The sequence below is a fragment of the Mediterranea sp. ET5 genome (assembly GCF_023337025.1).
Classification (GTDB): Bacteria; Bacteroidota; Bacteroidia; order Bacteroidales; family Bacteroidaceae; genus Phocaeicola_A.
Genome location: NZ_JAMBLN010000026.1, coordinates 1 through 41,754 on the forward strand (window position 1 = coordinate 1; position 41,754 = coordinate 41,754).

At 50.7% G+C, this 41,754-nt stretch carries 31 protein-coding genes and 1 CRISPR repeat array; of the genes, 19 read left to right on the forward strand and 12 right to left on the reverse strand.

Annotation, left to right across the window (positions count from 1 at the left end; genetic code table 11):
* The first annotated feature begins 191 nt into the window (after nt 1-191).
* The 5 genes from M3087_RS12980 (at nt 192) to der (ending at nt 4,496) form a co-directional block, all read left to right on the forward strand.
* The gene (locus tag M3087_RS12980) at nt 192-767 is read left to right on the forward strand and encodes a YceD family protein (protein WP_022383340.1); all 576 of its coding nucleotides are present in this window, start codon (nt 192-194) and stop codon (nt 765-767) included.
* Between the two features lie 14 nt (nt 768-781).
* Nucleotides 782-967 carry a 50S ribosomal protein L32 gene (rpmF, locus tag M3087_RS12985; protein ID WP_022383339.1) on the forward strand — a complete coding sequence of 62 codons (186 nt, stop codon included), beginning with the start codon at nt 782-784 and terminating at the stop codon, nt 965-967.
* 75 nt (nt 968-1,042) lie between these two features.
* Nucleotides 1,043-2,050 carry a beta-ketoacyl-ACP synthase III gene (locus tag M3087_RS12990; RefSeq protein WP_106625638.1) on the forward strand — a complete coding sequence of 336 codons (1,008 nt, stop codon included), beginning with the start codon at nt 1,043-1,045 and terminating at the stop codon, nt 2,048-2,050.
* Between the two features lie 201 nt (nt 2,051-2,251).
* Nucleotides 2,252-3,133 (forward strand): GTPase Era, encoded by an 882-nt coding sequence (gene era / locus M3087_RS12995; protein WP_022383337.1) that lies wholly within the window; start codon nt 2,252-2,254, stop codon nt 3,131-3,133.
* A 49-nt stretch (nt 3,134-3,182) separates the two neighbouring features.
* The gene (gene der / locus M3087_RS13000) at nt 3,183-4,496 is read left to right on the forward strand and encodes a ribosome biogenesis GTPase Der (RefSeq protein ID WP_022383336.1); all 1,314 of its coding nucleotides are present in this window, start codon (nt 3,183-3,185) and stop codon (nt 4,494-4,496) included.
* Between the two features lie 212 nt (nt 4,497-4,708).
* Here the strand turns inward: der and M3087_RS13005 are convergent, their stop codons facing one another.
* The 11 genes from M3087_RS13005 to lptB all read right to left on the reverse strand — a co-directional run bounded on the left by M3087_RS13005 (nt 4,709) and on the right by lptB (nt 21,727).
* On the reverse strand, nt 4,709-4,909 hold the full coding sequence (locus tag M3087_RS13005) for a hypothetical protein (RefSeq protein WP_249096394.1): 201 nt from the start codon (nt 4,907-4,909) through the stop codon (nt 4,709-4,711).
* 17 nt (nt 4,910-4,926) lie between these two features.
* A CRISPR array of direct repeats spans nt 4,927-6,343; the repeat unit is 36 nt; unit sequence GTTGTTCCTTATCAATATTCTACATCAAACCGCAAC.
* Between the two features lie 90 nt (nt 6,344-6,433).
* Nucleotides 6,434-6,772 (reverse strand): CRISPR-associated endonuclease Cas2, encoded by a 339-nt coding sequence (gene cas2 / locus M3087_RS13010; RefSeq protein ID WP_106625636.1) that lies wholly within the window; start codon nt 6,770-6,772, stop codon nt 6,434-6,436.
* Nucleotides 6,769-7,656, reverse strand: coding sequence for a type II CRISPR-associated endonuclease Cas1 (gene cas1, locus M3087_RS13015; RefSeq protein WP_106625635.1), 888 nt, complete (start codon nt 7,654-7,656; stop codon nt 6,769-6,771). Before cas1 ends, cas2 begins: the two co-directional genes overlap by 4 nt.
* A 65-nt stretch (nt 7,657-7,721) precedes the next feature.
* On the reverse strand, nt 7,722-11,402 hold the full coding sequence (gene cas9, locus M3087_RS13020) for a type II CRISPR RNA-guided endonuclease Cas9 (RefSeq protein ID WP_354003339.1): 3,681 nt from the start codon (nt 11,400-11,402) through the stop codon (nt 7,722-7,724).
* A gap of 297 nt (nt 11,403-11,699) precedes the next feature.
* Complete coding sequence (guaB, locus tag M3087_RS13025) at nt 11,700-13,175, reverse strand: IMP dehydrogenase (RefSeq protein ID WP_106625633.1); 1,476 nt, start codon at nt 13,173-13,175, stop codon at nt 11,700-11,702.
* 203 nt (nt 13,176-13,378) lie between these two features.
* A complete protein-coding gene (gene recQ, locus M3087_RS13030; protein ID WP_022385249.1) occupies nt 13,379-15,559 on the reverse strand; it encodes a DNA helicase RecQ in 2,181 nt (726 codons plus the stop codon).
* 142 nt (nt 15,560-15,701) lie between these two features.
* Complete coding sequence (gene clpX / locus M3087_RS13035; RefSeq protein WP_106625632.1) at nt 15,702-16,946, reverse strand: ATP-dependent Clp protease ATP-binding subunit ClpX; 1,245 nt, start codon at nt 16,944-16,946, stop codon at nt 15,702-15,704.
* Between the two features lie 43 nt (nt 16,947-16,989).
* Nucleotides 16,990-17,655: an ATP-dependent Clp endopeptidase proteolytic subunit ClpP gene (gene clpP / locus M3087_RS13040; protein ID WP_106625631.1), complete on the reverse strand. Its 666-nt coding sequence runs from the start codon at nt 17,653-17,655 to the stop codon at nt 16,990-16,992.
* A gap of 177 nt (nt 17,656-17,832) precedes the next feature.
* A complete protein-coding gene (gene tig, locus M3087_RS13045; protein ID WP_249096398.1) occupies nt 17,833-19,188 on the reverse strand; it encodes a trigger factor in 1,356 nt (451 codons plus the stop codon).
* Nucleotides 19,189-19,507: 319 nt separating this feature from the next.
* Entirely contained in the window at nt 19,508-19,786 is a 279-nt protein-coding gene (locus tag M3087_RS13050; protein ID WP_106625629.1) for an RNA recognition motif domain-containing protein, read from the reverse strand.
* Nucleotides 19,787-20,923: 1,137 nt separating this feature from the next.
* Nucleotides 20,924-21,727 carry an LPS export ABC transporter ATP-binding protein gene (gene lptB / locus M3087_RS13055; protein ID WP_022385243.1) on the reverse strand — a complete coding sequence of 268 codons (804 nt, stop codon included), beginning with the start codon at nt 21,725-21,727 and terminating at the stop codon, nt 20,924-20,926.
* A 119-nt stretch (nt 21,728-21,846) separates the two neighbouring features.
* On the opposite strand from lptB, the gene M3087_RS13060 reads away from it, so the two are divergent.
* Nucleotides 21,847-22,590 carry an MlaE family ABC transporter permease gene (locus tag M3087_RS13060; RefSeq protein ID WP_022385242.1) on the forward strand — a complete coding sequence of 248 codons (744 nt, stop codon included), beginning with the start codon at nt 21,847-21,849 and terminating at the stop codon, nt 22,588-22,590.
* Nucleotides 22,587-23,357 carry an ABC transporter ATP-binding protein gene (locus M3087_RS13065; protein WP_022385241.1) on the forward strand — a complete coding sequence of 257 codons (771 nt, stop codon included), beginning with the start codon at nt 22,587-22,589 and terminating at the stop codon, nt 23,355-23,357. The genes M3087_RS13060 and M3087_RS13065 overlap by 4 nt, the downstream gene beginning before the upstream one ends.
* Before the next feature lie 105 nt (nt 23,358-23,462).
* Here M3087_RS13065 and M3087_RS13070 read toward each other — a convergent pair whose 3' ends face one another.
* Nucleotides 23,463-24,128 (reverse strand): TetR/AcrR family transcriptional regulator, encoded by a 666-nt coding sequence (locus M3087_RS13070; protein ID WP_022385240.1) that lies wholly within the window; start codon nt 24,126-24,128, stop codon nt 23,463-23,465.
* A 296-nt stretch (nt 24,129-24,424) separates the two neighbouring features.
* On the opposite strand from M3087_RS13070, the gene M3087_RS13075 reads away from it, so the two are divergent.
* From M3087_RS13075 to M3087_RS13130, 12 genes are all read left to right on the forward strand, one after another.
* Entirely contained in the window at nt 24,425-24,991 is a 567-nt protein-coding gene (locus M3087_RS13075; protein WP_249096401.1) for a TlpA family protein disulfide reductase, read from the forward strand.
* A 752-nt stretch (nt 24,992-25,743) separates the two neighbouring features.
* Nucleotides 25,744-26,322, forward strand: coding sequence for a DUF3575 domain-containing protein (locus tag M3087_RS13080; protein WP_249096402.1), 579 nt, complete (start codon nt 25,744-25,746; stop codon nt 26,320-26,322).
* A gap of 18 nt (nt 26,323-26,340) precedes the next feature.
* On the forward strand, nt 26,341-27,795 hold the full coding sequence (locus tag M3087_RS13085) for a DUF3868 domain-containing protein (RefSeq protein WP_249096403.1): 1,455 nt from the start codon (nt 26,341-26,343) through the stop codon (nt 27,793-27,795).
* A 76-nt stretch (nt 27,796-27,871) separates the two neighbouring features.
* Nucleotides 27,872-29,071: a hypothetical protein gene (locus M3087_RS13090; RefSeq protein WP_249096404.1), complete on the forward strand. Its 1,200-nt coding sequence runs from the start codon at nt 27,872-27,874 to the stop codon at nt 29,069-29,071.
* 119 nt (nt 29,072-29,190) lie between these two features.
* The gene (locus M3087_RS13095) at nt 29,191-30,123 is read left to right on the forward strand and encodes a FimB/Mfa2 family fimbrial subunit (protein ID WP_249096405.1); all 933 of its coding nucleotides are present in this window, start codon (nt 29,191-29,193) and stop codon (nt 30,121-30,123) included.
* A 28-nt stretch (nt 30,124-30,151) separates the two neighbouring features.
* Nucleotides 30,152-31,576, forward strand: a complete 1,425-nt coding sequence (locus M3087_RS13100) for a hypothetical protein (RefSeq protein ID WP_249096406.1) — start codon at nt 30,152-30,154, stop codon at nt 31,574-31,576.
* Nucleotides 31,577-31,588: 12 nt separating this feature from the next.
* Nucleotides 31,589-33,676, forward strand: coding sequence for a hypothetical protein (locus M3087_RS13105; RefSeq protein WP_249096407.1), 2,088 nt, complete (start codon nt 31,589-31,591; stop codon nt 33,674-33,676).
* A gap of 27 nt (nt 33,677-33,703) precedes the next feature.
* Nucleotides 33,704-35,704, forward strand: a complete 2,001-nt coding sequence (locus M3087_RS13110) for a hypothetical protein (RefSeq protein WP_249096408.1) — start codon at nt 33,704-33,706, stop codon at nt 35,702-35,704.
* Between the two features lie 565 nt (nt 35,705-36,269).
* Nucleotides 36,270-37,067 carry a DUF6261 family protein gene (locus M3087_RS13115; protein WP_249096410.1) on the forward strand — a complete coding sequence of 266 codons (798 nt, stop codon included), beginning with the start codon at nt 36,270-36,272 and terminating at the stop codon, nt 37,065-37,067.
* A 223-nt stretch (nt 37,068-37,290) separates the two neighbouring features.
* The gene (locus tag M3087_RS13120; RefSeq protein WP_022384737.1) at nt 37,291-39,594 is read left to right on the forward strand and encodes an NADP-dependent malic enzyme; all 2,304 of its coding nucleotides are present in this window, start codon (nt 37,291-37,293) and stop codon (nt 39,592-39,594) included.
* 77 nt (nt 39,595-39,671) lie between these two features.
* Nucleotides 39,672-39,854 (forward strand): hypothetical protein, encoded by a 183-nt coding sequence (locus M3087_RS13125; protein WP_249096411.1) that lies wholly within the window; start codon nt 39,672-39,674, stop codon nt 39,852-39,854.
* 214 nt (nt 39,855-40,068) lie between these two features.
* Nucleotides 40,069-41,403 carry an NADP-specific glutamate dehydrogenase gene (locus M3087_RS13130; RefSeq protein WP_022384739.1) on the forward strand — a complete coding sequence of 445 codons (1,335 nt, stop codon included), beginning with the start codon at nt 40,069-40,071 and terminating at the stop codon, nt 41,401-41,403.
* Nucleotides 41,404-41,754: the final 351 nt, after the last annotated feature.

Here is a 41,754-nt window from a genome sequence, read left to right on the forward strand (position 1 = left end):
AGTATATGCCGGGGATTGGGTTGAGGTCTTGCCGCGTCCGGAATAGCGCTTCCAATAACCCTTTCCAATGGGGCATTACTTGAAAATATAAGCTAAAAACTAAAGATTTATCAGGCTTTAGTAGCAATCTAAGTAGATTTATTTGTATCTTTGTCGCCCGAATATAATATTGTTCTGGTTTAGCAATAACTATGGGAAAGTTTGATGCATACAAGATTGACCTGAAGGGAATGAAGGAAAACACATATTCATGTGAGTTTGTGTTGGACAATCATTTCTTTGAAAGTATTGATGGACCGGAAGTCCAAAAGGGAAAAGTCAACGTCCAGTTGCGCATAAGGAAAACCGGTGGAATTTATGATCTTTCCTTTCAGACCGATGGGGTTGTACAGGTAACCTGTGACCGCTGTTTGGACGATATGGATCAACCGGTCTCTTCATCTGATGTAGTCAAGGTAAAACTGGGAAGCGATTATTCGGAAGATGGTGATATCGTAATTATACCGGAAGATGAAGGGATCATCAATGTGGCATGGTTCATGTATGAATTCATAGCTTTGAGCATTCCGATGAAGCATGTGCATGCGCCGGGGAAATGCAACAAGGCCATGATGGGCAAGCTTAACAAGTATTTGCGTACCTCTGCTGATGAAGAAGATGGCTGGAATGAATCCGAGGCCGAAGTCCCCGAAGACGATGCTTCTGAAGCTCCGCAAGATATTGATCCGCGATGGAATGAATTGAAGAAAATAATAGATAATAATTAAAAGTATTAGAAACAATGGCACATCCTAAGAGAAGACAATCAAAAACTAGAACTGCTAAGAGAAGAACTCACGACAAAGCAGTAGCTCCTACGCTGGCTATTTGCCCGAACTGCGGAGCATGGCACGTTTACCACACTGTATGTGGCGCTTGCGGCTACTACAGAGGTAAGTTGGCAATCGTGAAAGAAACCGCTATCTAACGAGGCGGTATAAAATATAGCCAGAGAGTGCTGCTCTCCGGCTACTTTTATTTTATAACGAGAATTTTTAGTTACATGGAAAAAATAAATGCTGTAATTACAGGAGTCGGCGGTTATGTTCCCGAATATGTGCTGACGAACGATGAGTTGTCGCGCATGGTCGAGACCAATGACGAATGGATTATGACCCGCATCGGTGTGAAGGAAAGACGTATCCTCAGCGAAGAAGGCTTGGGTACTTCTTACTTGTGTCGTAAGGCTGCCAAACAGTTGATGAAACGTACTGGAGCCAATCCCGATGACATTGATGCAGTGATTGTCTGCACGACTACCCCTGATTATCATTTTCCGTCGACTGCTTCAATCCTGTGCGACAAGCTCGGTTTGAAGAACGCTTTTGCATTTGACCTCTCAGCTGCATGCTGCGGGTTCCTTTACGGACTTGAGGTTGCAGCCGGTCTGATAGCTACAGGCCGCCACAAGAAAATCATTCTGGTGGGTGGCGATAAGATGTCGTCAATGGTGAACTATTCCGATCGCGCCACTTGCCCCATCTTCGGTGACGGAGCAGCGGCTGTCATGATGGAAGCCACGACTGAAGACCTCGGTGTGAAAGATGTCATTCTGCGTACTGATGGCAAGGGCTTGCCTTTCCTTCACATGAAGGCTGGAGGTTCCGTATGTCCTCCGTCTTATTTTACGGTAAGCAACAAGATGCACTATCTTTATCAGGAAGGACGTACGGTGTTCAAATATGCCGTTTCGAACATGTCGAATATTACGGCTGAGATTGCCGAGCGTAACGGCCTTGACAAGGATAGCATCAACTGGATTATCCCCCATCAGGCAAATTTGCGTATTATTGACGCAGTAGCAAGCCGTCTGGAGGTCCCCATGGAGAAAGTGATGGTGAATATCCAACGCTATGGCAATACCAGCGGCGGTACACTCCCCCTTTGTCTGTGGGATTATGAGAACCAGTTGCGTAAGGGCGATAACCTGATATTCACAGCCTTCGGAGCCGGATTTACCTACGGAGCTGTTTATATGAAATGGGGTTACGACGGTAACGTGAAGAAGTAACTACGTTTTTCTACTGACAAAGAGCTGTTTCAAAAGGACGCAATATCGAAGGCACGGATTTCACGGATACACACAGCGGGAAGTTTGTTTCGACGACCGGTGAGATCCTTGAGGTCCGTGCTTTTTTGCATGATGACATATCCATCCTTTCCTGAAACAGCTTCTTTTGTCCTATAATGAACGAAACCAACTGAAGACTTTATGCACAAAGCAGGATTTGTAAACATCGTGGGAAACCCCAATGTGGGGAAATCCACCCTGATGAACCTTCTGGTCGGCGAACGTATATCCATCGCCACTTTTAAGGCACAGACGACCCGGCATCGCATCATGGGTATTATCAATACGGATGAGATGCAGATTGTTTTCTCTGACACTCCGGGAGTGCTTAAGCCAAACTATAAGTTGCAGGAGTCCATGCTCAACTTCTCCGAGTCGGCACTGAAAGATGCCGATGTGTTGCTTTATGTAACTGATGTTGTGGAGAAGCCTGATAAGAATCTCGACTTCATCCAGAAGGTGCAGGCGATGGATGTTCCTGTTTTGCTGCTGATCAACAAGATTGACTTGAGCAACCAGGATGCTCTGACAAATCTTGTCGAAGAGTGGCATGGTTTGCTTCCCAAAGCGGAGATTATCCCTATATCCGCTACCGCCCGTTTTAATATTGATGCGGTGATGAAGCGTATCAAGGAGCTGCTTCCCGATTCTCCTCCCTATTTTGACAAAGACCAATGGACCGATCGTCCGGCACGCTTTTTTGTGACTGAAATCATCCGTGAGAAGATTCTCCTGTATTATGACAAGGAGATTCCGTATGCTGTAGAAGTGGCTGTGGAGCAGTTTAAGGAAGATGAGAAGTCTATTCACATCAATGTGGTCATCTATGTGGAACGGGAGTCGCAGAAGGGCATCATCATTGGAAAACAAGGACGGGCTTTGAAGAAGGTAGCCACAGAAGCACGCAAGTCACTGGAGAAATTCTTCGGCAAAAGTATCTATCTGGAGACCTTTGTCAAGGTGGATAAGGACTGGCGCAGCTCAGATAAGGAGTTGAAAAACTTCGGTTACAATCTGGATTGAATAACAACCTGACAGACTGTGAAGTCGTCATAGTAAAGAGAAATTATTTATGGGAAACTTAGTAGCGATTGTCGGACGTCCCAATGTGGGAAAGTCGACACTGTTCAATCGCCTCACCCGTACACGGCAGGCGATTGTGAACGATGAAGCCGGAACGACCCGCGACCGCCAATATGGAAAAAGCGAATGGAACGGACAGGAATTCTCCGTGGTGGATACCGGGGGATGGGTGGTCAATTCCGACGACATCTTTGAAGAGGAAATACGCAAGCAGGTAATCATAGCCATCGACGAGGCGGACGTGGTGCTGTTTCTGGTCGATGTGGTCAATGGAGTGACTGACCTCGACATGGAGGTTGCCTCTATTCTGCGGCGTTCCAAGCTGCCCGTGATCGTGGTGGCCAATAAGACCGACAACAATGATTTGCAATATAGTGCAGCTGAGTTTTACAAGCTCGGACTGGGTGATCCTCATTGTATCTCTGCTCTTAGCGGAAGTGGTACGGGCGATTTGCTGGATTTGGTAATCAGTAAGTTCAAGAAAGACTCCGGTGAGCTGCTGGATGACGAAATCCCCCGTTTTGCGGTAGTGGGACGTCCCAATGCCGGAAAATCGTCCATTATCAATTCCTTCATTGGAGAAGAACGCAACATCGTGACCGAGATTGCCGGAACAACCCGTGACTCCATCTATACCCGCTATGAGAAGTTCGGTTTCGACTTCTATCTGGTTGATACTGCCGGAATCCGTCGGAAGAACAAGGTGGTGGAAGATTTGGAATACTATTCGGTGATGCGTTCCATCCGTGCCATAGAGAATTCCGATGTGTGTATCCTCATGTTGGATGCTACACGCGGTGTCGAAGGACAAGATCTGAACATATTCTCCCTCATTCAGCGTAACCAGAAAGGGTTGGTTGTGGTGGTCAATAAGTGGGATTTGGTGGAAAACAAGAGCGATAAGGTGATGAAGACGTTTGAGAACGCCATTCGCAGCCGTTTGGCTCCATTTACCGACTTTCCCATTATTTTCGCGTCGGCTCTCACCAAACAGCGTATCTATAAGGTCCTGGAGGCTGCCGAGCAGGTTTATAAGAACCGTACGACACGCATCTCTACGGCTCGCCTGAATGAGGAAATGCTGCCTCTTATCGAGGCCTATCCGCCCCCTTCCATCAAAGGCAAGTATATTAAGATCAAGTATTGTACGCAGCTGCCCAACACCAAGGTACCTTCCTTTGTGTTTTTTGCAAACCTGCCGCAATATGTGAAGGAGCCTTACCGCCGTTTCTTGGAAAACAAGATGCGGGAACGCTGGTCGTTGAGCGGTACTCCCATCAATATCTTCATACGTCAGAAGTAAGCTGGTGAACATTTCCCCTTTCGGACTGTTCCTGGATAAGATAAATCCCGTTATGGCTTTTGTGGTTGTAGCGGGATTTTTTATATCCGACCGTCTTCCTCTCCACTTTGGGGCGTAGTGGAAGGAGGAGATGTAGGCAGTATCTGTCTGGTCAGTTTGTCCGGCATGTGCTTTTGTAGCGATTCATTAGTATTTTTCATATTCAAATTTTGTTATCTCTTTGCCTGTAAGAATGATTTCGCACACAGTTTTGTAGATTGAGGTATACTAACTTCTTTTCTACCTTTATGCTTGAGATAAGCCTTAGTGACTTCATCTTCATAAATGAGACGTACTGCAGCTTCTTCAAAATCGTCTAAAATATAGACTGATTTGCCAGCCAATAACATCTTTTGTAGATACTTTAGGTTCATATTGGTATGTAAAGCTAGTTGTTCCTTATCAATATTCTACATCAAACCGCAACAGGGCTCCAGCCACGGGCGAAAGTCCCAATGTTGTTCCTTATCAATATTCTACATCAAACCGCAACCCGCGTCCTGCCATTGTACCGAGCGGTTCAGTTGTTCCTTATCAATATTCTACATCAAACCGCAACTGTGGGGAGTGCGTATTTGCAAGGGAATATGTTGTTCCTTATCAATATTCTACATCAAACCGCAACCTCCCAGCGGCAATTGTCCACCCACTCCAGGTTGTTCCTTATCAATATTCTACATCAAACCACAACAGTGTGGCACGGTTGCAAACGGTAAACGTGTTGTTCCTTATCAGTATTCTACATCAAACCGCAACACAAGTCACAGTCCTATCGAGGCGCTCCGGTTGTTCCTTATCAGTATTCTACATCAAACCGCAACCCTCCTCCAGCGCTTGTATTTCCTTCTGATGTTGTTCCTTATCAATATTCTACATCAAACCGCAACGAGAAGAACGTATCATAGTACGGTTTCTCAGTTGTTCCTTATCAATATTCTACATCAAACCGCAACACACGGACAAATACGGAGATTATTTCATAAGTTGTTCCTTATCAATATTCTACATCAAACCGCAACCGACAGGGGCGGCACCTTTCCGTAGGCGATGTTGTTCCTTATCAATATTCTACATCAAACCGCAACGTGCACCCCTGCCGAGTTTCATCAGGTCTGGTTGTTCCTTATCAATATTCTACATCAAACCGCAACTATGCTGCTTGTGCTATAACCCATGTGTTTGTTGTTCCTTATCAATATTCTACATCAAACCGCAACCGTTTACTGCTTCATTTATTACAAGAACGTGTTGTTCCTTATCAATATTCTACATCAAACCGCAACCGCAGCTGCCTTGTTATATTCTTCCATGATGTTGTTCCTTATCAATATTCTACATCAAACCGCAACTAAATGTGGCTGAATGTAAGTTGTGTATGTGTTGTTCCTTATCAATATTCTACATCAAACCGCAACTAAATGTGGCTGAATGTAAGTTGTGTATGTGTTGTTCCTTATCAATATTCTACATCAAACCGCAACTTGAGGTTTAATGTTGAAATATTCCCTGTAGTTGTTCCTTATCAATATTCTACATCAAACCGCAACGTAGCAGATCAGTTGCCTCAACATAAACAGTTGTTCCTTATCAATATTCTACATCAAACCGCAACTACTGCGCTGGTATCTTATTTTCGGAATCGTTGTTCCTTATCAATATTCTACATCAAACCGCAACGTCTTGGAGAATAGCAGGCGCAAAAAGAGGTTGTTCCTTATCAATATTCTACATCAAACCGCAACATCTTCTTTGTCAATCGACAGCAAGCTGAAGTTGTTCCTTATCAATATTCTACATCAAACCGCAACGTATGCGCTTTATTTGATTCATAATCAATGATTAAGTTCAATAATGGCGATACAATTGCGAAATGAAGAGCTTTGTTGGAAACAAAAATATTAAAAAAATTCTAGTTGTTGTGGTTCCGGATAAGCCTTTTTCTCAATTTCACCCCAAATGTTGATGATGTTGGAGTATTGCTTGTCTGTGACAGACAAAATGCTTACAGAGCCTTTAGGCGGAACACATGATTTTACCCGTTTGATATGGACTTTGGAACTTTCCAAAGACCCGCAGAAGCGGATGTAGACGCTGTATTGAAAGCGTGTGAAACCATCTTTTTCCAGGCTTTTTCGGAACTTGGCTGCCAATCCTCGTTCTTTCTTGGTTGTGGTTGGCAGGTCAAACATTACAAATAACCACATGATATGATATGCATTAAGTCTTAGTTCGCTCATTTGACCGACGGTAAGTTGAGTGTTTTGTGTTCATTGATGTAGCATTTGGCCAAAGAGGCCATCGTGATGGAAAGTCCAACGGAAAGTGGACGGGTAACTTTTTCGTAATAGGTGTCACAATACAGGGATGCTATCAGCTTACCCTTATTTTCTTTGGTAAGTTCAGATTGGTTCTGTCGGAACAAGTCATAGACTATTTCGTCTACGAAGGGTCTGAATGGTTCCATGATATCATCAGCCAATGGAAAAGCATTGCTCCTGTGATGATGAAAAATCCCCAGGGCAGGGAATAAGCCGGAGCTGAGGGCTGCCCTGACTGTAGCAGCCCGCAAAATGGCATATCCATAATTCAGGAAGGCATTGATCCCACCGGCATTACGGTCACGGGTGAACTCCTTTCCGAACAAAGTCTTGAAATACAGTCTGGCTGCAATCCCTTCTTTATTGTCGCTGTCTCCGGATTTTACATTCATGTACAGGGGTTTCAAAGACTCTCCGTCAAGTCCCAGCTTATTCAGAAGCAGGCTTTGGTTCTTGATTTTGGAGACTATAATCTGCCTCCACAAGTTCTTCTTCAAGACTTCTCCGGCAACGAGCTGTTCACTGATAATCTTCCCTTGGGTGAGGTTGGAATCAAAATTGAGCAACATGGACTGTGGCAATCCCTTCTCGTCACAGAATACAACTGCTATATTGTTGGAAGCAAGCTCATTCAGTAGGGGCATCGAGATGGATACCATGGGGTGATTGATTAAAACGAAGCCTATGTCTTCGATGGGAATCGTACGTTTTTCATCAGGCAGTTCCTTAAAGGATACGACAAGTTGTTTATCCTTCAGCCGTAAGATAACGGGATTTTCAAAGACTAGACTTCGTTTTAACATGGCATTTGTGTTTTATAGGTTATTGAATTGTTTATGAGCTCGGATATGCGCAACACGAAACCCGGTTATTTTCGGAGAGGCTCAATCTCTCCTAAGATATTCATGCGGAAATCGGTACCTTCAACCAGGGCTTTAAATTGTGTATGCAACATCATAATGGCGGGGCGATGTTCTTCACCCTCTTTATAGGCGCCATTCTGGGCTTTTAGGTCCTTTGCCTGCCGGGCTTCCTGATGGTATCTCAGTTGGATTGTGCCATATTGACGTCCATCTTTGAAAGCCATGGAAGACAGTCCGGTGACTTTGTAAAGCCGTTTGCAGATGTCAACCTGATTGGTGAAATCGATTTCTTCCGGAGAATTCTCATAGAGCAGCACCAGAGTTCCCGTGTACAACCTGTATTTCAAGGGGAATTGCGACTTCGCACTTACGGGAGGCAGTATCGAGCTGACGACGCCTTGTTTTCGTGCAGCCTTGAGTTGTCGCACGGCTTCCAGGTTATTTACCAGGATGAATTCACGCTTGGTCTTTTCCTTGATACACCCTTCATAAATCCCCATGACATAGTTCGATTCATTCGTGACATAATAGGGCTGCTTGTACTCTTTCGCTGAAGCGTCGCGGTGCCTGCGTATAGCCAGTGGTGAGGCGATTTTGGTGAAGCATCTTACCTTTTTGATGGTAATGCCTTTCTCCTCGTTCATATAGATGGTGCCGGCAAGTGCTTCTTTTAATCCCTTTTCCTGGATAGCCGCCTGCACTTTCTCCCGTACAGTCTTGTCGACAATGTCTTTCACATCCTTTTCGTTTAAGGTATTCAGCGCTTTGCGCACGACGTACCTGATGACGCCATCCTTTTGGATAGCTCCATAATAGGTATCATTGTGCAGACTGCCACGTGCACTGTCGCTTTCTGACAAGACATTTCCGCCCTTTGTCCGGACTCTCTTCCGGGCTTTCTTTGTCAGGTTGTTACGGGTCTCATGTACGACCAGAAGTTCTGCCTCCAGTGCCTGGAGGTCCTGTGTGAAGGTAGTCCAAGGTTTGGGGAATACAGGTTTGTTTCCCTTGTTCAGTCGGAAGTCTTCTTCCTGTCGGTAGTAGGATGCCATCCGTGCATATTCCGCAGGATTGATGCAGGCAATGACGATTGCGTCGATGCAATGGTGGGCATGGTTGTCCCGTGACTTCTGTTCGTAGAGGTTCTGCAGTCCCCACAATCTGCGGAATTCAGCCGTGATGGGGCCCTTGATGACGTAGACCTGTTTCCGGTTGCGCTCTTTGACATGGTGGAAGAGCGATTTCAGGAACAGCCCTGCATATTTGCCAATCAATCCGATACCGGTTCCTTGTCTCAGGCTGAACCCTTCAGGGACTTCGGTCATCGTGAATCGCTGGTATTTCTGGAACCAGTAGTCACGTTCCAGTTCCAGCAGATGCCTATTGCGGATGATGTTGTCTTTCGATGCTTTGTCCATGCCTGGATGCGTACGGAGTTTGTTTATTTTGACGGTCAGCTCTTCGTATTTGTCTTTCCAAGGTTTTATCCGCGTCAGGATGCTTTCATGTTCCGCCAGTTGCGACGGCATCCTGTTGCCTTTCACCGTCCGGTTGTATGTCCGCTCACACAGCGTCAGGTTCATCCGTGTGCTGTCGCCTCCCATACTTTGTGGTATGGTGTGCTCGATGTCATACCTGGGGTTGGGACCGATGAAATCCGTCAGTCCGATTTGTTCCCCGGTATACAGGCACAGGTGCTGCTGCTCCTCCCAGAGCTGGTATTTCAGAAGCTCCTCTTGGGTCGGTTCGATGACTTTTCCGAACTCGTCAGCATAAACTTTCCGAATCTTTTCGGCATAATCTTTACGTCGGCTCTCCTGCTCGCGTTGCCACTGGTTGATGGCCCAGCGTCGGTTGGCGTCATTCAATTCACGGGCATATTCAATGTGGACTTCCGTTTCGGAGTCAATAATCTTCTCTCTAAGCAATTGATTGACTACCCTCCGCAGGATGTGCAGCGAGCGCATGGCCATCGGGTTGCGTATGGCGTTTGTTGCAGGAGAGCCCAGTTGGTAGATGCCCTGTCCGTCTGCCTTTGCATCCGGGTATGTCTCAATCATCGAGGGGTGGTAGAGCCGGTCTGCTTTTCCCGGAGCCAGTTCGTAGTTGTTGAGCAGGAAGTCCTTGATGCAGAAGTCCAGAGTCTGTTGCAATGCCTTGTCGGATGCAGTGAAGTTATCCAACAGCTCTTGCAGGTTGTCCATGATGAACTGACGTTGCCTGGGGTCGTTCCACCTGTCCATACCTATAATATAAGGTATGTTTGCCAGCATCACTGCATGCGAATAGATGAATCCCTGACGCAGGAAAGGCAGTATCTTGTTGACGGCTTTCAGACTGAGTGCAGCAAAGGCCGTCGGCAGTGTGATGTCGGCAAATTCTCCGGCACAGGCTTCGTCCAGTCCCAGTTTCTCCATGCCCCATGCGCGGAGTTTCTCTTTGGATGAGAATGAGTACAATACGTTCCAGACTTCGTTGACAATCTCCTCGTCCGATTTTCGCGTATTGTTCCGGCTGCGGTAGGCATTGAGGAGGTTGCGCTCCCAAGGCTCTCCGAAGACGGCTGTCAGCTTTGCCGTGACCGGGCATCCGCTGACGCCTTGACTAAGGGCATAGTTGAACTGGTAGGGTTTCTGTGCTCCCTCTTTGTCCCGGATGCAGGCATATTTACCTTTGCCGGCTATGGCTTTGGCTATATCCTCAAAGTCGAAGTTGGTTTTTGACTTGCGTAAGAACAATGGTTTGATTTTTTCCTTTTCCGAGGTGTTCAACGGACGCAGGCTGTCATCCGACGGACCTTTCACCTTGACATTGTTGAGAAAAGACAGCATGCGGAATTCCTCATACCGCGGATGGGACAGGGCGCAACGCGGTTTGTCCGGTTCAAAGGTACATTTTCCCACACCTGCGCGCTGTGATTTCAGCGAACGCTGGAAGTAGATGGCTCTTCTCAGCTTGTCGACAAGGTCGTCGCTCAGTTGCTGCCTTTGGCAGATGGCCTCGAACTCTTTCTGATAATGTTGTTTTCTGTCGGTGTACCGGATGCGCAGGGCGACTTGATTGCCGTATTCCTGATAGAGCTGGTAGAAATAATCGCCCAGGTATTGGCAACCTGCCTTTTCCATTTCCTCGTTCAGTTGGGAAATGCCAGAATTTACAGCTCCGGTTTCATCGGTCTTGCTGTTTTGTTCCAGTCGGTTGCTGAGGAACCCCCTCCGTTGTGCCAGGTGATAGAGAGCTCTTCCCAGTCTGTATCGGTTCTCCTGCAGACGGAGGTCCAGCCGTTCATGCAGGCAGACATGCCTGTCATGATAGGGGTTCTGGTCGTTGGCATCGTTGGTCCGTAACCACAGGCGGAAGTCTTCGTTAGTAGGGTAGACCTTACGCGTCATCCACTGGTGTAGTTCCTCGTGGGAGAGATAGGGGCATAACTGATGTTCGACAAGTATCTCCAGCACTTTTATTTTCAGCATCCTCCTTCTGAAATAATGCTTCCGGGTGCTCCGATGCCCGGTGCGCTCTGAAGCTCTTGACTTTTCAATATTTCCCTTTTCGATGTTTACTCCTTCTTGGAATATCACATTTCCTCTCTTGACAAGGGTATAATTGTCACAGTCTGTGCGGTCAACGACAGCCCACCCCAGGCTGTTGGTACCCACATCAATTCCTAGTATGCGTTTACTCATGGTTGTGTAATTAAAAGTTGTCTATAAAACTAGGAATAAACTTGTATATGACAAAATGAGTTGTTACATTTGTGCCATAAGATCTACATCTTATCGCAATAAGGCTATATGCCGAAGGAGTTTTCTCCTACGCCCCTCTTCGGAGGGGCTTTTTTTGTGTTTCGGATACGTCCTCGGAACGTTGTGGGGCAAACGTATGGAGATAAAACCGAAAAGAGGATGTGCCGGATGACACACCCTCTTTTCGATTTATTATGTTGCGTTATGTTATGTGCTATGACGAAAGCCCTTGCCGGCTTATTGCGGACGGCTGTAGTTGGGAGCCTCGCTGGTGATGGTCACATCGTGCGGGTGGCTTTCCATCACACCGGCATTGGTGATGCGGGTAAACTTGGCATTGTGCAGCTGTTCGATGTTGGCAGCACCACAGTAACCCATACCGGAACGCAGACCACCAATCAGCTGGTAGATGACCTCATAGAGACTGCCTCTGTAAGGCACACGTCCGGCAATGCCCTCAGGGACAAGCTTCTTCACGTCGGACTCTCCACTCTGGAAATAGCGGTCTTTCGAACCGTTCTCCATTGCTTCCAGCGAACCCATACCGCGGTAGGACTTGAACTTACGTCCGTTGAAGATGATGGTTTCACCCGGTGACTCTTCCGTTCCGGCTACCAGTGAACCAATCATCACGGAGTATCCTCCGGCAGCCAACGCCTTCACGACATCGCCTGAATAGCGCAAGCCACCGTCGGCAATCAAGGGAACACCTGTGCCTTCCAGCTCTTTGGCTACATCGTATACCGCAGACAGCTGTGGAACACCCACACCGGCTACGACACGGGTCGTACAGATGGAACCCGGACCGATGCCCACTTTGACTGCATCCGCTCCGGCATCAACCAGGGCACGTGCAGCGGCAGCCGTAGCGATGTTGCCCACTACGATGTCGATGTTGGGGAATTCGCGTTTCGCTTCTTTCAGTTTTTCGATGACAAACTTCGAGTGTCCGTGAGCCGTGTCGATGACAATGGCATCCGCTCCGGCATTGACCAGTGCACGCATACGTTCGAGGGTATCGTTGGTCACGCCGACACCGGCAGCCACACGCAGACGGCCTTTGGCATCCTTGCAAGCCATCGGTTTGTCTTTGGCTTTGGTGATATCCTTGTATGTAATCAGGCCCACCAGTTTGTTATCCTTGTCGACAACGGGGAGTTTCTCGATTTTGTTCTCTTGCAGAATCTGTGTGGCAGCCTCCATGTCAGTCTGTTGAGTCGTGGTCACGAGATGCTCTTTGGTCATCACTTCCTCGATGCTCTTGTTCATGTTCTTTTCAAAGCGGAGGTCACGGTTGGTCACGATTCCCACCAGGTGACGTTCGTCGTCCACCACGGGAATACCGCCGATGTGATATTCAGCCATCAGGTTCAATGCGTCGCGTACGGTCGAACCGCGCTTGATGGTCACAGGGTCGTAAATCATACCGTTTTCAGCACGTTTCACGATGGCTACCTGACGGGCCTGTTCCTCGATGGACATGTTCTTGTGGATGACACCGATGCCACCTTCGCGTGCAATGGCAATCGCCATCTTGGCTTCGGTCACAGTGTCCATGGCAGCTGTCACAAAGGGGATGTTCAGAGTAATGTTACGTGAGAATTTCGTCGTGAGTTCGACGGTGCGGGGTAATACTTCAGAATAGGCCGGAATCAAAAGAACGTCATCATACGTCAGTCCGTCCATCACAATTTTATCTGCAACAAATGACATAGGGCTTTTAAGCTTTAGAATTTATTGCGTGCAAATATACACGTTTTATCCGTTACGGCGGAAATACCGTCGTGCGTTTTTTATATTTTTTTACTCTTTTCCACGGTATCCCGATTGCACGGATAAAGAGACCCCCGCCATGATTTACAACATCATAGCGGGGGTCCCCGACGGCTCTTTCCGAGCCGGATATGTCTATGGAATCAATTGGCCATTTCCGAAATGAACTTGATGCGCACCAGGCGTATTTCGTCTTCGGTGTATTCGTCGCCCAGCTCCTTCATCGCCACTTCCAGGCTGTCGGTGGTCGACTCCTTGAAGTAGTCGTAGATGTCGTCCACGTGGTCTTCGTCCATCACATCCTCCAGGAAATAGTCGATGTTGAGTTTCGTGCCGGAGTAGACGATGGCTTCCACCTCGTCGAGCAGTTCGCCGAACTCGATGCCCTTTGCCAGGGCGATGTCGTCAAGCGCCACTTTGCGGTCGATGCTTTGGATGATGGACACCTTCAGCTTCGATTTGTTGGCAACCGTGCGGACTCTCAGGTCTTCGGGGCGTTCGATTTCGTTCTCCTCGCAATGGCGTTTGATAAGTGCACAGAACTCGGAACCGTAGCGTTTGGCTTTTCCGGCTCCCACACCCGGGATGTTCTGCAACTCCTCCAGTGTGACGGGATAGATGGTTGCCATCGCTTCGAGCGACGGGTCCTGGAAGATGACGTAGGGCGGCACTTCCAGTTTCTTCGAGAGTTTCTTGCGCAGGTCCTTCAGCATGGAGTAGAGTGCCGGGTCGACAGCGCACGAGGCACCTCCGCGAACGGGAGTCTCCTCCTCTTCCTCTTCAAAGTCATTGTCTTCAACTATCTTGAATGATTTCGGGTGTTTCAGGAATTTCTTTCCCTCCGCCGTCACCTTCAGCAATCCGTAGTTCTCCACGTCCTTGCTGAGGTATCCGGCAATGAGTGCCTGGCGGATCACGGCATTCCAGAGCTTGTCTTCTTCGCCCGTGCCGGAGCCAAACACTTCCAGTTCTTCGTGTTTGTGGTCTAATACCTCTGTCGTTTCTTTTCCGAGAATGACGTCAATCACATATTCTGCCTTGAACTTTTCCTTGACGGCAAGAACTGTTTCAATGACGGTACACAATAAATCTTGAGCTTCCACTTGTTTCTTAGGGTTTAAACAATTGTCACAATTTCCACAATTATCTTCCTTGTACGTTTCGCCGAAGTAGTGCAGCAGCAGCTTCCGGCGGCACACGGAAGATTCGGCATAGGCAGCTGTTTCTTGCAGAAGCTGTCGGCCAATGTCCTGTTCTGCCACAGGTTTCCCTTCCATAAACTTCTCCAGTTTCTGGAGATCCTTGTTTGAATAAAAAGCGATGCATCGGCCTTCTCCACCGTCGCGTCCGGCGCGTCCGGTCTCCTGATAATACCCTTCAAGACTCTTCGGCATGTCATAGTGGATGACATAACGCACGTCGGGCTTGTCGATGCCCATGCCGAAAGCAATGGTCGCCACGATGACGTCGACCTTTTCCATGAGGAACTGGTCCTGGGTGGCTGAACGGGTGGCAGAGTCCATGCCTGCATGATAGGCGCGTGCGTTGATGTTGTTGGCACGCAGGATTTCGGCGAGCTCTTCCACCTTCTTCCGGCTCAGGCAATAGATGATGCCCGACTTGCCACTGTTGTTTTTGATATATCGGATGATGTCCTTGTCTATGTTTTTGGTCTTCGGGCGTACTTCGTAGTACAGGTTCGGACGGTTGAACGACGACTTGAACTCCTTGGCATCGACGATGCCTAGGCTCTTCTTGATGTCGCTTCTTACCTTGTCGGTTGCAGTTGCCGTGAGGGCAATGACGGGTGCGTTGCCGATTTCGTTGATAATGGGGCGGATGCGCCGGTATTCGGGGCGGAAGTCATGTCCCCACTCCGAGATACAGTGTGCTTCGTCGACGGCATAGAACGAGATTTTGACACCTTTGAGGAACTCCACGTTCTCCTCCTTCGTCAACGATTCAGGGGCGACATACAGCAACTTGGTCTTGCCGGAGAGGATGTCGCTCTTCACCTGGTCGATGGCAGCTTTGGTCAACGACGAATTGATGAAGTGCGCCACTCCGTCTTCTTCGCATACGTTCCGTATGGCATCCACCTGGTTTTTCATCAGGGCTATCAGAGGAGAGATTACAATAGCCGTCCCCTCCATCAATAAAGACGGAAGCTGATAGCACAAAGACTTACCGCCTCCGGTGGGCATGAGCACGAACGTGTCATTACCCGCCATGAGGTTGCGGATAATAGCTTCCTGCTCTCCTTTAAACGTATCGAAACCAAAGAACTTTTTTAGTTGCGCTGTTAAATCTGTTTTCTCCGCCATATCGCTTGTTCTCGTTAATTGAATAAATCGAAATGAATGACTAACAAAATTATAAACAACTTACTATAAAGTACAAATTATTTCGATACTATTTTCGGGTTCCGACGCAATAAATCCCCTCTTTTTCGGCTCCCGACCTCGTTCAGGCATTCTGCAGGCGCGACAGGTTGGCCTTGCCCAACTGCTGCTTGGCGTAGTCCAGTGTCACCTTGAACTCCGTGACATGCTTGGAGGGCACCTCATACATGGTGTCGATCATGATGGTTTCCACGATGGAACGCAGTCCGCGGGCGCCGAGTTTGTACTCGATGGCCTTGTCGACAATGAACTCAAACACTTCCGGCTCGAAGGACAGCTCCACACCGTCCATGGCGAAGAGTTTGATGTATTGCTTGATGACCGAATTTTTCGGTTCCGTCAGGATGCTTCGCAGGGCGGTACGGTCCAGCGGATTCAGGTAGGTCAGAATCGGCAGACGTCCGATGATTTCGGGGATGAGTCCGAAGGCCTTCAGGTCCTGCGGGGCAATGTATTGGATCATGTTCTCCTTGTCGATGTGCATCGTGTTCTGGACTGCCCCATAACCGACCACGTGGGTGTTCAGACGTTGGGCAATCTTCTTCTCGATGCCGTCGAACGCGCCGCCGCAGATGAACAGGATGTTCTTCGTGTTCACCGGAATCATCTTCTGGTCAGGGTGCTTGCGTCCGCCCTGAGGCGGAACATTGACGACCGAACCTTCCAACAGCTTGAGCAGGCCTTGCTGCACACCTTCCCCGCTGACATCGCGGGTGATGGAGGGGTTGTCGCCCTTGCGTGCAATCTTGTCGATTTCGTCGATGAACACGATACCTCTTTCAGCTTCTGCCACATTGTAGTCGGCAACCTGAAGCAGACGGGTGAGGATGCTCTCGATGTCCTCGCCCACGTATCCGGCTTCGGTCAGCACGGTGGCGTCGACGATGGTGAAGGGGACATGGAGCAGTTTGGCTATGGTGCGGGCGAGCAGTGTCTTGCCCGTACCGGTGCTGCCCACCATGATGATGTTCGACTTCTCGATTTCCACATCGTCGCCTTCGTCTTTCTGAAGCAGACGTTTATAATGGTTGTAGACCGACACCGACAGGTAGCGCTTGGCATCGTCCTGCCCGATGACATACTGGTCGAGGAATTCCTTGATTTCTTTGGGCTTGGGCAGGTCGTTCAGGTTCAGACGGGAGAGCCGTCCTTTCATCACCTCGCCCATTGCCTCCTGGGTGATTTCGTGGGCCTGCTCTGCACAGTCGTTGCAGATGCAGCCCTCCAGTCCGGTGATGAGAAAGCCGACTTCGCTCTCCGGACGTCCGCAGAAGCTACAATGTCTCTTTGATTTATTCTTTGAATCCAATGTCTTGTTAGGTTTTTAGTTTTTGAGTCCTTGAGTTACGGGGTCACTTCTTGCGTGCCAGGACCTCGTCGATCATGCCGTAGTCTTTGGCTTCCTGGGCTGTCATCCAGTAGTCGCGGTCAGAGTCTGCCCACACTTTGTCGAACTCGGTGTGAGAGTGGTCGGCGATGATGCTGTAGAGTTCCTTTTTCAACTTCTGGATTTCGCGGGCCGTGATCTCGATATCCGACGCTTGTCCCTGCGCACCGCCCATCGGCTGGTGTATCATCACGCGCGAGTGGGTCAGCGCGGAACGTTTGCCCTCTTTTCCGGCTACCAGCAGAACGGCTGCCATGGAGGCTGCCATGCCGGTACAGATGGTGGCTACGTCGCTGGAGATGAACTGCATGGTGTCATAGATGCCCAGACCGGCGTAGACCGAACCGCCGGGAGAGTTGATGTAGATGGAGATGTCCTTGCCCGGGTCGACGGAGTCGAGATAGAGCAACTGTGCCTGCAAGGTGTTGGCGGTATAGTCGTCGATGGGAGTGCCCAGGAAGATGATGCGGTCCATCATCAGGCGGGAGAACACGTCGAGCTGGGTCACGTTGAGCTGACGTTCCTCGAGGATGTACGGATTGAGATAACCCTGCGACTTGATGACGTCGTCGAGTACCATACTGTTCATTCCCAAATGTTTGGTGGCGTACTTTCTAAAATCGTCTGTCATATTCATTGCTTAATTAGTTAGGGTCAGGCCCTTAAGGAGTGCCGGGCATGCAGCGCGGCAACCGCTCGGTAAGGGTCAAAAAAGAGAGGCTTCTGGCTCTCCGATATTGCGCACAAATGTACAATATAACTCGTACCAAAAGCCTCCCTTTTAGGAAGATTTAGCAAAACAAGCTGCTTATTCGAACATCTTGTTGAAGTCTTCTACAGAGACAGTCTTGTTGTTCAGTTTCACTTTATCTTTCAGAGCCTTAGCCAGCTTCGACTCTACGCTGCGGTTAACCAGCTGCTCGACGCTGTCCTTTCTCTTGAGCATTTCCTTGGCGTAGTTGTCCAGCATGTCATCGGGCACGTTCAGCATGCCGTACTGTGCGAACTGGATGCGGGTAACCTCCTTCGCCATGTCCATGATGTCGTTGTTGTCGACCTTGATTTCGTTGGCAGCAACCAGTTTCTCCTTGATGAGGTGCCAGGTCAGCTCTTCGATGCTGCGGTCGTAGTTCTCGGCTACGAAAGCTTCGCCCTTCTCCTGGTTGTTGAGCAGCATGATGCGCTTCAGGATGGCATCCGGGAATTCCAGCTTGCCGATTTTCTTCATCAGGTATTCGCGGGTGTCGATGAGGAACTTGTAGTTGCTGTCGTTGACAAACTGCTCTTCCAGTTCGCTCTTGATTTTGCCGCGGAACTCCTCTTCGCTCTTCACGACACCTTCGCCGAAGATGTTGTCGAACAACTCCTGGTTGAGTTCGCCCGGAACGAAGTGGGTGATTTCTTCTACCTGGAAGCTGAAGTTGCCCTTCACGTTGGCAACGGCATCCTTCTCAATCTTCAGCAAGGAAGCGATTTCAGCCTCGTTGCCGTCAAAGGCAACCAACGGGTTGAACACCAGTACCTCATTGGTCTTGGCGTTGGCAAAGATAGCCTTCTGCTCGTCATTCTTCATATAGGTAGGCATCATCACGGCGTTCTCAACCTGGATGCCGCCTTCCTTCACGTTGTTGTTCTCGTCGAGCTCGGCAATCAGACCTTTCAGCATGTCGCCTTCGGTGTACTCCTGTACGCTCTCGTAGTTTCCGCCACGCTGTGCGTACATTTTCACCTGACGCTCAACCAGCTCGTCGTTTACGTCGATGGTATAGTAGTCGATTTCATCGTTGGTGTCAAGCACGACGTCGAACTCCGGAGCCAGGGCAATGTCGAATACAAATTCGAAAGCCTCGTCCTTTGCAAAGTCGATGGCGGGTTGCTTCTCTTCATTGGGAAGGGGCTCGCCCAACATGTTCACCTTGTTATCTTTCAGATATTCATAAACCTTTTCCTGAAGCACTTTGTTCACTTCCTCAGCCTTGATGGCAGTTCCATACTGCTTCTTGATCAAGCCCATCGGAACCATACCCGGACGGAAACCCGGCATGTTTGCCTTTTTGCGGAAGTCTTTCAGGGCCTTCTCAACTCGTGCCTCGTAGTCTTCTTTTTCCAATTTTACCGTAAGCAGTGCGCTTACCTTGTCAATGTTCTCTAATGAAACGTTCATTCTGACAATTTATTTTTAATGATTACTATTTTTATTGCGACTTTACCTCATTATTAATCATAAGAGTGCGCAAAATTAGCGTTATTCTTTTAAATCCCCAAAAAGAGAATGGATTAAATTGCAGTTCCGCTTTTTTCAGGACAGCGGAAGACGGATGCCTGAAAACAAAGCGGCAGGCACAGAACCCCCTTCTGCCGGGGAATCTGTCCTGCCGCTGTTATGGCATGAAGGGTGGGGCGGTTCTCCTGTCGGATGCCGACCCGTCTTCTGTTGTTTGTCACTCCATGGAGCCGGTTATGGGAACCGGCGTAAGTCGGGTTTATTCACGTCTGCGCGGTTCACGCGGTTCGCGGGGAGCACGCGGAGTCGCCTCGCGGATGACCACCTGACGGCCTGCATACTCAGCACCGTTCAGCTGGGCAATCACTTTGGAAGCCTCTTCATCGTTGGGCATCTCAACGAAAGCAAAACCTTTGGAACGTCCGGTTTCGCGGTCGGTCACGATTTTCACGGAATCCACTGTACCAAACTCCGACAAAGCCTGTTTCAACTCATTCTCCTTAACCCGATAGTTCAGGTTACCTACATAAATGTTCATAATGAAAATAAAATGGTAAATAAAATAAATAGTAAAACTCTCAGAGCTCATCCGTTCACTGACCGGCAATGACCGGACGGACTCTCAATGGTATGCAATAAAATTAAAGGATTAGAATGACAGAGAGTTTACCTATGCGTCAGAATGACGGGCGAAGAGTAAAAACCATGTAATAAAAATCTCGTAACTTTGATGTTACACCATTACGCAGCAAAGGAACGCATATTATTTGAATTGGCAATAAATGCAACCACTTTTTTCGCCTTTCCTCCAATAATTAACATATTGGGTGCCTGTGAGTCGGGGCGCAGTGCGTCCACCTTCCGCCTGGCATCCGTACGGACACCGGCTGGCTCTCCCTCCGGATGCCGAAGTGTCAAAATGTCAAATGAAGCGCCCGACAGTGCCTTTCCTCGCACCAAAATACAGTTCCGTGGATTCCGAGGCCCTTCTCGGGCGATTCGCAAAATACACATTGACGGAAAATGGCTTATTCCGGTTGCATGAAGACGGCGGGAATGGGGCAACTGCATCCTTTGACTGTTCATAACGCTGTTTTACCCCTCCTTTTATTACCTTCCGATTTGTTGACGCCGGCCTTCTTCCAGAGAACGAAACTCACTTCTTTTTACTTCCATTTTCCAAAGATTTGACTTCCGCGGGCGAAACAATAGTGTTTGGCGTATGAAACTAATGTGTTTGACGCGTCAAACAATATTGTTTGGCTCACGAAACAATATTGTTCCGGGCACGTTTTGTTCATATTCCGGAATCGAAGTGTATAGTTTTCTAAAATCGAAGGCTTTTTCGGGCGGTTTTGTTTGCATTCGTTAGCGTTTGCTTGCTGGTTTGCCCGACTTTTGCAAAGTGTGAGTTAGCTGAAGGGAATGTTTAAGCCGTTTTTGTCAAGCGGACGGGTGATTTTGGTTTCTTTCTGATTCTTGCTGTCCGGGACATTCCCTTCGGTAGGGCAGGGCAGTCTTCAGGCGGAAGTTGCCTGCCTTCTGCTGAGGCTGTCGGCGTCGGTACAAAAGAGGCAGAGGCGCAGAGCTTGGGATTCTCTGCGCCTCCGTATGCAAAATGGGACTGATGGAGCTTCCTTTCTGTGAGAAACTTCCTCCCGTGTCGTGATATGGTTCAGTTGTCTTCCCGGAGCTGGAAATCCTTGCGGCGGAGCACGAAGCTCTGGCTGAGGTATTTCTCGCGCACCACCTGGTTGGCTGCCAGTTCCTCGGGCGTCCCCTGGAAGAGGATTTTTCCTTCAAACAAGAGGTAGGCACGGTCGGTGATGCAGAGTGTCTCCTGTACGTTGTGGTCGGTGATGAGGATACCGATGTTCTTGTCCTTCAGACGCCAGACGATGTGCTGGATGTCTTCCACGGCGATGGGGTCTACACCGGCAAACGGTTCGTCGAGCATGATGAACTTGGGGTCGATGGCGAGGCAGCGGGCAATCTCCGTCCGTCGGCGTTCACCACCCGAGAGCTGGTCTCCCAGATTCTTGCGCACCTTTTGCAGGCGGAACTCCGTCAGCAGGCTTTCGAGCTTCTCGCGCTGGTATTCGCGGGGTTTGTTGGTCATCTCCAGCACGGACGCGATGTTGTCCTCGACACTCATCTTGCGGAAGACCGACGCCTCCTGTGCCAGGTAGCCGATACCGTTCTGCGCCCGCTTGTAGACAGGGTATTTGGTGATGTCGAGGTCGTTGAGGAAGATGTGGCCTTCGTTGGGCACGATCAGACCGGTGGTCATGTAGAACGAGGTGGTTTTCCCGGCACCGTTCGGTCCGAGCAGACCGACAATCTCTCCTTGTTTCACGTTGATGGAAACATGGTTGACCACCGTACGTTTGCCATACTTCTTCACCAGTCCTTCCGTGCGGAGGACCATCCGTCCGTCTTCCGGAATGTGCATTTCAAGAGTCTCTGAATCGTGCGCCATAGTTCAATGAATTTGGCGCAAAAATACAACTTTTGGTTTTAAAAAAGGTTATCAAGAAGGGGAAACTAAGGCGCTATCGGAGGTTTTCTATTATTTTTGCAGAAAATAGCACAAGAGTAATGTTTAAAGCACTTCAACAACTGGGCAGCTACATGATTCTGATGGGGCGCACCTTCGGCCGTCCGGAGCGTTGGCGTATGTTTTTCAAGCAGTATGCCAAGGAACTGGAACAGCTGGGTGTCAACTCGATAGGCATTGTCCTGCTCATTTCGTTCTTCATCGGAGCAGTCATCTGCATCCAGATCAAACTGAATATCCAGAGCGCGTGGATGCCCCGGTTCACCACCGGTTTTGTCACCCGTGAAATCATGTTGCTCGAATTTTCGTCGTCCATCATGTGTCTCATCCTGGCAGGAAAAGTCGGTTCGAACATCGCCTCCGAGCTGGGCACGATGCGCGTCACCCAACAGATAGACGCCCTTGAAATCATGGGGGTCAATTCCGCCAACTTCCTCATCATGCCCAAGATTGCCGCCCTGGTGAGCTTCATCCCCGTGCTGGTGAGCATCAGCATCTTTGCGGGTATCCTGGGAGCGTATGCCACGGCATGGTTCGGTGGCATCATCAACGCGGAAGACCTGACCTACGGTTTGCAATATTCATTCACGGAGTGGTTCGTGTGGTGCGGCATCATCAAGTCGTTTTTCTTCGCTTTCATCATAGCCAGCGTTTCGTCCTTTTTCGGCTATACGGTCGAGGGCGGTTCGATAGCCGTCGGCAAGGCGAGCACCGACGCGGTGGTGTGCAGCAGCATCCTGATTCTCTTCTCCGATTTGTTCCTAACCCAACTGTTGACGAAATGATTGAACTCAAATCTGTATGCAAGTCCTTTGAAGGGCGCACGGTGCTGGAGGACATCAGTACGGTGTTTGAAAACGGGAAGACCAACCTCATCATCGGGCAGAGTGGTTCGGGCAAGACGGTCCTGATGAAGTCCATCGTCGGGCTGCTGACCCCGGAGCAGGGCGAGATTCTGTATGACGGACGGAACTTCCTGAACATGAATAAAAAGGAAAAGATTGCCTTGCGCCGTGAGATGGGCATGATTTTCCAGAGTGCCGCCCTCTTCGACTCGATGACGGTGCTGGAGAACGTGATGTTCCCGCTCGACATGTTTTCCACAGACACCTACCGTGACCGTCTGAAGCGTGCCCGTTTCTGTCTGGACCGTGTCAACCTGGGTGAGGCGCAACAGAAATACCCGGGAGAGATCAGTGGCGGTATGCAGAAGCGCGTAGCCATCGCACGTGCCATCGCCTTGCAGCCTCAGTACCTCTTCTGCGACGAACCGAACTCCGGTCTTGACCCGAAGACTTCGCTGGTCATCGACGAGCTGATTCACAGCATTACGACCGAATATAACATGACCACCATCATCAACACGCACGACATGAATTCCGTGTTGGGCATCGGCGACAGCATCCTTTTCATCTACGAAGGCCGCCAGGAGTGGCAGGGCACGAAGGAGGAAATCTTCACTTCGAGCAACCGTCGCCTGAATGACTTCATCTTTGCTTCCGACTTACTGAAGAAGGTGAAGGATATGGAGATGACGACCCGCGAAGGGTAGGATAGCCACCATACAAACACGGCTGACGCGATTGGCGGACGGATTCTCCGAATCCACGCCAATCGCGTCAGTCTTATCTGTTATTCAGTCTGGAAGTCGGGCGGGTCAGCCTTCCTGCTTGGCTTGTTCCTCATCATGCTTGCGGATGAAGTCATTGAGGATTGCCAGTCCCTTTTCCGTGGCGATGCCGCGCAAGTGGGTGAAGAGGATGGCGCGGTAGACACGGTCCATCGGGTACTGCTTGTAGATTTCCGACTCCATACTGTGGTCGAACGTCAGGTTGAGCAGGCGGATGAAAAGCTCCATGTCCACATCGGGGAGGAAGATGCCCTGCTCGATGCCCCGGGTGAAATAGCTCACCACATCCTTGAAGTTCTGGTCACGTTTGCTGCGCATGTATGCCAGCACGCCGGGATACTTCTTCATGTCCTCGAAGAAGGTCGGGTTGATGTGCGGCAGTTCCTTCATCGTGTATTCGTAGTAGCGCAGCACCACCTCCAGCACATTGGCATTCGAGAGGTCGAGCGCCTGGAGGTAGCTTTCTTCCTGCTGATGTTTGTACTTGATGCATTCCAGCAGCAGCGTTTCCTTGTCGTTGAAAATCTCGTAAAGCGTACGTTTCGAGATGGTCAGTTCCTTGGCGATGTCGTCCATGCGCACCTGTTTGATACCTTGTTTATAGAACATCGCTTTCGTGGCAAGGAGAATCTTGTCGTGCAACTCTGGCCGTGGAGCACGGTTTCTGATATACTTTGTGTACTTGTTAACCATAGCGTATCTGTTTTTTTATGATTATACACTCTCGTTTCTCTTACGGCTGGCGTGTGGGCAGCTCGTGGGTTAGTTTTCCTTTAATGACTCCTCAGTGGAAGACCGTCTGACACCCGCCCGTAAAATCGTTGACAAGTATAAATGAAAACCCTAAAACTATAAATAGTTTCTCCGAAATATTTCTTCTTTTTATAATTTATTAATAGAAAGGCGGTGAGATTCTTCCTGAAACACTTACCTTTGCCGCGAACAAGCGGGAAGGATGCCTTTCCGCACACCAAAAAACGCTTTGACTTATGATACATTTTTTGAACAAACGGCGGGCAGGTTCCTTCCTCCGCCTTTTCAGTTGCCTGGTTGCCCTGCTGGCGGTCTCCTGCATCACGGACGATGACCTGCCGACGGGCGAAGTTTACGTTCAGGTGGGCGACACGCTGCCCGACTTCCGCGTGACACTCTCCGACGGGACGGAGTTCGATACATCGACGCTCGGCGGTTCCGTTTCCCTCATCATGTTCTTTGACACGAGCTGTCCCGACTGCCGCGAGATGCTGCCGCGCGTACAGCAGGTCTACGACAGCTTCCGCGACCAGGAGGGCATACGCATGGCGTTCATCAGCCGTGCCGAAGATGAGGCTTCCGTGGCTTCCTATTGGGCGGAAGAGGGACTGACGCTGCCTTACTATGCCGACCCCTCGCGCACCATCTACAGCCTGTTTGCCGACGCGACCATCCCCCGCATCTATATCTCCGACGCACAGCGTGTGGTACGTTTCGCACACACCGACTATCCGCTGCCCACTGCCAGGGAGCTGGCAGAGGAAATCGGGACGTTGCGCGCGTCCGTCACAGGAGCGGAATGATGCCGGGGGCGTCCGCTGGACAGGACCTTCCCTCCGGATGACTCCAATGACCCGGGAAATGGATAGGGGCGAGCCGAGTGCTCGCCCTTATTTGTCAGGTTTTTTATGTTAATTATTGTTCTTGCCTGTAAATAAAAACGAAATGGATAACTGCCGCAAATCGCATCCATCGGGAGGGGAGGAATGGCTTTTCGTCGGAAATCAGTATGGTAAAAATTATGGAGTTTTAGGGTGCTCTGTTTAAGTTGTCGGACCGTGCGCCGTGCTGACGGGAAAGATACCTTTCGGCGGAAGGGGAGGAGGCGGTGTTTTCGTCCGTCAGTCTGAAAGACGGACGGGACAGCAGGACGATGAACGGAAGGCGATGCCGCCTGAAGTAAATCCAAGGATGCCCGTTATTTCCTGACTTAACCGCTTCTTGCTCTTCTCTGTTTGTAAATATTTGCGAAAAGAATGCCGTCGGAGTGCCGTCGGCGGAGGTGTGTTAAACGGGATTGTTAACGGACGGGCGCGGATTTAAGGAATCCCCACCCTAATTTCACCCTAATGCCAAATTGTGGCAGTAAAACGTTTGAACATTGTTTTGGAAAATTCTTTATATTTGCAAGTGTGATTAAGCAAGAAAGTTGCTACGAATTTTAAGAGATAACAGTCATTACAGAGAAACACATCTCCTTAAATTCCTGCCTGCGTTCGTCGCACACTGAACGAGGAAACATGCAACCGTGATAAACTATTAAATAAAGAATAATATGAAACGCAGACTCCTGTATCTGTTGGTGGCGGGGCTCTTCTTCCTGTTCGCAGCTCCGCTTCACGCCCAAAAGTGGGTTGTCAAGAGCAATTTGCTTTACGATGCAACTACCACGCTCAACTTGGGTGTGGAAGTCGGCTTGGCGCCGAAGTGGACACTCGATGTGTCCGGCAACTACAATCCCTGGACTTTTTCTGACGACAAGAAGCTGAAGCACTGGATGGTGCAGCCCGAAGGACGCTACTGGCTCTGCGAGCGCTTCAACGGACACTTCTTTGCACTCCATGCGTTGGGCGGAGAGTTTAACCTCTCGAACCTGGACCTGCCTTTCGGCACGTTCAGTGCGCTGGAGAACTCGCGTGCACAGGGATGGTTTGCCGGAGGCGGTGTGGGATACGGTTACCACTGGATTCTCGGCAACCGCTGGAGCCTGGAGGCTGAACTGGGGCTGGGATTCATCCATGCCAACTACAAGCGCTATGAGTGCGGGCACTGCGGCGAGATTCTCGGACGGGGCCACAAGAACTACCTGGGCTTGACGAAGGCTGCCATTTCAATCATCTACATCATTAAGTAAAACAAGGAGGGCGACGTTATGAAAAGACATATTCTCTTGGCAGGCATGCTCCTGGCGGGCATGAGTGCCTTTGCCCAGACGGGCTACATGAAAGACATCGAGGTGAGCGGCCGCGAGGTGCAGCGCGTGGGCGACGAGGTGCGTGTGACGATGAACCTGGACCTCAGCGCGGTGAAGATGAAGCAGCAGCACACCACACAGCTGGTCCCCGTGCTCGTGTCGAAGGACGGCACGCAGGAGCAGGTGTTCCCTGCCATCGTGGTCAACGGACGCATCCGCAACCGCGCCATCCGGCGTCAGGAGGCTCTGACGGGACAGCCGGTGTATGAGAACGTCAGCACGACCGTCCGTCGGAAGAACGGCGAGGCGCAGACCGTCAGCTACGAAGCCACGGCACCCTTTGCACGCTGGATGTATGACAGCCGGCTGGAGGTGCGCGAGGCAGTGACAGGCTGTGCAGAGTGTGGCGAGGGTGGCGAGACATCGACGCTCGACCCGCTGGTGCTGGCACGCTTCGTGCCCAACTACCAGGTGGCTCTGCAGGAGCCGGCACCCGAACCGGTGAAACGCCGCGACGAGGTGCGCAGCGCCCGTCTGCAATACCGCCGCGCGAGCTACAAGACGGAGCCGGGCTATGGCAACAATGCCAAGGAGCTGGCTGACGTGCAGGCTTCGCTCGATGCCGTGAAGGAGAACCACGACCTGACCATCACGGGCATCTACATCACGGGATACGCATCGCCCGAAGGCTCGGTGGCATACAACATGACCTTGTCGGAACGCCGCGCGAAGACCTTCACCGACTACATCAAGCGTCAGAACAGCAACATCGACGCCTCGCTGTGGCACGTCGACTGGAAGGGCGAGGACTGGGAAGGCCTGCGCCGTGAGGTGGAGAAGCATCCGGGTCTGCTGAAGCAGGACGAGGTGCTCGCCATCATCGACGGCTGCGACGGCAACCAGGACGAGTGTGAGAACCAGCTGAAGGCATTGGTTCCGCCGACCATCTACGAGCGTCTGCTCAACGAGATGTACGTCCCCCTGCGCCGCAACGAGTACCGCATCGAGTACAACGTGCGCAATTTCAGTCTGGAGGAAGCCAAGCAGCAGGTACGCACGAACCCGAAGCTCGTCAGCCTGAACGAGATGTATCAGGTGGCAGGCAGCTATGGCAAGGGGACTGCGGAATACAACGAGGTGATGGAGATTGCCGCCCGCACCTATCCTGACAACCCCATCGCCCTGAGCAATGCCGCCGTGACGAAGATTTCGCAGAAGGATGCGGCTGGGGCCATCGCCCTGCTGGAAGGCAAGCGTCTCGACGCGACCGCCAAGAACACCCTGGCTGTGGCATACGCCGAGACGGGTGCCTACGACAAGGCAAAGTCGCTGTTTGAGGAGGCTGTGCGCGAGGGGAACGCCGACGCGAAGGGCAACCTGGAGCAGCTCGTGAAGGTGATGGAACAACTGTGATTTGCCATGAACAAATGAAGAGATAAGTAAGTAAAATACTAATTAACCGATTGTTTAATTCTAAAATTTAAAGAGTATGAAACTGAAAAGTTTAATTATGTTCTCAGCAGCTGCTCTTGCGTTTGCTGCTTGTAGTAATGACAACGAGGTCATCTCTACTCAACCCACTGAAGGCACTACAACTGTCAGTGTGAAGTTGAACATGCCTGAAATTATTAACAACATGGGTACTCGTGGGGGTACAGGTATTGCAGCTGCCGCTGAAACTCCGGGTACAACAGGCGACACGACTCCGGTTGAAGTTAAATCTGCTACCGTGGTGTTGAACTCTATTTCTGCCGATGAACCGACTTCGCAGACCATTACGTTGACTGAAGACGAAATGAATACCATGACCAAAGATGGTATTACGTTTACGAATGTGATTGCTCCCCGTAGCATTGAAGTGTATGTCAACTGCAGTAAAAATGAAAAGCAGGATGATTTGAGCATTTATGAGGCAAATAATTACGGTCTGGCTGTGCCTTTGTACAAGGAGGTGACAACTGCTGATACGGATGTTGCTGATGATGGTTGTGCTTTTGTCTGGAACGCAGAGGAAGAGCAATATGATGTAACAGTTACATTGAAACCGCGCTATGCACGCATGGAGGTTTCCAAGATCAGCCATGATACCGATCATGAGTCTTGCATCTTTACAGCTGCAAATTTCAAAGGTTTGTTCTTGAACAATGTTTTGACGAAGGAAGTTGGCTCTGAAACGGCTAGTGTAATGACTGCGGATGCTTGGAGCAAGCTTAATAGAGCAGATGTTTATGATTCTCCGACTTGGAGCCCGGCAACAGGTGTTTATGCAGGTACTGGAGCTCAAGCCCAATGGCCCGCTGAAGAAGGTTACTGCTATCCTTACAGTGTATTCGAAGGTGTTCCTCCGACGCTTGTATTCTGTGTAGATAATGCTACTCTGGCTGACAATTACATCATTAACGGTTGGGGTGGTACAGCCAGTGACTATTTGTATGCAGTAGTCAGCACTTATAAACTCGCTAACCCGTTGACCGGCGAAGAAAATGCAGCACTCCGTGAAAAATATGGTGTAGCAAACGATGGTGTAACGATTTCCAGATTCAAGAAGGGTAATATCTATCAGATTACTGACATCGCAATTCCTGATAAGGCTTGGAATCCCACGCCGACTCCTCCGACTGCCTATACAGTTGTTGCTACAGTGAAGGTTCTTCCTTGGACGATTGTCGAGGGTACTGTAGAATGGTAATTTCTCATTCTTAAATAGTCAAGCACGGGCGGGCACCCGCCCTGCCCGTGCTGCATTTATTTTCTTTCTTCTGAAGGGAAACATACAGAAAAGAAAACCATAAGGATAAGTATAAGTATATGAGAAAAATAAAAAATATAATGCTGATGCTGGTTGCACTCGTCCTGGCGACCGGTTGCATCAAAGAAGATTATGATGATTGCGACAACGTGACCATCTACTTCCAATATTTGGCGGACGGCGATACGGATGTACTTTATCAATATATGAGAAGGGTAGACCTGTATGTTTTCGATGAAGGCGGGCACCTGATGGGAACCCGTCAATATAGCCAGGACGAACTCTCAAGCTTTTCCGCTAAGCCCTCGTTTAAGTTGCCTGCGGGCAAACGATATAAAGTGGTGGCTGTAGGCAATGCTTACGATGATACTGAGGTGGTGAACGTGAACGCCACCAGCTTTGATGACATCTTTCTCCAGCATCCCAACTGGGGTAGTGCCGAGAAGGTGACAAACCATGACCATAACTACCTGGGTCAATCGGAATTTTTTGTAACGGGAGGTGACGGAGTGATGACCCGCGACACGGTGACGCTCTACAGCTCGCACGTCAATGTGGATGTGGAAATCCACGGACTGGCAAATGCCGGAACTTCCGAATGTCCCTATGAACTGAGCATCGAGAACTCGAATGCCCAGATGTCTTTCAACAACTGTGTCAACCAGGACGAGAAGGGAACTATCTATCCCGAATTGGTGTGGGACAGTGCAGAACAATGTTATCGTACCGATGAACTGGCTCTCTTCCGTATGGATGAAAACGGACAGGTGGTTGCCGACTGCTGCCAACACACGTTGGTGCTCACCGACAAGGCTACCGGCGAAGAGCTGATCCGGGGTAACATCTACGACTACCTGTTGCGTTATGAAGAGGAAATCGACGTGACCCGGCAGGAAGCCGACCTTCCTATTTCCATTGTGTTCAACAACGTGGATGTCAGCATCGAGTTGCCCGACTGGGTGATTGTTGACGGTAAACCTGAGTGGAACTAACTTCTAACCATATGGAGATTTACAGCGTATGAAAAAGACTAACCGATATATAAGTCTGCTGCTGGCGTTGGTATTTGCCGCCGGTCTGTCTTCCTGCATCAAGGAGGATTATGCAGACTCAACAAAGAATGATAAAGCCACGGTGAGCCTGGTGTTCGACACCCGTGCTCCGGGCGTTGACGGCCAGACGGTGCAGGCAGGTCTCAACGAGGGCATCAAGACGTTGCGCGTCATCATTGTCGACTCCGAGTCGTCGACGGTCAACGTGAACAAGTTATATGATTATTCCGCCGAGGCTGGCCCTGTTGAGGTCAAGACGCTCACCATCATGAACCTCCCCGAGGGGCAGAAGGACTTTTATGTCATTGCCAACGAGGGCAGTGTCGAGATGAACGACATTGATTTGGATACCTGGCAGGAGAAGGGAACATTCAACGAATCCGATAAGAACGAACTGCTGCAGGCTGTCATTGCCAGCGGATTCCCCAAGACCGATGCGGAGATTGCCGAACTTGGCTTGCCCATCGCAGGGTGGCAAAGTGAAAACATCACCGGTACGGAGGACCAGGTGATTGAAATCCCCATCACCCGCGCCGTGGCGAAGATGGAACTGACCCTGACGAACAACACCGGGGCGCCGTTCCAATTGGACCAAGTGGCAATGGGCAACTTCTTCCCGAACATGACTTATCTGTTCCCGGGCAATGCATTGCCTGAAAGTGTGACGTATACGGCTCATACATTTAAGACCAATGCGACGTTGGCGGAGGATGCGACGGAGACCTTCTGCTTCTATTTCTATGAATCCAATGCAGGCGAGAATGCCTATACCATCCAGCTTAACGACGGTTCGGAGTACGGCGCAACGCCGATTCTGGTTGAACCCGAAGAGGAAGGGGGACAGGAAACACCGTTGACGTCGGTGGAACGCAACACGTGCGTCCGTGTGAAGGGAACCATCGAGAGCAAGGCATGGACTCTCCTTGCCAACGTACTCCCCTGGCAGCATGAAGAGGTGTCGTTCGACTTTGACGACACGATGTCATACACCAGCGAGGGATGGAAGGAAGGTACGTTCCGCTCGAAAAACGGCAACAACATCCGTTTGTTTAATAACCGGACGGCTGCCGAGTTGAATTTCACCATCACCGCTCCCTCCTCACTGGTAAGATGGACAGCCGAGCTGCTGGAGGAAGGCGACGGTCACTACTTCGAGTTTGATGGTCCGTCTTCGGGTGAAGTCTTCATCGGCGATGCAACCTCGGCTCCCACGCAGACCATCAAGGTGCGTGTGATCAATCCTGATGACGAGGATTACCACGAAGCCACGTTGCGCGTGGTCGCCACACTGCTCAACGGCGAAAGCTATGAATTGGATTTGACGGGCGAGGGTGGAACAGCTCCCGGAACCGCTGAAACAATTAACCGATATACATTGATTCAAGCTAGATAATAGAATCTGCCTATGAAACGAACTATTTTAAACGGACTCTTGCTTCTGGGAGCTTTGCTGGTCGGCGGAGCTTGCCAGAACGAAATGGAGCTTGGCGCTCCGGTGCTGGATGCCGACAGCTTCAACATTGTGACACGGGCAGAAGGAGATGTGCCCGAGGGAACCATTGCCGGCGACGACGCCTACAATGAGAACACCGTGCAGAACGCGCGTGTCTATTTCTTCCCTGCCAATCAGGCTGAGACTGAAACCTCGGTATATGAATGTACGGTTTCCGCGGCAGCCGACGGAAAGACACTGCCCGTCAAGGTGGAAAGCTACATGTATGACAAATCGTATGACATCTATGTGGTGGCAAATGCCCCGGAGGACGTCAACTGGCCCGACGGACATGCCAAGTTGGCTGATCTGAAAGCGTTGCAGATGGTTACGGCCTGGAAAGAAGGAGGCGAAGAGGCGCTTCTGATGGACGGGGTACTTCCGAACCAGCAAGTCGTGCGTGGCGGGAGTGCCACGGTCGATTTGACCCGTGCCATGGCGAAGGTGACGTTGAAGGTTACTGCTGCCGAGAAAATCACGGATGGAGATGTGACTTATACGCCGGACTTTGCGCACATGTCTGTGACGCTGGTCAATGCTGCCACAAAAACGCAATTGGACGGCAATTATCGCCCGACGGGCGGCGATTATACCGGCGTAACTCAAGAATACGAGGCGAACGAGGAAGGTGCTTACGTTCATGCACCGCTCTACTCGTATCCGAATCCGGAAGCCGGTGCCACAGGCGAGCGTCAGAATGCCTATTTGCAGTTGCGTCTGCCGTGGTTGATGAAGGACGGTACCGGCCAGCAGGCAGGCAACTATTACTACACCATTCCTATCACTGCCAACCATGTGGCAAACATGGAGCGCAACCATTACTACGATGTCAGCGTAGACGTGAAGGTATTGGGTAGTCTGGACCCCAACGATATGGTTGAGCTGACGCCGAATATCTTCATCCGCGACTGGTTTAACATGCAGCTGTCGTCGAGCATCGACAAGTTCCAGTACCTCGTGTTGGAGGAGGATTCCACCACCTTGTACAACGTGACTGATTATGCCAACCCGTATGTGAGCAGTTCGGAGATTGAGTCAGTTAATATACTTAGTGTGAAGTATGTCGATTATTCTAAAGAAGAGTTTAGCGAATATACTTTAACAGAGAGCGACCAGTATGGTCCTGAAGTGAATGGTAGAAGGGACTCTTGGAATAATTATGACGCTTGGAAGGCGGAAGATAAGACAATCACTTTTAACCATGCGATTAATACTGACATCATGTATGCCAAGCGTGTGATTACCATTGAAGTGACGAACAAAGAAGGTATCTCCAGAACGTGGGTGATTACTCAGTATCCGGAAATGTATATTGAAGGTGAAAATAATAAAGCAAGAGGTGGATATAACCGCTTTGTTTATGGAGAGCGCGCGACAAGTGATAACGGTAATGTAAGTGTTAACAATGATAATTGGAACTCCTCCTTAGGTGGTGTATATGGTTATGATTATGGTGGTACAAATAATAATCCTAATCAATATACTATTTACGTTACTGCCAATTCCCCCTATGCCATTGGTGATCCTCGTTCGTCGACATCGGTGTCAGCAGCATCGTTGAATATATCTCAAAAAGAAGACTATACGGGGAATACACTTAAGACGTATTATCCGACAAGAGGAAGGGAAGTTGCTAATATGATTGCTCCGGCATTTAAGATAGCTTCTTCTTGGGGAAAGACATTGAATATTAGTTTTGCACGTGCAAAAGAACGTTGTGCTTCTTATCAGGAAAATGGTTATCCTGCTGGACGTTGGCGTGTACCTACTGAAGCTGAAATTGCTTATGTGATTTCATTATCAGAGGATAAAAAGATCCCAAAGTTATTTGACGAGGGCTATTGGTGCTCTTCCGGAACTGTATATGGTTCATCGGGCGATGAGGCTGCTGCCGTCCGTTGCGTCTACGACGTCTGGTACTGGGGCGAAGGGAAAGAAGGCGATGCAGCCAATAACTATGAACGCTTCTATTGGGGAAGCCAGACTCCTTCTTCCAACTAACGATGTTTAATTAAATACGATTAGGTTATGAAACATAAGGTATACCTATATATATGCTTGCTGTTGACAGTCGTGTTGGGAGCTTGTCAGGACGAAAGCTACACTTCGACGGCAACAGACTTGAAGACCGATGAGTATCGCTTCACCATGAAGCTGCCCGAACCGGTCGACGTGACCCGTGCCATGGGAGACCAGGCAAGCTTCACGAAACTGAATGTCCTCGTGTTCAACGAAGCGGGCGTGTTCGTTGCCCGTCAGGAAGCTACCGGGGTAACGGTGAACAACAAAGAAGTGACGTTCACCGTCAGCCTGCCGCAGTCTGACCAACCGCGCATCCTGCACTTTGTAGGCGGTGACGTGGCGTTTGGAACCTACTCCGTCGGCGATACCGAAAGCTCCATCTTCAGCAACCTCGTGGTCGAAGGGAATACGGACGCCTATTGGCAGCGCGTGGAAGTCTCTTCCATCGACAATACCAATAAGGATGAGTTGTTGAAGCAAATCAACGGACTCTATCTGATTCGCAACTTTGCCAAGGTCAGCGTACATGCCAACCTTGACAACTTCCAGATTGAAGGCTTCGTGGTGCTCAACAACACCACTGCCGGAACGGTCGCTCCCTACCTCGGCAAGGTAGACCAGCCGTTTGCCAATTTCAATTTGGATGTTGCTGACGACCCCTATGCCGCTGTGGCAAACGAGGGTTATGTGGGCAACCGTCGGGGTGAATTGAACGACGATGTGCCTGTGACGACAGCATTCACGAAAGATGCCAAGTATGTCTACGAGCGTCCGCAGGTGGACACCGAAGACCCTGCCTACGTCCTGGTGAAAGCGCACTATACGGATGCGGTGAACGAGGAGGAGAGCGGCACCTATTATTATAAGATAGACATTGTCCGTCAAGACCCGAACACGAAGCTGAACACGTACCTGAATCTCTATCGGAATTTCTTCTACGACATGACGATTACGGCAGTGAGAGGCGCCGGTTACACCAATCCGCAGGATGCCATGAACAGCGCGGCGTCGAACAACATCTCGGCTTCCGTCGAGGTCAGCGAGGTGACCTCCATCGAGTATGACAACCACCGTCTGACAGTCGATGAGAATGATGTCATTTGGGTAGAAAACATGAAGCACTACATCGGCTTCGAATACCTGTCTTCAATCAGTCCCCGTGAAGAAAGCGATGACGTCGCTGTCTCCTACGAAGAGAATGAATATTTGGATTTCGAGATTGACTATACCGATCACCGGATTGTGGCAACGCCGAATGGTCCGTGGCCGACGAGTATGCAGCGCATCGAGTTGGTGCTCTATACGACCGACGGTACCGGTCTGTCCCGTAACATCACCGTCCGTCTGCGTGAACCGTTCACGTTTAATGCTAGCTGCATCGAAGAAATTCCGGCAGTAGTAGGAGCCGAACAGACGGTCACGATAACCTTGCCCGAAGAATTGCCGAACTCGGCCTTCCCCTTGGAGTTCTACATCGAACCCATCGACAAGACCATCTATCCCGATGCTTCGCAGAATAGTCTGCCTGTCCGCTTGCATGAAAATTCTTCGTTCGACTACGTGGCTACCATCACGCAAGAGGATTATGAAACGACTGCCAATCGCACCTTTGAGTTCCATTTCTTGTCGAATGTCGCAGAGAGTGCTACGGATATTAAAGTATCGAGCGACTTGTTCGCGGAACATGACTTGTTGAGCTTTACGAATCCGGAACCTGTCATATTGACGTTGACATTTAAATATAGACGGAATAATGGAAATACTCAGAATGTACCTTACAATGAACAGGTTCAAGTAAGAGTTCCCTCATATTATGGACAAACGACGATTGAAACGTTGACGGTTGGTTCGCAGGGTCAGGCTGACCTTGCATTGGATATTTTAGCCAATTATGATGACGATGTGCAAATAACTTTCAGCTATGAGGAATATTGGAGTACATATTCTGCCACTACAACGGTAGGCGCATTGAAGAGCGGTACAACTGAATTTACATTGCGTCGTTGATAACTTCTCCTGCAAGCATCACACAAACATAATTATCATTCAACTAGCGAACGGGGGCAGTCCACAACAAGGGGCTGCCCCCTTCCTTATGCTCCCCGTCAGGCAAGAAACACCCGACATGAACACCGTTCGAAGGCCGTTCAAACGAGAAACGGACGACAATGCCTTCCCGCAAAATGTTTTGGTGCTGGATACGACGTTTCTTTAACCTTTGAAAATGTTTTGGAGCTGGATATAGCGTATCCTTAACCTTTCAAAACACTTTGGTGCCGGATACGGCATTTCCAGCGCCCCGAAAAACAGTTTGGCGTTGGATACGGCATTTCCAGCGTCGCGAAAAATAGTTTGGTCCTGGATACGACATTTCCAGCGTCCCGGGAAACCAAATGGACGCGGGAAACATGTTTCTTAACATCTTTCCGGGCAAAAATGGCTGAAATATAACGTCCGCGAAAAAATTCCTCCTAAGAAATGGGAATAATTATGAAAACTTCTGTAATTTCGTGCCTGTTCCGATGCAGGCACGACGCCTGCACCTAGTATTAATCATAAAAATAGTTTGTGTATGATGGAACTCAAAAACATCACATTGGAGCGCATGAACAATGGTGCGCACTATCTCTACGTAAGCAACATCTTGGCTAATGCCGAGAAAAATGCACAGTTGAAAACCAAGGCTTCCGCCCAACTCGCCGCCCTCAAGACAGCTCTCGCTGCCGAGGATGACGCGCTGAAACTCTCGCAGAAGAGTCTGCTGACCGACGACATCATGGAGGCGGACCGGCTGCGCGACGCTCTCTACAACGGCTACAAGAAGGCGGTGAAGGGCTTCCTCAACCTCCCCGACGAAGCGATGGCGGCGGCTGCCCGGGTCCTCAACCAGCACATCATCGACTATGGCATCTCCACGACCGACCAGCTCGACAAGGAGACGGGGTTGCTCATCAACTTCGTCACCGACCTCGAAGGGAAGTATGCCACACAGGTCAGCACCCTCTCGCTCACCCCGTTCGTCACCGCGCTGAAGGGTGCCAACGAGCAGGTGCGCACCTTCACCGCACAGCGCACGCAGGAGCGGATGCTGCAACCCGTCGGCGCGCTGAAGAAGGCTCGCCGGGCGTCCGATGAGGCCTACCGTACGCTGGTGAAGTGGGTCAACGCCCTGGCGCTCATCGAGGGCGAGAAGGATTATGCCTCCTTCATCGACTACGCCAACACCGAGGTGACACACTACAAGCGCGAGGTCATCGGGCAGAAGGCGGACGCCACCGCGACGTCGGGCAGCACCGGCGGCACACCGGCGGAGGACGGCGGAAAGCCTTCCGGTGGTGGCAGCAGCGATGACACGGACGAGGGCATCTGAGTATGACAAAATGTAATGTTGGAATTTTTGGGATGGGCGTCGTAGCATGTAGGCTGCGGCGTCCGTCTGTTTTTTGTTCAGCCGATGTCGCCTTGCGCGTTCTCCCTTGCTTGTGTTCGAAATATCAAAATCACGTTAAAAACGATGGCTAGATGCGCACATTGTAATATTCTTCCTACCTTTGCTACAACTAGTTAAACGGAATCACTAAATACATATTATTATGGTAAAGATAACGAGAGAAGCGGCCTTGCTCTATCATTCACAAGGAAGGCCCGGAAAGATTGAAGTAGTTCCCACCAAACCCTACCGTACGCAGACCGACCTGTCGCTCGCCTATTCGCCGGGCGTCGCCGAGCCCTGTCTCGAAATCGAGAAGGACCCCCACACGGCGTACGACTATACGGACAAAGGCAATCTCGTGGCAGTCATCTCCAACGGCACGGCAGTGCTCGGTCTGGGCGACATCGGTGCGCTCAGCGGCAAGCCGGTGATGGAGGGCAAGGGACTGCTCTTCAAGATATACGCCGGCATCGACGTGTTCGACATCGAAATCGACGAGAAGGACCCCGAGAAGTTCATCGCGGCAGTCAAGGCGATTGCACCCACCTTCGGCGGCATCAACCTCGAGGACATCAAGGCGCCGGAGTGCTTTGAAATCGAGCGTCGGCTGAAAGAGGAGCTGGACATCCCCGTGATGCACGACGACCAGCACGGCACCGCCATCATCTCCGCCGCGGGACTGCTCAACGCCCTCGAGGTGGCAGGCAAGCGCATCGAGGACGTCCGCATCGTGGTCAACGGCGCCGGGGCGTCCGCCATCTCCTGTACGAAGCTCTACGTCGCCCTGGGTGCGCGCAAGGAGAACATCCTCATGCTCGACAGCAAGGGCGTGATAACCTCCGACCGCGAGAACCTGAACGAGACGAAGCGCCTCTTTGCCACCGACCGCCGCGACGTGCATACCCTGGCTGAGGCCATCCGCGGGGCAGACGTCTTCCTCGGCCTGTCGAAGGGCAACGTGCTGACGCAGGACATGGTGCGCAGCATGGCGGAGAATCCCATCGTCTTTGCCCTGGCGAACCCGACGCCGGAAATCTCCTACGAGGATGCCAAGGCTTCCCGCCCCGACGTGCTCATCTCCACCGGACGCTCCGACTATCCCAACCAGATAAACAACGTCATCGGCTTCCCCTACATCTTCCGCGGCGCGCTTGACACCCACGCCACCGCCATCAACGAGGAGATGAAGCTCGCCGCCGTCTACGCCATCGCCAACCTGGCGAAACAGCCCGTGCCCGACGTGGTGAACGTCGCCTATCACGTGAACAACTTCACCTTCGGTCCCGACTACTTCATCCCGAAGCCCGTCGACCCGCGTCTCATCACCGAGGTGTCCGTCGCCGTGGCAAAAGCCGCCATCGAGTCGGGTGTCGCCCGTCGGGAAATCACCGACTGGAACGCCTACAAGACCCACCTGCGCGAGCTCATGGGTCAGGAGAGCAAGCTCACCCGTCAGTTGTACGACACGGCACGCCGCGACCCGCAGCGCGTGGTCTTCGCCGAGGGTACGCACCCCCACATGCTGAAGGCGGCCGTCGAGGCAAAGGCGGAAGGCATCTGTTACCCCATCCTGCTGGGCAACGAGGAGCGCATAGCCAAGCTTGCCAAGGAGCTTGACGTCAGCCTGGAGGGCATCGAGGTCGTCAACCTGCGCCACGACTGCCAGACGGAGCGCCGCGAGCGGTATGCCCGCATCCTGGCGGAGAAGCGCGGCCGCGAGGGCATGACCTTCGAGGAGGCGAACGACAAGATGTTCGAGCGCAACTACTTCGGCATGATGATGGTCGAGACGGGCGAGGCGGACGCGTTCATCACCGGCCTGTACACCCGTTACTCGAACACCATCAAGGTGGCGAAGGAGGTCATCGGCATCCAGCCGGAGTTCAAGCATTTCGGCACGATGCACATCCTCAACTCGAAGAAGGGGACCTACTTCCTGGCGGACACGCTCATCAACCGTCATCCCGACACGGCAACGCTCATCGACATCGCCCGTCTGGCACGTCGGACGGTGGAATTCTTCAACCGGACGCCGGTGATGGCGATGCTCTCGTATTCGAACTTCGGTTCCGACACCACGGGCAGTCCTGCGACGGTTCACGAGGCGGTGGACTACATGCAGAAGCATTATCCCGACCTTGCCATCGACGGCGAGATGCAGGTGAACTTCGCGATGAACCGCGAGCTGCGTGATGCGAAGTACCCCTTCACGCGTCTGAAGGACAAGGAGGTGAACACGCTGGTGTTCCCGAACCTCAGCTCGGCGAACTCCGCCTACCAGCTCATCCAGGCCATGAGCGAGACGGAGATGATCGGCCCGATTCAGATGGGTCTGAACAAGCCCATCCACTTCACCGACTTCGAAAGCTCCGTGCGCGACATCGTCAACATCACCGCCGTTGCGGTCATCGACGCGATTGTCGACAAGAAGAAGCGTGAGGTCTGCACCATCCTGGGTGCGTGAGCCCGTTGACTATTGAATCCCGGGGCTGCTGCAAGCGGAAGGCAAGTCTTGCGGCAGCTCCCTTTGTTTTATCCCAAATGAAGAAAAGAGCTATGAGAAAACGTTTGTCCCGTTCGCAGTCCGTGTGCTTCGTGCTGTTGTGGGTCGCCCTGTGCTTCATCGTGCTGACGTCCGGTGCGAAGATCGACGGTCCGCTGGTGGTCTCGCTGGTGCTGTCCGCGGTGCTGGTCGGCATCCCGGTGTGGCGGAGTTGGAAGTAGAGGCGTCGGCGGACGGTCCGTCGGCTGTCATTTGTCCGTTGTTTGCACCCGATTGTTTACTGTTTGTTGTACTTTTAGTGGTTAAAATGTAAATTTGATAGATTTTTTGCGAAAATAGTTGCGAAAATGTTTTCTATATTCGGGAGAATATATACTTTTGCACCGTAAACGAGAAAATCATATATTAGGTTATTAGTAAAAGTAAGTAAGCTTTATGAATGCAGCTAACGTATTAGAGGATTTGAAGAGACGATTCCCGAACGAGCCTGAATACCACCAGGCGGTAGAAGAAGTATTGAGTACGATTGAAGAGGAGTACAACAAGCACCCCGAATTTGACAAGGTGAATCTGGTGGAGCGCCTGTGCATCCCCGACCGCGTCTACCAGTTCCGTGTGACCTGGGTGGACGATGAAGGTAACATCCGTACGAACATGGGCTACCGTGTGCAGCACAACAACGCCATCGGCCCGTACAAGGGCGGTATTCGTTTCCACGCTTCGGTGAACCTGGGTATCTTGAAGTTCCTTGCTTTCGAGCAGACGTTCAAGAACTCGCTGACCACGCTTCCGATGGGTGGCGGCAAGGGCGGTTCCGACTTTTCCCCGCGCGGCAAGTCCAATGCGGAAGTGATGCGTTTCTGTCAGGCATTCATGCTTGAGTTGTGGCGCCACATCGGTCCCGAGACGGACGTACCTGCCGGCGACATCGGTGTCGGCGGACGCGAGGTGGGCTACATGTTCGGCATGTACAAGAAGCTGACCCGCGAGTTTACCGGTACGTTGACCGGCAAGGGGTTGGAGTTCGGCGGTTCGCTGATTCGTCCCGAGGCAACCGGCTACGGCAACATCTACTTCTTGCAGGAGATGCTGAAGACCCGCGGCGAGGATTTGAAAGGCAAAGTCTGCCTCATTTCCGGTTCCGGAAACGTGGCGCAATATACAGCCGAGAAGGTGCTCGAGCTGGGTGGCAAGGTAGTCACCATGTCCGACTCCGACGGCTACATCTATGACCCCGACGGCATCGACCGCGAGAAGCTCGACTACATCATGGAGTTGAAGAATCTCTACCGCGGCCGTATCCGCGAGTACGCCGAGAAATACGGTTGCAAGTACGTTGCCGGTGCGAAGCCTTGGGGTGAGAAGGCCGACATCGCGTTGCCTTCCGCTACACAGAACGAATTGAACGGCGACCATGCCCGTCAGTTGGTTGCCAACGGTGTGATTGCCGTCTCCGAAGGTGCGAACATGCCTTCCACTCCCGAAGCCATCCGCGTGTTCCAGGAAGCGAAGATTCTGTACGCTCCGGGTAAGGCAGCCAATGCCGGCGGTGTGTCGGTATCCGGTCTGGAGATGACCCAGAATTCCATCAAGTTGGGCTGGACCAAGGAGGAAGTGGACGAACGTCTGAAGAGCATCATGAAGAATATCCACGAGGCATGTGTCAAATATGGTACCGAGCCCGACGGATACATCAACTATGTGAAGGGCGCGAACGTCGCCGGCTTCATGAAAGTGGCAAAAGCCATGATGGCACAAGGAATTGTTTAAATTTCTAATAAATTCGATGTATGGGAGGGGAGGCGTCGCGCAGATGCTTCCCCTTCTCTTTTCGATGCGGAAGGCTTCACATTATTATATGGAGGCCTCCATTGTATTGCATCGCCTCTTCCGGTGCGGCTTTTCTGTAATTTCCTTTTGAAATGCAAATAAATGTAAATAATTTCTCCCTTTCCTTTCCGTCATTGCATTCGAATCCACCCGATTCCGCCTTTCGCACCGTTACATTTTCCCAACAATCCCCGAAAAACATGTTATAAAACATATCTGTGAATGAGCTCTTTAGAAAATACGTTCAAAAAAATGTTCAAAAAAGTGCGTAGAATGTTTGGAGGGAATATG

Coding starts and splice junctions, on each gene's coding strand:
- M3087_RS12980 (WP_022383340.1), top strand. CDS start 192: ATGGGAAAGTTTGATGCATACAAGATTGACCTGAAGGGAATGAAGGAA.
- rpmF (WP_022383339.1), top strand. CDS start 782: ATGGCACATCCTAAGAGAAGACAATCAAAAACTAGAACTGCTAAGAGA.
- M3087_RS12990 (WP_106625638.1), top strand. CDS start 1,043: ATGGAAAAAATAAATGCTGTAATTACAGGAGTCGGCGGTTATGTTCCC.
- era (WP_022383337.1), top strand. CDS start 2,252: ATGCACAAAGCAGGATTTGTAAACATCGTGGGAAACCCCAATGTGGGG.
- der (WP_022383336.1), top strand. CDS start 3,183: ATGGGAAACTTAGTAGCGATTGTCGGACGTCCCAATGTGGGAAAGTCG.
- M3087_RS13005 (WP_249096394.1), bottom strand. CDS start 4,909: ATGAACCTAAAGTATCTACAAAAGATGTTATTGGCTGGCAAATCAGTC.
- cas2 (WP_106625636.1), bottom strand. CDS start 6,772: ATGAGCGAACTAAGACTTAATGCATATCATATCATGTGGTTATTTGTA.
- cas1 (WP_106625635.1), bottom strand. CDS start 7,656: ATGTTAAAACGAAGTCTAGTCTTTGAAAATCCCGTTATCTTACGGCTG.
- cas9 (WP_354003339.1), bottom strand. CDS start 11,402: ATGAGTAAACGCATACTAGGAATTGATGTGGGTACCAACAGCCTGGGG.
- guaB (WP_106625633.1), bottom strand. CDS start 13,175: ATGTCATTTGTTGCAGATAAAATTGTGATGGACGGACTGACGTATGAT.
- recQ (WP_022385249.1), bottom strand. CDS start 15,559: ATGGCGGAGAAAACAGATTTAACAGCGCAACTAAAAAAGTTCTTTGGT.
- clpP (WP_106625631.1), bottom strand. CDS start 17,655: ATGACAGACGATTTTAGAAAGTACGCCACCAAACATTTGGGAATGAAC.
- tig (WP_249096398.1), bottom strand. CDS start 19,188: ATGAACGTTTCATTAGAGAACATTGACAAGGTAAGCGCACTGCTTACG.
- M3087_RS13050 (WP_106625629.1), bottom strand. CDS start 19,786: ATGAACATTTATGTAGGTAACCTGAACTATCGGGTTAAGGAGAATGAG.
- lptB (WP_022385243.1), bottom strand. CDS start 21,727: ATGGCGCACGATTCAGAGACTCTTGAAATGCACATTCCGGAAGACGGA.
- M3087_RS13060 (WP_022385242.1), top strand. CDS start 21,847: ATGTTTAAAGCACTTCAACAACTGGGCAGCTACATGATTCTGATGGGG.
- M3087_RS13065 (WP_022385241.1), top strand. CDS start 22,587: ATGATTGAACTCAAATCTGTATGCAAGTCCTTTGAAGGGCGCACGGTG.
- M3087_RS13070 (WP_022385240.1), bottom strand. CDS start 24,128: ATGGTTAACAAGTACACAAAGTATATCAGAAACCGTGCTCCACGGCCA.
- M3087_RS13075 (WP_249096401.1), top strand. CDS start 24,425: ATGATACATTTTTTGAACAAACGGCGGGCAGGTTCCTTCCTCCGCCTT.
- M3087_RS13080 (WP_249096402.1), top strand. CDS start 25,744: ATGAAACGCAGACTCCTGTATCTGTTGGTGGCGGGGCTCTTCTTCCTG.
- M3087_RS13085 (WP_249096403.1), top strand. CDS start 26,341: ATGAAAAGACATATTCTCTTGGCAGGCATGCTCCTGGCGGGCATGAGT.
- M3087_RS13090 (WP_249096404.1), top strand. CDS start 27,872: ATGAAACTGAAAAGTTTAATTATGTTCTCAGCAGCTGCTCTTGCGTTT.
- M3087_RS13095 (WP_249096405.1), top strand. CDS start 29,191: ATGAGAAAAATAAAAAATATAATGCTGATGCTGGTTGCACTCGTCCTG.
- M3087_RS13100 (WP_249096406.1), top strand. CDS start 30,152: ATGAAAAAGACTAACCGATATATAAGTCTGCTGCTGGCGTTGGTATTT.
- M3087_RS13105 (WP_249096407.1), top strand. CDS start 31,589: ATGAAACGAACTATTTTAAACGGACTCTTGCTTCTGGGAGCTTTGCTG.
- M3087_RS13110 (WP_249096408.1), top strand. CDS start 33,704: ATGAAACATAAGGTATACCTATATATATGCTTGCTGTTGACAGTCGTG.
- M3087_RS13115 (WP_249096410.1), top strand. CDS start 36,270: ATGATGGAACTCAAAAACATCACATTGGAGCGCATGAACAATGGTGCG.
- M3087_RS13120 (WP_022384737.1), top strand. CDS start 37,291: ATGGTAAAGATAACGAGAGAAGCGGCCTTGCTCTATCATTCACAAGGA.
- M3087_RS13125 (WP_249096411.1), top strand. CDS start 39,672: ATGAAGAAAAGAGCTATGAGAAAACGTTTGTCCCGTTCGCAGTCCGTG.
- M3087_RS13130 (WP_022384739.1), top strand. CDS start 40,069: ATGAATGCAGCTAACGTATTAGAGGATTTGAAGAGACGATTCCCGAAC.